Below are 56,038 nucleotides of genomic sequence, written 5' to 3' on the forward strand. Positions count from 1 at the left end.
TTCGCCGTCCCGGTGGCCCGGCCGCTGTTCGCGGAGGACGGCTCGACCGCGCCGATCGCCGAACTGGCGCCCGGCACCTGGTACTTGGCCGTCGAGCAGCGCGGCGGCGCGCTGGTGGCGCAGACCCAGGACGGCCGCCGTGGCGTGCTGCAGGACACCTCCGGGATCCAGCGCGGCTGATCCGCACAGGACCGCGTACGGCCCCTCTCCCTTCCGGGTGAGGGGCCGTTGTCGTACAGTCCGGAACTCGGTCTGACATACCGTCAGGAGGCTGGCATGCGGCTCGGGTTGGCACTCGGATACTGGGGGCGGGGGCCCTCCCCGGACCATGTGCCGCTGGCGCGGGAGGCGGAGCGGCTCGGGTACCACTCGGTGTGGACGGCGGAGTCCTGGGGCTCGGACGCGTTCACGCCGCTCACCTGGATCGCCGCGCAGACGTCGACGATCATGCTGGGTACGGCCGTTGCCCAGATGGCGGCCCGCTCGCCGACCACCACCGCGATGCACGCGCTGACCCTGGACCACCTGTCGGGGGGCCGGGTGATGCTGGGGCTCGGCCTGTCCGGGCCGCAGGTCGTGGAGGGGTGGTACGGCCGCCCGTTCCCGAAGTCGCCGCTGACCGCGACCAGGGAGTACGTGGACGTCGTACGGCAGGTGCTGCGGCGGGAGGGGCCGGTGGAGTCGGCGGGGCGCTTCCACTCCCATCCGTACCGGGGGCCGGACGCCACCGGTCTCGGCAAGCCGCTGAAGCCGATCACCCACCCTCTCCGGGCCGACCTGCCGGTCCTGCTCGGCGCCGAGGGGCCGAAGAACGTCGCCCAGACGGTCCGGATCGCCGACGGCTGGCTGCCGCTGTACTGGGCGCCGAGCCGACCCGAGGTGTACGGGCCCGCGGTGGCCGAGCTGCCGGAGCGCTTCCTGGTCGCCCCGATGGCGCAGGTGAAGGTCTGTGACGACGTGGCCACCGGGCTGCTGCCCGTGAAAGCCATGCTCGGCTTCTACATCGGCGGGATGGGCCACGCGGCCCGCAACTTCCACGCCGACCTCATGGCGCGCATGGGGTACGAGGAGGAGGCGCGGCGGATCCAGGAACTGTTCCTGTCCGGGCGGCGCGAGGAGGCCGTGCTGGCCGTGCCGGACGCGTTCGCCGACGAGATCTCGCTGGTCGGCCCGCGCGAACGCATCGCCGAGCGGCTGGAGTCGTGGCGCAAGAGCCCGGTGACCGACCTGCTGGCGCTGGCCCCAGACCCGCACACTCTGCGGGTGCTCGCGGAACTCAACTCCTAGCCCGCCGGGGCGGTTCACAGCAAGGGTGAGCAGGACGCGGCCGGGGGAAACGGCGCCGGGGTCACCGCCGGAGGCGTCAACTCCGCGCGAACGAGCCGAACACCCGGCGAACGGCACTCGCAGACTCCGGCGCCGAACCCGAACCACGTTGCTCAGTGGGTGAGTTGCGATGCCGAAGGCACGTTGTTGGTGACCGGGGCACCGGCGCTCTTTCCGGCATCCTTCACGTTGTTGATGACGTCGTTGAACGAACTGGCCGCGTTCCCGTCGCCCTTGCGGAGCTTGGACGGCAGGTCCTTCAGCGCGTCGATGCCGGACGAGAGCGGCGCGACGGCCTTGGACAGCAGCGGGTCGCCCTGGGCGTTCCGCTTGGCGGCCTGGAGCCGGTTGTACGCGAAGGTGCCGGCGAGACCGGCCTTGATAAGGGCGAAGGTGCGGCCGTGAGCGCCCTTCTTGAACTTGCCGGCCTTCCAGGGCTTGACGATCCACTGGTAGGTGGCACCGGCCGCGAGTGACGCGTTGGCGACGAACCGCGTCTTGGCGAACTTCTGTTTCTCGGCGGACGTACTCGGACTGGGGGTGTCGGCCACGGGCACCGCGGCCATGCCGGTGTCGGTGGACTTGCTCTGCGTGCTGCTGCACGCGGTCACGCCGGCGACGAGTGCGCAGCAGAGGGTCAGCGCGACGACCAGGCGCCGTATCGGTACGGGCACGGGGTCCTCCCGTGTGTCTCGATGTCCTCCCCGAGCGGTTGCTTCCTCCGGCAGCCTCACCCAGATGGCGGCGCCGCGCCACTCGGGGGAACCCGGTTCAGGTTTCAAGGACCGATCGACGGCAACCCGGAGGGCATGTCCCCTCGATATCGTCACAATCAGGCCGGCACGGTCGTCGCGGTCGTCGCCGACATCATGGCCCTCATACTGGGCCTCTGGATAATGATGTACCTGCTGGACGCGAACCGGGCGAACAGCCTGGTCCAGTTCATCCACGACGCGGCCGCCTGGCTGGCCGGCTGGTCACGCGACCTGTTCACCTTCGACGAGGCGTGGGCGAGGGTGGTGGCAGGATACGGCCTCGCAGCGGTCGTCTACCTGTTCATCGGCCACGCGATCGCCAACCGGATGCAGCGGCACTGAGAGACCCCGGCCAGAACAGAGCCGTAAGGTGCGCGGGGCTGTGTCGACGTGCGGCTCCGCCGCGATGGGGGTCCCCCCGCTCGAGCGGAGCCGAGAGTGGGGGAGCGACCAGCCCCCCACGGCGCCGCACCCGCCGTACGCCACACCCCCCGGCTCCCTCAGGCGCAGCAATCCACCTCAAGCCCGGAAGGCAGCTGCCCTCCCCCGAACACCGCACACGTGGCGTCATGCCCCCCGAGCGCAGCGACGGCCAGCAACAGCGACCCCGCCGTCCACGTGGTGAGCTCCCGCGGCCAGATCGCGTCGTCCTCGAAGACGTAGCCGGTCCAGTACAGCCCCGACTCCGCGTCCCGCAGATGCTGGATCGACTGCAGGATCTCCAGCGCCCGGTCGGACTCCCCGACCGCCCACAGCGCGAGGGCGAGTTCGGCCGACTCCCCGCCCGTCACCCACGGATTCGGGACGACACACCGCACCCCGAACCCGGGTACGACGAACCGCTCCCAGTCCTTCTCGATCCGCGCGGCCGCCTCCGCACCCGTCAACGCCCCGCCCAGCACCGGGTAGTACCAGTCCATCGAGTACCGGTCCTTGTCCAGGAACCGCTCGGGGTGGCGCCGTATCGCGTGCCGCAGCGCGCCCACGGCCAACTCCCAGTCCGGCTGCGCCTCTTCCCGCTGCTCGGCGATGGCGAGCGCACAGCGCAGCGCGTGGTGGACCGACGAACTCCCGGTCAGCAGCGCGTCGTCGGTGGGCGTCCCCGCGTCCTCACGCCGCCAGCCGATCTCACCGCCGGGCTGCTGCAGCCGCAGCACCCACTCGACGGCCGCGTACACGGCGGGCCACATCCGGTCGAGGAAGGTGTCGTCGCCGGTGGAGAGGTAGTGGTGCCAGACGCCCACCGCGATGTAGGCGACGAAGTTGGACTCGCGGGCGCGGTCGGTGACGTCGTCGTGCGCGCCGTCGGCGTAGGCGGCGTACCAGGAGCCGTCCTCGTTCTGGTGCTCGGCGAGCCAGGTGTAGGCCCGCTCGGCGGCGGTGTGCTCACCGGCCGCGTCCAGCGCCATCGCGGCCTCGGTGTGGTCCCAGGGGTCGAGGTGGTGCCCCCGGAACCACGGGATCGCCCCGTCCTCCCGCTGTACGGCGAGGATCCCGCGGACGGTCGCGGCAGCCTGCTCGGCGGTGAGGACCCCGGGCAGGACGAGGTGTTCTGTCCGGGGGGTGGTCACTTGGCGGCCACCTCGGCGTCCGACGCGGTCCCGGTCCCCGTCTCGGTCCCCGTCTCCGTCCCGGTCCCCGTCTCGGTCCGGGGCAGGTGCGGCTTGGTGGCGTAGACGACGAAGCTCTTGCCCATCACCGGGTTCAGCGCCTGCTCGGCGAGGCGCGTGGCCAGCGGCTTCTTCATGATGTCCCAGACGAGCAGCTTGTGGTACGCCCGTACCGGCAGCGCCTTGTCGTTGTCGACGCCGAACGCGCACTTCAGCCACCAGTAGGGCGAGTGCAGCGCGTGCGCGTGGTGGCTGCCGTACGGCCGCAGGCCGGCTTCCTTGATCTTCCCGATCAGCTCGTCGGCCTTGTAGATGCGGATGTGCCCGCCCTCGACCTCGTGATAGGCGTCGGAGAGCGTCCAGCAGACCTTCTCGGGGCCGTAGCGCGGCACGGTGACGGCTATCCGCCCGCCGGGCCTGAGCACGCGCACCATCTCGGCGAGCACGCCCTTGTCGTCGGGGATGTGCTCCATGACCTCGGAGATGATGACGACGTCGAAGGACTCGTCGGGGAAGGGGAGCGCCAGCGCGTCGCCCTCCATGGCGGTGGCCGTCGCGCCGGCCGGGGCCTCGCCGGCCTCCGCCATCGCCGCGAACCACTTGGCGACCTCGCGGATCTCCTCTCCGTTCTGGTCGAGCGCCACGACCTGGGCGCCGCGCCGGTAGCACTCGAAGGCGTGGCGTCCTGCCCCGCAGCCGAGGTCCAGGACGCGGTCGCCCGGGGCGAGCGGGAACCGGGAGAAGTCGACGGTCAGCACGTGGCCCTGCTTTCACTCTCGTGACGAACACCAGCTGAGGCCGCGGAGCGGCCGGGATTGCGGGGCGCGGAGCGGGTTACGGCCTCGGCCGCGGAGCGGCCGGAAGCGGCGTCCGTGCCGCCCGCGGAGCGGGCGATCGCCTCGCGGTACCGGGCCACCGTGCCCTCCGCGGCGCGCGCCCAGGTGAAGTGCCGTAGCACCCGCTCACGGCCGGCCCGGCCGAGGCGCGCGCGGAGCTCGGGGTCGCCCAGGAGCCGGCTCAGCCCGGCGGCCAGCGCGCCGGCGTCGCCCGGCGGCACGGCCAGGCAGGTCTCCCCGTCGCGTCCGGCGACCTCGGGGATCGCGCCGCCCGTCGTCGCGAGCAGCGGGGTGCCGGTCGCCATCGCCTCGGCGGCGGGCAGCGAGAAGCCCTCGTAGAGCGACGGCACGCACGCGACCTCGGCCGAACGGACCAGGTCGACGAGTTCGGCGTCGGAGATGCCCTTCACGAACTCGACGGCGCCGTCGAGGCCGTACCGCTCCACGGCCTGCGCGACGGGCCCCTCGGTGGGCTGTTTGCCGACGACGACGAGATGGGCGGCGGGGTGCTCGGTCCGTACCTTGGCGAGGGCCTCGACGAGGAAGACCAGCCCCTTCAGGGGCACGTCCGCGCTGGAGGTGGTGACGATCCGGCCGGGCACCTGGGGTACGGCGGGATTCGGCGCGAAGAGGTCGGTGTCGGCGCCGATGTGGACGACGTGGACGCGGTCCTCCCGTACGCCGAGATGGTCGACGATCTCCTGGCGGGAGGTGCCGGAGACGGTGAGCACGGAGGGCAGCCGGCGGGCGACCCGCTTCTGCATCCGGGTGAAGGCGTACCAGCGCCGTACGGAGTACCGCCGCTTCCATCCCTCGGCCGCGTCCAGCTCCAACTGCCGGTCGACGGTGATGGGGTGGTGGATGGTGGTGACGAGGGGCGCGCCGACGTCCCCCAAGAGGCCGTATCCCAGCGTCTGGTTGTCGTGGACGACGTCGAACTCCCCGGCGCGGGCGCGCAGATGGCGGCGGGCGCGGAGGGAGAAGGTCAGCGGTTCGGGGAAGCCGCCGGTCCACATGGTGGCCACTTCGAGCGCGTCGACCCAGTCCCGGTACTCGTCCCGCCCGGGCGTCCGGAAGGGGTCCGGGGAGCGGTACAGATCGAGGCTGGGCAGCTCGGTGAGGGTGAGCGCGGGGTAGCCCTCGTCCAGGACGGGGTACGGCTGTGAGCCGATCACCTCGACGCGGTGCCCGAGGCGGGCCAGCTCGCGGGAGAGGTGCCGTACGTAGACGCCCTGGCCGCCGCAGAACGGGTTCCCTTTATAGGTGAGGAGCGCGATGTCGAGCGGTCGCTCGCCGTCGGCGGCGGGTTCCTCGTCGGCACCCGTCCGCCTGGCCTCAGCGGTCACTCTGGGCCCCCTTCTCCCTGCACTTTCCCGCGAGATTACGCCGGGACGCTAATCTAGAACAAGTTTCAGACTTGATCGTTCAAGAGGCTCTGAATCTACCGGCAGGTAGGGGCGGAGTGAGCAGTGGATCAGGTGATTCGCGCCACGACGCGACCCCTGCCATGCTGTCTGATCACTCGCCCTGAGCACTGCCCTCACCGACTGTCACGGACGGGACCCATGCCTGCGGAAGCCAAGGTGGACATCGGCGCCAGATCGGCCACCCCGCCGCTCACCGAGCGGCAGGAAGCCCGGCGCCGCCGCATCCTGCACGCGAGCGCCCAGCTGGCCAGCCGGGGCGGTTTCGACGCGGTGCAGATGCGCGAGGTGGCCGAGTCCTCCCAGGTGGCGCTGGGCACGCTCTACCGCTACTTCCCCTCCAAGGTCCACCTGCTGGTCGCGACCATGCAGGACCAGCTGGAACACATGCACGGCACGCTGCGCAAGAAGCCGCCGGCGGGCGAGACGGCGTCGGAGCGGGTCGCCGAGACCCTGATGCGGGCCTTCCGCGCCCTCCAGCGGGAGCCGCACCTGGCCGACGCGATGGTCCGGGCCCTCACCTTCGCCGACCGCAGCGTCTCCCCCGAGGTGGACCAGGTGTCCCGGCAGACGACGGCGATCATCCTGGACGCGATGGGCCTGACCGACCCCACGCCCGCCCAGCTGTCCGCCGTCCGGGTGATCGAGCACACCTGGCACTCGGCCCTGATCACCTGGCTCTCGGGCCGCGCCTCCATCGCCCAGGTCAAAATCGACATCGAGACGGTCTGCCGGCTGATCGACCTGACGGAGCCGGGCGGGAAGCCGTAGCCCGGGCGGGCTCGGGGCACGGCTCGGGGCACGGCTCGGGGCATGCGAAGACCTACGAGACGGGTTCCCTTCGCCGGCATTGTCCGGATCAGGTGATGGGGGTCGCCGTCCGGCAAAACCGCTGCCTTCCGACCTCTCAGCCCGACCGTCGACGTCGGCACTGGCGGATGCGTATGCATCTGCGTCACGCCTGAGTCGGCTACGCCGCTCGGACTCCCTCACTCGCCTCGTAGGCTGATTCCAGGATAGAACGCCTGGAGGGGAATAGAACACCCCAATGGTGGATTTTTTCTACTTTTCCTGATACGGGTCACACGCGAGCGCCTGCGGCGCGCAACCCCACCGCCTCGGGCCCGCTACCCCACCGCCTCGGGCCCGCTACCCCACCGTCTCCAGCCCGCTATCCCACCGTCTCCAGCCCGCTCCAGCTCCGCCCGAGCGCGGTCTCCCCCGCCCAGCGCTCCAGCAGCAGCCGGGCCTCCGCCTCCGGGGCCGCCAGGGACACCCGCTGGGCCCCCGCGTGGACCTTGCGCGACTGTTCGTGGGTGCCCTCGCTGCAGCAGGAGCAGAGCATCTCCAGGCTGCTCGCGGGTTCCGCGCCGAAGTCGTGCTCGACGAAGAGGGCGACCAGCGCGTCGAGGTCGGCGGCCTCGCCGGCGTTCACCGTCACCTCCAGGGTCGGCAGCCCGGACGCCCGGAGGAGGAGCAGTTCGTCGAAGACGGGGAACTCGCGGCCTTCGACCACCCGGCGCCCCGTGGGCTCGCCGTCGTGCACGACGATCTCCCCGAACCGCCGCCCCGCCGTCACCGGCACGTTCATCACCCTCCCCCGCGTCGGGCACAGCCGGTCGATCCACACGACCTCCCGCTCGCCACCGGTGTCCAGCCGCACACAGGCCGCTCCGAACCGCCCGTCGATCTCCCCCTCCCCCGCCGGGAGTTCGATGCCGAAGCCGGCCCAGGCGTCCCGGGCGGTGGCCCAGTCGCCCTGGATGGTGGCCGCGATACCGAGGTTCCAGAAGGCCGGGTCGCCCTCGCCGCGCGGAGCACGGGCGGCGGCCTCGCGGCCCAGTGCGTAGGCCTTGGCCCAGTTGCGCAGGAACTTGTGGGCGAGTGCGGCGTCGTACCACCACACCGCGCTCCGCTCCTCGTCCGGGAACCGCGCGAGAACCTGCTCGAAGAGCCCGGCCGCGGACAGCCACTCCTCGGCCTCCCACGCCTCGTAGGCCGCTTTGATCAGGCCCTCGGCCTCGGTCTTGCGCACGTTCCCCACCCTGGTCGGCCCGTCGGACCGCAGGAGCGTATCCCAGGCCACCGACAGGCCGGGCCGGGCCACCGACGGGCCACTTACGGGCCACGCCGGGCCGTTGGCAGGCCGGCGCCAAGCCACCCCGTCTGCTGCCGGATCAGCCGCCGAGTCAGCCCCCGGATCACCCCCCGGGGGGAAAAGCCTCTGGCGGGACCCCTGCCCCTGATCGGAGAATCTCCCCATGGCACTCATCCACCGCACCACCCTCAAGCCCACCAAGGTCGAACTCCTCGCCGGCTGGCTCCCCACCCGCCCCTGGTACCGCGGCCCCGCCGCACCGGAGTTGGTGAAGGCCGGCGGGTTCCGGCTGGACGACCCGGAGGGTGAGGTGGGGATCGAGTTCATGATCGTCACGGAGGGCTCGGACGCGTATCTCGTACCGCTCACCTACCGCGGCGCCCCGCTCGACGGCGCCGAGCACGCGCTCCTCGGCACCATGGAGCACGGGGTGCTCGGCACGCGCTGGGCCTACGACGGCTGCCACGACCCCGTGCTGACGGCCGGGTTGGCGGCCCTGATCGAGGGACGTGCCGCGGCGCAGGCCCAGAGCATCACCGACACGCCCGACCGGGAGGTCGCCCGTGGGTACGCCGCGGCCGGTCCGCTCCCCGGCCTCGGCGCCCCCGTCGACACCGACGAGAGCACCGAGTTCGCCGTGGCCGACGAGGGCCTGGTCCTGCGGCTGCGGCGCGTACTGACCTCCGGCGCACTGCCGCCCGCCGACGCGGCCGGGTATGTCACCGGAGCCTGGCAGCAGCCGGACGGCAGCCGGGCCAGGGCACTGTTCGCCGCTCTTGAGCCTCGCTAGGCCGCGGGCGGGAGCCGGACCTCGGACGGAAGCCGGACCTCGGACGGAAGCCGGACCTCGAGCGGAAGCCGGACCTCGAGCGGAAGCTACTCCTCGGGTGGGAAGACGGGTTCCCCGCTGTCCAGCAGGGTGATGGTGATCGCCTCCACCGGGCAGTTCTCCGCCGCGTCGAGGATCCTGCCGTTGGCGTCCGTCTCCGGGTCCACGGGGTGGGACTGCATGGCGGAGTCGAGGCGGAAGGCTCCGGTGGCGCGGTTGACGCACTGGGCCGAGCCGATACAGATCGAACGGTCGACCTCGACGTGCCAGCGGTCACCCATGGCGGCCTCTCACCCCTCCCAGCCGGCCGGGAGATGGATCATCTTGTGTTCGAGGAACTCGCTGTAGCCCTCGGGCCCGAACTCCCGCCCCAGACCGGAGTTCTTGTAGCCGCCGAACGGACCGAGCATGTCCAGGCTGAAGGTGTTGACGGAGTAGGTGCCCGTACGGACCTGCCGCGCGACCTCGATGCCGTGCTCCACGTCCGCCGTCCACACGCTGCCGCTCAGCCCGTAGTCCGAGTCGTTCGCGATCTTCAGGGCCTCGGACTCGTCGCCGTAGGGGAGGAGGCAGATCACCGGACCGAAGATCTCCTCCCTGGCTATCCGCATGGAGTTGTCGACGTCGCCGAAGAGGGTCGGCTCGACGTACCAGCCCTTCTCCAGACCCGCCGGACGGCCGCCGCCCGTGAGGATCTTCGCGCCTTCCTCCTGACCGATCCGGATGTAGTCCAGATTCCGCTGCTGCTGGCGGCGGGCGACGAGGGGGCCCACCTGGGTGGCCGGGTCGAGGGGGTCGCCGACCTTCAGGGCGCTCGCCGCTGCCGCGAGGGCGTCGGCGAACTCGTCGTAGCGGGAGCGCGGGACGAGGATGCGGGTCTGGGCGACGCACGCCTGGCCGTTGTTCATCCAGGCGGCGGGGACGATCCCGGCGACGGAGGCGGCCACATCGGCGTCCGGCAGTACGACCGCGGCCGACTTGCCGCCCAGCTCCAGGGTCACCCGGGTGAGGTTCCGTGCGGCCACCTCCATCACCCGCTTGCCGGCCGCGACCGAGCCGGTGAAGGAGACCTTGTCGACGCCCGGATGCGAGACGAGATACTCACTCACCTCGCGGTCCGCCGGAAGGATGGACAGCACCCCGTCCGGCAGGCCGGCCTCCTTGGTGATCTCACCGAGTATGTAGGCGTCCAGCGGCGACTCCGGGGACGGCTTGAGCACCACCGTGCAGCCGGTGAGCAGCGCGGGGGCGAGCTTGGCGGCGGCCACGAACTGCGGCACGTTCCAGGGCACGACGGCCGCCACGACCCCGACCGGCTCCCGCCGCACCAGGATCTTCCCCAGCACCCCGTCGCGCGTCTCCTCGTACGTGAAGTCGCGTGCCACCCTGATCGCCGCGTCCCACACCATCATCGCGCCGAGCGCCTGCGCGAGCACGCTCCACGAGTACGGCGAACCGTTCTCGGAGGAGATCACCCGCGCGATCTCCTCGTGCCGTACGGCGATCGCGTCCTTGATCCGAGTGACGACCTCGACCCGCTCCTCAAGGCTCATCCGCGGCCAGGGCCCCTCGTCGAAGGCCCGCCGCGCGACCCCGACGGCCCGGTCGGCGTCGTCCCGCGAGGCATGCGGCACCCGCCCGAAGACCTCCTCGGTGTGCGGCGACACCACCTCGATGACGTCCTTGCCCAGGGGGTCGGTCAACTCCCCGCCGATGAACAGCTGCCCATGTTCCAGGAACTCGGTCATGGCGCCCCGCCACCCTTCCTGACGATGTTTCAGAACTGATACCAGTTCTAGTTAAAGTAGTCCACGGAGAAGACGAGAATGCCCCTGACCAGCGGTTTCCCAATGATCAGGGGCGAGGCCCGAAACCGTGGGCCGTCAAGGGGCCGTCGGGGCCTCGTGGGCCGCGCGGTACATACCGTCGATGGCCTTCCGCGTACGCGTCTCGCTGCTCGGCATGAGATGGGTGTATGTGCGGAGCGTGAACCCGGCGTCGGCATGGCCGAGGTAGGAGCTCAGGGCCTTGATGCTCTCCCCTGCGTCGAGGAGCACCGAAGCGTAGAAGTGCCGTAGCGCGTGCATGCCGTCTTCCCGGGCTTCCTTGTACCTCTCCCCCGGCCCGGGCTTGGGGATCACTCCCGCCGTGGCGAGCGCGGGCTTCCAGGCGTGCGCGTTGAAGGCGTTGCGCCAGACTGCCCCGCCCTCAGCGCCTGTGAAGTACAGGAGCCTGGTCACCGGCTCTCCGTCGGGGTGCATCCAGGGCAGCGTGACTTCGGCCGGCAGGAAGGCCGTCATGTGCTCGGCGAGCGCGAAGGCAACCGAGTCCGGCAGCGGCACGTCACGGAGCTTGCCGTTCTTCGGCGGAGCGAAGACCAACTTCCGTTCCACGACCTTGACCTGTTGGGTGACGTGCAGGACCCCGGACAGCGGATCCACTTCGTCGACGGCCAACCCGAAAATCTCCCCGTGCCGAAGTCCGCATCCGGCCCCGACGTCGACCATGGCCCGGAACCGGTCAGGCAGCCCCCGCCGCACGGAGAACACACGCTCTGCGGACCACGGAGCAACACGACCGGCGGCGGGCTTCGGACGCCGTACCGAGCACACCCCGCAGGGATTCCGCGCGAGGCGGCCGTCATCAACTGCCGCAGCGAGCACCAGACCCCTCACCCTCAGCCAACCGCGGGACCGTACGCACCTCCGGGTCAGGGTGAGAACAATGCCTCCGGCGGGGGCGCTCAGGCTCCGGGATGACGGAGGGGGGCCGGCACTGCGAGTGCGGGCCGGTTTGTGCTGGAGGTGGGGGCTGTCATCCCGTCTGCCGTCGACCCAGGCAAGCCATAGCAGACCAGGCTTCTGGGGCCCAGGTCGTTCGTCCAGCAGGGCGCTCCACCTGGGCCCCAGAACCCTGCCCCGCTATCACTCCGTGTGGGTCGACGGCAGACGGGATGACAGCGGGGCAGAGTGTGGCTGACGCCAATGAAAGCCGCTCACACCCGCCTCCCCTGGCTATCCCTCTGCCTGCGCGGCACATCACTGGCAAGTCCGACCAACCCGAAGACGAGGAAGAAGGCGCCCGCCAGAGCAAGCCACCACCCACTGTGCTCGATGAAGTAGTACGCAAAGCCTGCGCTGACTATCAGGAAGACGGACGCAAGGGTGATCCCAAAACCATCACGTCTCTCCGAATCTTCGACACTAATGATATGGCGGATGGTCTCGTCAATGTGATTGCGCAGCTCTTCACGCACCGAGCTGTCTTCTGGCAATAGCGCCAACCGGTCCAGATCGGCCTTCGCTCGGTCCCGCCCCTGTGCCCTGTTGTAGCGGCGCTGCGCCATGACGCCCATCAGCCCGATCACTCCGACAGCAACGGTTGCGATCGCCTTCCAGTCCACGCTGTGACTCCCTCATGCCTTACCTACGTTCCTCAAGCCCGAACAGTCCGCGTAGTCCGATCAGGCAGGTTTGTCGGACTATTCGAGGGACAAGCCGATCGCCCCCGACGCTGCGCTGTCCGACCGGGGCACCACATGTTCGATCACGGGGTGCTCGCGCCGCGCTGAGAGAACGACGTTAGGGCGTACCTCTTTCCCGCATATGCGTACTGAAAGGCCAGGAGAAGCCAGATGCTCATCGAAGTAAGCAGGTTCCTACGGCGCCGCTGGCTGCCACAGGCGACAGTTGCGGTAGCGGCAGGGGCAGCCGGCCTGGCCGGAGTGGTACCGGCCGCGGCTGCCCAGGTGACCACGGTGAGCTGCAGCGCCAACCCCAACGCCCTGCAGCCCGCCATTACCGCCGCTTCGCCCGGCGACACCCTGCTGGTGAGAGGGACCTGTACCGGCCCCTTCACCATCGACAAGGACCTGACCCTGAGGGGCGTCGGTGGGGCGGTGCTCGACGGTAACCACGCAGGCTCCACCGTCACGGTCGGCAGCGGAGCCCGGGTTCTCCTGGACCACGTGATCCTCACCCATGGCAGCGCTGCGTCCTCCGGCGGCGGCGTCGACAACGAGGGCACGTTGACGGTGAGCCACTCCACGGTGAGAGACAACACGGCGCCCTCAGGCGCGGGTGGAGGCATCCACAACCTGGGCACGCTGACGGTGGTCAGCTCCACGGTGAGGGACAACTACTCAATCGGCGCCGGCGGCGGAATCAACAACAACGGGTCCCTCACGGTGCGTGACTCCAGTGTGTTCGGCAATTCCGGAGACAATGGCGGAGGCATCTTCAATTACCTCGCCGGCCAAACGGTCACGCTGATCCGCTCATCGGTGCACCACAACACCGCGAGAGTGAGTGACGGCGGCGGCATCCTCAACTACCTGGGCGAGATGACGGTCTCCGGCTCCACGGTGTACAGCAACACTGCCCCCTTCGGCGGCGGCATCTGGAACCAAGGAACGCTGACGGTGACCCGCTCCACGGTGCAACGCAATACCGCGACGGGCGGCCCCGGCAGTGGCGGCGGCATCTACAAAGCCGGCGGCTCCTTGAGCCTCGACCGGTCCGTGGTTCGTAACAACACCCCGGACAACTGCGCTCCGCCCGGAAGTGTCCTGGGCTGCACAGGCTGAACACCGCCGTGCAGCCCTGGAGGCACCGCCACCCACCCGCTCCGCCGACCGTCGGACACTGTCCACGGGGCACGCATCCGGGGTGAACCCGCCTACGGATCAGATGCTGCCCGTGCCCTAGCCGACGTGCCCCCCCGCGTGCCTGATGGGATGGCTCCGCATGGGGAGGCTCGGGGAACTGCGGGGAGGCTGGCGGGAACGTGCAGTTCAGTGGGGTGGCTGCTCGGGCAGGAGGTGCGTACGCGATCTTCCGAACTAGTGCTCCAGGCTGGAGAGAAGGCCGCGCTTGTCAAGACTGCGTGCGGCGGATGACACCTGCGGCTGACACCAACAAGCACGAACAGCAGCGATCGGCGCCGAACCTCCAGCGGACGATCGGCCGAGGCTCGGGCCCGGTTCGCCGACGTCGACGGTCCCGGTGATCGACCTGATAAGGATGAGCACAGACCTCAAAGCGTTGACCTTGTACGGGCGCCGCCCTCACGCGGGCCGGCGCCAGTCGCCTTAACTCGACCATTGAGACTCCGCCGATCACGTGGGACAGCTCGGGCCGTCTCATGGCCGCTCATTGCTGACGGGCACTCCGCCGTACAAGCTCCTGGGCCACCAAGCCCAAGAAAATCAGGGCGAAGCCCCATCCCTTACTCATGACCATGACCATGCCGCCCACACCCACCACGGCTGTCGCAGCGGACTCCCAGCGCACCGCGCCGCCTACGCGTCGACTCCGGGACCGCCCGACCAGTTGACGTCCTACAACCACCTGTATCAAGTTGACCAGGGCGATCACACCAAAGAGCGCGCTGACGAATATCTGCACGCACGGACAATAGCGGTCCTGCGTGATCCGAGCCCGTCATGCGACTCCGCCGATCATGCGGGTAGGCCCACGGCCCCACAAAGCACGCCATCTGTCAGCCGTTCGAGGGCGATCAGCGACCACGATGGATCAGGCCGGGCTCAGGCTCGTCCGTGCCACTCTCGTGCCAGAACAGGCGGGGACTCGCGGGGAACCGGAGGGCCGAAGGGAACAATGGCAGGCGGTCAACTCACGGCAGGGAACGCCAGGTCACACGTGTGGTCACCCAACCTCGCTCCTAAAGCGGGCGTCGGTCGCCTCGTTGTCCTGGTCTTGTCCAGTGCGCCCACGGCCATCACCGTTCGCCGCCGTACGCGCACTCCCTCTGACCTGCGCTACGAACCCCTGCGAACGCCCCCGGACAGCCGCGCGGACAGTTGGAAAGCGTGCACATGCGGTCGACGTGCAGCGCTGATTGGTGCGCGGCCGGCGCTGGCAGGTCTCACTCTTGGCCATCGACGAAGCCCGACCGTCGGTTAGGTCCCGGGTTGCCCCCCGGGCCGCCCCCAGACAGGACCGGGGATGCAGCTGCTCTACAGAGCTGGACACCTCGGAAGCCGACCGCGCGTCCAAGACCCTAGTCGTGGCCACTGACAACCCACCCTGCGAGCCTGGCACCCCTCGACCGTGTCCGTTCATCCCCGCACCACAAGCGCACCAGGTCGAGCGGGGAACAGCGGTGAATCACGGTGAAAGCCACCTCCTCCGACGAGGCAGCACTTAACTCGTGCGCCCAGGTCAGCACCCAGACCGCCCCCGAATGCCCGCAGCTTCCCAAGCTGAGGCCCCGGGCGACCCGGTGGTGGGAAAGATTCAGACGGAGGAGGGCTCATCACGTGTCGCCTTTGTCCACTCGATCAACTGCTTCACGAGGTCGATGACGCGCTTTTGTCGTCCCTCGGGCAGGAAGATCCAGCAGATCCAGGCCGGCGCAAGGAGTACGACAGCAATGATCAGAGGGAGGATGCGCAGAGCCGCGAGGAGATGCTTCGGGCTGACCAGTTCCAAGAACTGTTGCATGTTCGGGGCCTCTCAGGGCTTTGCTGTGTTCAGCCTCTTGGAAGCCGGATGAGGGTCGTTCACAGCAAAAAATCTTGGTCACAGCGTGCCGCTTACGGCAGCAACGTGCTCCCAAGTCCCTGGTGGAGATCCACTCGGCGTGCCAACGTGCTTCCGCGTCGACGTGCATCTCGGGAGCCGCAGATGATCAGCAGTCAGATCCGCGGCGTACGTATTTCGAGGATGCGAGACATGGTTGAGCCCCCGTCATGCCGACTGTCTGTCAGTCGGGTTGGTGGAGGCAGTATGACTTGAGGATCAAGCGGATCGCAATAGTCGACGATCCGTAATCACGCAAGTACGTTTTGGCTGTTTTCACTCGCAAGGGTGTAGTGGCCTGGAGTGCAGGGGGCGCCGCGTAGGCAGCAGTTGGCGGGGCGTACCACCCCGTGCGCCGCTGGCTGTGGTGCAGCAGCAAATGCCCGGCCGAGGCCTTCGCGGATGCCCACCCCCGCGCCCAGGAGCACCGCTCCGACGGCTGGGCCGTCTCTGGGCCGTCCGACGGTGACCAACGCCGACAAGCGATGACAGGTAGCGGACACATCAGCGCAGGTCAACCCAACGCCCTTCAGCATCAGTCGACTTGGGCGACCGTTGAAACCAGTTCTAGTTATAGTGAGCAATGGCCGTGAGGCGGTGCGGGGGCGGAGGGCGACGAATGGCGAACAGTCAGGGCGAGCAGGACGAGTCCACGGCGGTGCGGCCGGAGGTGACCGTTCACGATCATGGCGGGGGCGTACGGTCCGTCGAGGTTCCCATTCCGGACAATCCCCTTGGGTGCACGCTGGTGTACGTCGTCGACACCGATCGTGGGCCGGTCCTTGTCGACACCGGGTGGGACGATCCCGGGTCGTGGGACGTGCTGGTGGCGGGGCTGGCGGCGTGCGGTACGGGGGTCGGTGAGGTGCACGGGGTCGTCATCACCCACCACCATCCCGACCATCACGGGCTGTCGGGGCGGGTGCGGGAGGCGTCCGGAGCCTGGCTCGCCATGCACGCGGCCGACGCGGCGATCGTGCGGCGGGCCCGGGAGACCCGCCCCGAGCGCTGGTTCACGTACATGGCGGCGAAGCTGACGGCCGCGGGAGCGCCCGAGGAACACGTGGCGCCCCTGCGCGGCGGGCCCCGCCGCCGCAGTTCGCCGCCGGGACTGTCCCCGGCCCTCCCCGACCGCGAGATCCTCCCCGGCGAACTCCTCGACCTGCCCGGCCGCCGGCTGCGCGCCATCTGGACGCCGGGGCACACGCCCGGCCATGTCTGCCTGCACCTGGAGGAAGAGCATCCGGCGCAACTCCCGGGCCTGGGACGCCTGTTCTCCGGCGACCATCTGCTCCCCGAGATCACCCCGCACATCGGCCTCTACGAGGATCCCGACGACGCGACCGTCACCGACCCCCTCGGCGACTACCTCGACTCCCTGGAACGCATCGGCCGCCTCGCCCCCGCCGAGGTCCTCCCGGCCCATCAGTACACCTTCACCGACGCGCCGGCACGGGTACGGGAGCTCCTGGCCCACCACGAGGAACGCCTCACCGCCCTCCAGGCCCTCCTCCAACAGCCGCTGACCTTGTGGCAGTTGGCCGTACGCATGGAGTGGAACCGGCCCTGGGAGCAGATCCCCTACGGATCACGGAACATCGCCGTCTCGGAGGCGGAGGCCCATCTGCGGCGCCTGGTGAAACTGGGTCTTGTGGAGCCGGTGACGGGGAGCGAGCCGGTCACGTACGTGGCGGTGTAGCAGAGTCCCTCGCAACGTCGCTCGCGAACTACCCCTCCAGGCCCGCCGCCTCCCGCTCCACAACCGACAGCGGCACCTCGCCCAGCGGCCCCTTCCGTCCCCCGAAGAAGATGTTCCTGAGCATGTCGGGGGCGAACAGCCGTGCCGGTGGGGTCTTCAGGCTCATCACGTCCAGCAGGCCGTGCAGGGCGCGCGGGTTCTCCGAGGCCGCCGCCACCGCCTTGTCGACGTAGGCGGTGAGGAGGCGTTCCGCCGGCGTCGGGGGTTCCGGGGCCGCTCCGGGGTAGTGCACGTCCTGGCCCACCGCCAGGTTCCACGCGTTGCCGACCGGGCGCGCCACCGCCCGCTGGATGCGGCGGGCGGTGCCCGGAGCGCCCGCCCCGTGCCTGTCCAGGACCTCGCGGACCGCGATCGCGCTCTGGGCCGCAACCGAGAGGCCGTGGCCGTAGACCGGGTTGTAGCCGGCGACGGCGTCGCCGATCACCGCGAAGCCCTCCGGCCAGGTGGGCGCGTTCTCGAAGTAGCGGCGGCGGTTGGCGGTGCTGCGGGTGGTCACCGGGGCGGTCAGCGGCCTGGCGTTCGCGATCAGGCGGCCGATGATCGGGTCCCGCAGGCCGGTGAGCGCGAACCGCTCGAACTCGGCCGGATCGGCGGTCGGCCGGCCGCCTCGTGTGCCGGAGACGGTGACCAGCCAGCGTCCGCCCTCGATGGGGATGAGGACCCCGCCGCGGCCCGGCGAGTTGCGTGGGTCGGCCTGGACGTTCACGACCGGGTAGCGGGGCAGGGCGGTGGTGGCGGCCGGAGCCGCGTAGACGCGGCTGGCGTAGGCCACCCCGGCGTCCACGACGCGCTCCGCGACCGGCGGCAGGCCCAGTTCCGTCAGCCACCCGGGGGCCCGGGAGGCGCGGCCGCTCGCGTCGATCACCAAGTCGGCGTGCAGGAAGCCGGGTTCGCCCCCGCCGGAGAGACGGATCCCCGTCACCCGGCTCCGGTCGCCCACCAGGCCCACCGCCCGGGTGCCGTCCCGCAGTGTCACCCGCCGCCTGCCCAGCACGTCGGCGCGGACCACCGCGTCCAGCAGATCCCGGCTGCACACGACCATGCCGTGCCGTGAATCGGTGAACCTCCTGAACCACTGTCCCGACGGCGCCTTGCTGACCAGGTCCTTCATCACGTCGATGAGCCCCGCACCCCTGCCGACCAGCTCGCCGGTGACGCCCGGGAGCAGGTCCTCGAGGGCGGCCACGCCCCCGGACCACAGGAGATGGGCGTGCCGGGCCTGCGGGAGGCCCCTGCGGTGCGCGGGGCTCTCGGGGAGCCGGTCGGCCTCGATGACGGTGACCTCGTGGAAGCGGGTGGCGAGGACCGAGGCGGTCAGCAGTCCGGCGGTGCTGCCACCGACGACGATCGCGGTACGCCGGCCCGTCGCGATCCCTCGGCCGAGCGTGTCAGACATGTCGGGCATGAGGACGGAGACCTCCTGTCGCAGCCGCCTGCCGGCGGTCCTCGGAGTCCTGGGACAGCCCCGTTCAGGCCTGGTTGGCGACCTGGTTGGCGCCCGTCTCGGACGTGATGAGCATCTCCGCCAGGTCGGCGAGGGTGGTGAGCTGACGTGCGTTCATCTGCGGGGCGCGGGCGGCCAGCCGGACCAGGCCGCTCTCGCGCAGCCGGGACAGCGGGTCGGCCTGTGCCTCCAGCCCCTGCAACACCGGCTGGAGCGCCTCGTACAGCGCCTCGGGCTCGTCGGCGGTGAAGAAGCCGGGCGGCAGCCCGAAGAACCGCCGTAGCCGGTCGGTGTGTTCGAGGCCCGGCATGCCGCTCTTGCGCCACTCGCTCAGCCACTGCCTGCTGGTGCCGGCGATCGCCGCGAGCTCGCCCAGCGAGTACCGCTTGCCGTCGGGCCTGCGCCGGTTCTCGCGGATGAAGTCCAGCCGCTGGCGCACCCGTTCGGCGAGCCCCGCCTCGGGCGCGGTTCCGCCGGCGAGCAGTTCGGCGACGGTCCCGACGGGAATCCCGGTGCGGTGGGACAGGTCGGCCACGTCCAGCACCTCGCACAGCCGCCCGGGCCGTCCGGTCAGCTCCCCGAGCCGTGCCAGTACGCCGGTCAGCGGGGCATGGGCGTCACTCACCAAGGTCCCCCAGGAGACACGTCGTTGAACGGTCGGTCAGCCGAGCAGGCGGTCGGCCGAGCAGACGCGAGGCTATCGAATTCCCGTGCCCGGCCACCAGACATGACAAGGGTCACTGCGGAACGGGGCAGCAATCGTTGACATATGACGGTTCGCCAGAAAGGATCGGGAACGATCACGTCACCAGGCCATGGTCGAACCGACCCGCCCCGGGTGCCGCCTATGGGGGAGCGGCATCCGGGGCGACCAGCCGCCCCGCCTCCTCCCGGAAGGTGAGGCGAACGGATGTCGCAGCCCGTCCTGCTCCTCGGTGCCGGCCGCCGGTGCGCGTACGACGAGTTCGTGCTGACGCGCATCGCCGCGGCCCGCCCCGTGGTGCTGGTGGACGTCGCGCCGCCCGACTGGGCACGTCCGTGCCTGGCCGGTCATCTGGCGGCGGACCCCGGCAAGGACGGGGCGACCGCGTCGGCGGTGGTGCGGTTCGCGGCCCGGCACCGGGTCCGCGGGGTGCTGGCCCAGTCGGCCGGATACACGGTCGCCGCGGCCAGGATCGCCGGGCAGTTGGGGCTGCCCGGCCCCTCCCCCGCCACGGCCGCCACCTGCGCCGACCCGGCCGTACTGGGTGCCTCGCTCGCCGCCGGCGCGGTCCCCGTCGACGACCCGGGTACGCCCAGGGTCTGCGCCGAGACCGTCGTCCTGGACGGCGAGATCCGTATCGTCGCCATCACCCGTACGACCCTGGGCCCGGCGCCCGCCCGGCAGCCGCTGCGGCACACCGTGCACGCCCACGACGGCCTGCTGCACAACCGTTTCCTGCGTCTCGCCGTCGACCGCACCGTGCACGCCCTCGGCCTCACCCGGGGTGTGCTGCACATCGGGTTGCGGCTCACCGACCGCGGCCCCCGGGTCACCGACGTCACCCCGTGCCTCCCGGGCGACCTGATCCCGCTCCTCGTCAAACGTGCCACCGGCGTCGATCTCGCGCAGGCCGCCGCCGCCCTGGCCACCGGCGAGGTGCCGGACACCACGCCCACCCGGCAGCGGGCGGCCGCGATCCGGTTCGCCTATCCCGCCGCCACCGGCCGCCTCGACCACCTGACCCTCTCCCCCGACGCGGCCGGGGAACCCGGCGCCGACCGCATGATCCTCACCCGGGACGCCGGCCACCACGTCACCGCCGGGCCGCACGCGACCGTCGACGACCGGCTGGCGCTCTGGGTGGCCGTCGGCGAGGACCCCGCCGGCTGCGACGACGCCCTGCGCCGGATGGGCCGCCACCTGTCCGCGGGCATCGCCCCGGTCGTGACAGCGGCCTAGGACACCGAGGCCGGCCTGCGGTTATATCAAGGTTCGTATCAACTTCTCCGCCGTGCCGAGCAGTTCGACCTCCCGGCGGCTCATCGTCGGATTGGCCGCCCGTCGCCGCAGGGCCTCCGCCAGCCCCTCCTCGGTCAGTTCGCCCGGATCGGCGAGCAGGGCCGCGAGCAGTTCGCGGGCCACCGGCAGCTCGCCCACCGCGACCTGGGCGAGGATCACCGCGGACATGGCCCAGTCGAGGCCGGGCGGCCCGTCCTCGGCATTGGTCCAGTCGATGACCCGAGGCCCGTCGGGGGTCATCATCACGTTGTCCGGATGCAGGTCGAGGTGGAGGACACGGGAGCCGGGATCGGCCGGGTCCCGCCCGGGCACGGCGTGCAGCCGCCGCAGCAGCGAGGCGAGCAGCGCACCGCCCGCCGCCGCGCCCATCTCCCCCGTGAGCAGCGCCGCCAGCATGGTCGGCCCGGACAGCCGTTCCATGACCAGGTCGGTACGGGACCCGGCGGGCCGCACCCGGGGCACCGGGTACCCGTGCTCCCGTACGTACGTCATCACCGCGCCCTCGGCGGCCGCGTCCCCCCAGCCGTCCCGGTCCCGGCGCAGCACCCACGCCTCGTCGATCTCGTACACGTCGGCCGAACGCCCCGAACCGAGCAGTCTCCCCGTCATGGCATGACCATAACCAGCGGCTACGACCCACAGCCGCCCCTCAGCTTCGATTCGGCGGCCGGTAAAGTAGCCGGGTCGTCATCACCCGTACGGGGGAAAGCCGGTGCAAACCCGGCGTGACCCCTTCCCCGGTTCTCGGCTTCGCCCGAACCGGGGACACCCCTGTCCGTGAACCGTCGCACCGACGGTGAGCCGGACCGCCCCGCGCGGGACGTTGATCGGCTCATGTGCGCCGGCACCCGTCGGCGCACGGCACCGTCGAGGTTCACGGAGCCGAGCCGCCGGGGTGTCCCGTGCCGCCCGGTTCCCCCGCAGGGAGAGGCACCCGCCGATCATGACCGTCCTCCGCCGCAGCGCCGCGGTGCTGGCCGCCACCGCCGTCATCGGCGTCGCCACGCCCGCCATGACCGCGACGGCCGCCGACGACCCGTCCCCGTCCGCTTCGACGGTGCTCCCGTCGGGGCTGTTCGGCAGTACGGACCCCAAGTACGACGGCGTCTGGCGCCAGTCGCTCGCCCTGCTCGCCCAGCACACGGTGGGCCTGACCCCGGCCGCGAAGGCGGTGGACTGGCTGGCCGGGCAGCAGTGTGCCGACGGCTCGTACGCGGCGTTCCGCGCCGAGCCGACCGCGGCCTGCGACGCCAAGGTGACGGTCGACACGAACAGCACGGCCGCCGCCGTACAGGCACTGGCGGCGGTCGGCGGGCACGACGACGCCGTCGGCAAGGCGGTGACCTGGCTGAAGTCGCAGCGGAACAAGGACGGCGGCTGGGGTTACACCCCCGGCTCGCCCAGCGACACCAACTCCACCGGCGTGGTGATCGGCGCGCTCGCGGCAGCCGGCGAGACCCCGGACAAGGCCGCGGACGACCTCCTCGCCAAGTGGTCCGTCCCCTGTGACGAGGACGGCGGCGGCCTCGCCTACCAGCCGGACAAGAAGGGGAAGCTGGCGGCCAACGCGGACGCGACCGCCGCCGGGGTGCTCGGTGTCCTCGGCAAGGGGTTCGCGGCGACGGCCGGGAAGGCCCCGGCGGAGGGCTATGTCTGCGCCAACTCCGACAAGGCGCTGACACCGGCGGAGGTGGCCCGCAACGGCGCCGCGTATCTGGCGGACGCCACGCACGACCAGGGGCACCTGGTCTCCACGCTCGCCGGCGCCAAGCCCCAGCCGGACTACGGCAACACCGCCGACGCGGTCGTGGCCATGGCAGCGCAGGGCTCGACCGAGCCGGCACGGAAGCCGTACGCCTGGCTGGAGGCCCACGCCGTGCCGTGGGCCAAGCAGAGCGGGCCCGCGGCCTACGCCGAGCTGATCTTCGCGGCGCACGCGATGGGCGCGGATCCGCGCGACTTCGGCGGCACGGACCTGGTGACGGCGCTCAACGCGACGGGGCCCGCCCCTGCGGCCGCGGCCGAGCACACCGAGGAGAAGAAGGAGTCGTCGGGCACCAGCGTCTGGTGGATCGTCGGTACCGGGCTCGTCGCCGGCATCGGCATCGGCTTCCTGTTCAGCGGGCGCCGGAAGCAGCGGCAGCCGTGACCGGCGTCCGCGTCCGCCGTGCGGCGCTGCTGGTGACGGCCGCGCTGACCCTGCTGGCGACCGCGGCGCCGGCGGAGGCCGCCGGTTACCGCTACTGGTCGTTCTGGGAGCGGGACGGTTCGCGGTGGACGTACGCCACGCAGGGACCCGCCACGGCGCGGCCGGACGACGGCGCGGTCGAGGGGTTCCGGTTCGCGGTGAGCGAGGACTCCGGGGACGCGTCGCAGCCGCGCGGGACGGCGGACTTCGGGACGATCTGTGCCGACACGGCCGCGGTCCGGGGGCAGAAGCGGGTGGGGCTGGTCATCGACTTCGGTACGACGGCGGACGCGCCGTCGGCGCAGCGGCCGCCGGTGCGGCGGACCGCGTGCGCGGTGGTGCCGGACGACGCGACGGCCGCGGACGCGCTGGCCGCGGTGGCCAAGCCGTTGCGGTACGACACGAACGCGTTGCTGTGTGCGATCGGGGGGTATCCGGAGAAGGGGTGCGGGGAGGAGATATCGGCGAAAGGTGCGTCGGACAGCGGGCCGTCGCTGGGGCTGCTGGCCGGGGTGGGGGTGGTCGTGGTGGTGGCTGCGGGCGCCTTCTGGCAGGCGCGGCGGCGGAAGAATGCGTGATCGTCACAGTGCGGGCCGGTGGGGGCCGGTCGCGCCCACGCGGCGGAGCCGCACATCGATACGACCCGCGCCCCTTTGGGGCGCTCCTCAGCCGTCGGCAGTCATGTCGGCTCACTCGGCTGCGGGCAGGCGTGCCTCCCGCGAGCGCGGGCGAGTGAAACCCCCCGTGCCCCGGTCCCGGCGTAGCCGCACTCTGCACCCCGGTGCCTGGTGGCTCTGGGCGCTCTCGCTCGGGGTCGCCGCCTCGCGGACCACCAACCCGCTCCTTCTCGCCCTTCTCGTCACGGTCACCGGCTATGTCGTGGCCGCCTGCCGGAGCCGGACGCAGGGGGCCCGTTCCTACTCCGCCTTCGCCAAGCTCGCCCTCGCCGTGCTGATCGTCCGGCTCGCCTTCACCGTCCTCCTCGGCTCTCCCGTCCCCGGCTCGCACACCCTCGTCACCCTCCCCGAGATCCCGCTCCCCCACTGGGCGCAGGGCATCCGGCTCGGTGGCCGGGTCAGCGCCGAGGCGCTGGTCTTCGCCCTCTACGACGGCCTCAAGATCGCCACCCTGCTGATCTGCGTCGGCGCCGCGAACGCGCTCGCCGATCCGGCCCGTCTCCTCAAGTCGCTGCCCGGCGCCCTGTACGAGCTGGGCGTGGCCGTGGTCGTCGCCCTGACCTTCGCGCCGAACCTGATCGCCGACGTCCAGCGGCTGCGCGCCGCCCGCCGGCTGCGCGGCCGCCCCGACTCCGGCATCCGGGGTCTGCTCCAGGTCGGACTGCCGGTCCTGGAGGGCGCGTTGGAGCGCTCGGTCGCCCTCGCCGCCGCGATGGACGCGCGCGGTTACGGCCGCAGCGCCGACGTACCGGACCGGGTCCGTCGTACGACGGCCGCGCTGACCCTCGGCGGCCTGCTCGGCGTGTGCGCGGGAACGTACGGGCTGCTCACCGCCGAGGGTGGCGGTTACGGGCTGCCCCTGCTGCTGGCCGGGGTGGTCGCCGCGCTGGCGGGGCTGCGGCTCGGCGGCCGTCGTTCGCTGCGCACCCGCTACCGGCCGGACGCGTGGGACGCGCGGGCCTGGCTGGTGTCCGGGTCGGGTGCGGCCGTCGCCGGGCTGCTCGCGCTGGCCGCGGTGCGGGATCCGGACGCCCTGCAGCCCGGGGTCGTACCGCTGGTCGCCCCCACGCTTCCGCTGTGGCCCGCGGCCGCCGTGCTGCTCGGGCTGCTGCCCGCCCTCGTCGCGCCGAAGGAGCCGTCGTGATCCGTTTCGAGGACGTCTCCGTGACGTACGAGGGCGCGGCCGGGCCGGCCGTCCGGGGCGTCGACTTCGAGGTGCCGGAAGGTGAACTCGTCCTCATGGTGGGCCCGTCCGGTACCGGCAAGTCGACGATCCTGAACTCCGTCAGCGGGCTGGTGCCGCACTTCACCGGCGGCACCCTGCGCGGCCGGGTCACCGTCGCGGGGCGGGACACCCGGACGCACAAGCCGCGTGAACTCGCCGATGTCGTCGGCACGGTGGGGCAGGATCCGCTCGCCCACTTCGTGACCGCCACGGTGGAGGACGAACTCGCCTACGGGATGGAGTCGTTGGGGATCGCTCCGGCCGTGATGCGGCGGCGGGTGGAGGAGACCCTCGATCTGCTGGGGCTCGACGGGCTGCGGGACCGGGCGATCGCCACGCTCTCGGGCGGGCAGCGGCAGCGGGTCGCGATCGGGTCGGTGCTCACCCCGCATCCCTCGGTCCTGGTGCTCGACGAACCGACCTCCGCACTCGACCCGGCCGCCGCCGAGGAGGTGCTGGCCGTGCTCCAGCGGCTGGTGCACGACCTGGGGACCACGGTGTTCCTGGCCGAGCACCGGCTGGAGCGGGTGGTGCAGTACGCCGACCGGGTCGTGCTGCTCCCGGGGCCGGGGGCCGCGCCGGTGTGCGGCACTCCCGCCGAGGTGATGGCCGTGTCGCCGGTGTGCCCGCCGGTGGTGGAGCTGGGACGGCTGGCCGGGTGGTCGCCGCTGCCGATGACCGTGCGGGACGCCCGGCGCCGGGCGGGCGGGCTGCGGGAGCGCCTCGCCGGACGGGCCCCGGAGCAGCGGACCCCCGCCGACCCCGCGGCCCCCGTCACTCCGCTCGCCGAGGTCCGTGCCCTCACCGTCCGCCGGGACCGGGTGGACGCGCTGCGCGGTGTCGGTCTGACCGTCGCGCCCGGCGAGACCGTCGCTCTCATGGGCCGTAACGGCGCCGGGAAGTCCACGCTGCTGGGTGCCCTGGTCGGGCTGGTGGAGCCGGGCTCCGGGACGGTCCGGGTCGGCGGGGCGGTGCCGCATCGCACCCGCCCGCGTGACCTCGTACGCCTGGTCGGCCTGGTCCCGCAGGAACCCCGTGACCTGCTGTACGCCGACACGGTCGGCGCCGAGTGCGCGGCCGCCGACCGGGACGCGGGGGCGGCCCCGGGAACCTGCCGTGACCTGGTGTCCGGGCTGCTCCCCGGGGTCGCCGACGCCACCCATCCGCGCGATCTGTCCGAGGGTCAGCGGCTGGCGCTGGCACTGGCCGTCGTACTGACCGCCCGGCCGCCGCTGCTCCTGCTGGACGAACCGACCCGGGGCCTCGACTACGCGGCGAAGGGCCGGCTGGTCGGCGTGCTGCGCGGGCTCGCCGCCGACGGACACGCGATCGTGCTGGCCACGCACGACGTGGAGCTGGCCGCCGAGATCGCGCACCGGGTCGTGCTGCTCGCGGAGGGCGAGGTGATCGCGGACGGGCCGACGGACGACATCGTGGTCTCCTCGCCGTCCTTCGCGCCGCAGGTGACGAAGGTCCTCGCGCCGCAGCGGTGGCTGACCGTGGCCCAGGTGCGCAAGGCGCTCGCATGACCGGCCCGGTGCGGCTCGGCCCCCGCTCGCTGGCCGCCCTGCTCCTCGTCAGTGCCGTCGGCGTGGTCGCCGTCGGCTGGCCCTTTTTCGCCCCGCCCGGCTCCCGGATCACCTCGCACGCCCAGGACGCGCCCTGGCTCTTCGCGGGCCTGCTGCTCCTGCTGGTCGCCGTGCTCGGGGCGACGATCTCCGAGTCGGGGCTCGGTCCGAAGGCGGTCGCCATGCTCGGCGTGCTGGCCGCGACGGGGGCGGCGCTGCGGCCGATCGGCGCGGGCACCGCCGGGATCGAGCCGATGTTCTTCCTGATGGTGTTGAGCGGGCGGGTGCTGGGGCCGGGCTTCGGGTTCACCCTCGGCTCGCTCACCATGTTCGCGTCGGCGCTGCTCACCGGCGGGGTGGGGCCGTGGCTGCCGTTCCAGATGCTGGCGATGGGCTGGTTCACGATGGGCGCCGGGCTGCTGCCGGGGGCCGGGCGGCTGCGCGGGCGCGGTGAGCTGGCGCTGCTGGCGGGCTACGGCTTCCTGGCCGCGTTCGGCTACGGCATGGTCGTGGACCTGGCCGGCTGGCCGCTGCTGGCCGGCACCGCCTCGAACATCGCCTTCGACCCGCACGCGGGGCCCGCCGCCAATCTGGCCCGGTTCCTCGCCTACAGCCTGGCCACCGCCATGGGCTGGAACCTGGGCCGGGCCCTGTGCACGGTCGTCCTCACCCTCGTCCTCGGGCCGGCTCTGCTGCGGGCACTGCGCCGGGCCACCAGGAGGGCCGCTTTCGAGACCGCGGTCACATTCGACGGCCTCGGGGCGTGAGGCGTCGTACGCATCCGGTGACGCGACCGGTGAAGCACCCCACATGACCCACGTCACCTACGACCCCGGCTAGTAATCAGATTTTTCCTGAATGCCCGATTCGCCAGGGGCTCTGACCTGGGGATTGAGAGCCACGCCACACAACGGGCCATCACGGCCTATGCGACCACAACTAGTAAAAGGGGTGATTGCGGACGGGTTTCCGGCCTGCTTCTCTGGACGACGTCGCCAGGCACCACCGGCTCCCAGCGGGCCACGGAGCCGACGCACACGGCCACCGCCTACGGGTGGTGACGGAGCACGGCGACCCCCTGTCCCCGACGAACGAGGTTCTCCGTGTCCGTGTCCATCATCCGCCGCATCGCCTCCCCGAAGAAGGTCCTCACCGCCGCCGCCGTGGCCGCCGCCACCGCCGGTATGGCGCTGAGCGCGGCGCCCGCCCAGGCCGCCACCGGCTCGGCCTCCTCCGCTCAGGCGATCGCGCACAAGATGATCCCGGACGCCGCACAGTTCAACGCGTTCAGCAAGATCGTCTCGCATGAGAGCGGCTGGAACCCCAGCGCCACCAACAGCTCCTCCGGCGCCTACGGTCTGGTCCAGGCCCTGCCGGGCTCGAAGATGGCGTCCGCCGGGTCCGACTGGAAGTCCAACCCGGCCACCCAGATCAAGTGGGGTCTGGACTACATGAACTCCCGCTACGGCAGCCCGACGGCCGCCTGGAGCTTCTGGCAGGCCAACGGCTGGTACTGAGCCGGCCGGACCGCTCCCCCGCACCTCGGCACCCTCGCCCCCTCCTCCCGGGCGAGGGTGCCGACGCATGTCCGGACGTGGTGGACTGATGCCCCCAGAGCCGCCGGACCCCGGGGCCACCGAGCCGCCCGGTCCGGCGCGACCCACCGGAGGAGCGATGCCCACGGCGACACCGACCCGCGATCCCGAGACCCGCGGTGTGCGGCTGGTTTTCGTGCTGCTGGCCCTGACCGCGCTGAGCGGCCTGATCGACGCCGTCAGCTATCTGGGCCTCGGCCATGTCTTCACCGCGAACATGACCGGCAACGTGGTGGTCCTGGGCTTCGCGGCCGCCGGGGCGCCCGGTTTCTCGGTGCCCCACTCGGCGGCCTCCCTGGCCGCCTTCCTGGTGGGCGCGGCGGCGGGCGGCCGGGTCGCGGCCCGGTTCGGCGGCGGTTCCCGCCGACGGTGGATGCGGGTGATCCTGGCCGCGGAGGCGGTCGCGGTGGCCGGGGCGGCCGTGGTGGCCTTCGCCCGGCCCGGCGGGACGGCGACGACGTACACCCTGATCGCGCTGACCGCCTTCGCGATGGGGCTGCGCAACGCGAATGTCCGCAAGCTGGGGATCCCCGACCTGACGGCGACCACGGTCCTGACGACGACCCTCACCGGCCTGGTCTCCGAGTCCCACCTCGGCGATGCCACCAGGCCGCACTCCCCGCGCCGCGCGGCCGCGGTCCTCGCGCTGATCGCCGGCGCGGTCCTGGGCGCCTGGCTGGTCCTCCACGAGAACCTGGGGATCCCGCTGCTCGTCGCGGCGGTGGTCGCCGGGGTTCTGGCGGTGGTGGCGTCCGGGCGGGAGTGACGGGAGGGACAGGAGTGAGCGGCACCGGCGTCTCGGGGGAGGCAGGAACGGGGCGTAGGAAGGGGATGCTCCTGCCTCCCTCGGGGCGGGCCGGCGGCGCCGGGAGCCGTCGGCCCGGGTCGAGGGGTTACGCCGTGGTGACCTGGAGGTGCTTCACCCCGTTGATCCACGCCGAGCGCAGCCGGTCCGGGTCGCTGACCAGGCGCAGGGTCGGCATCGCGTCGGCTATCGCGTTGAAGATCAGGTCGATCTCCAGGACCGCGAGGGACTTGCCCAGGCAGTAGTGGGGGCCGCCGCCACCGAAGCCGAGGTGGGGGTTGGGGTCGCGGGTGATGTCGAAGGTGTCGGGGTCGGTGAAGACCTCCGGGTCGTGGTTGGCCGAGGCGTAGAAGACTCCGACCCGGTCGCCCTTGCGGATCAGCTTGCCGCCCAGCTCGGTGTCCTGGGTGGCGGTGCGCTGGAAGGAGTTGACCGGGGTGGCCCAGCGGACGATCTCCTCGGCGGCGGTCGAGGGGCGCTCCCGCTTGTAGAGGTCCCAGGCCTCGGGGTGGGTGAGGAAGGCGTGCATGCCGTGGGTGATGGCGTTGCGGGTGGTCTCGTTTCCGGCCACCGCGAGCATCAGCACGAAGAAGCCGAACTCGTCGGAGTTCAGGTTGCCCTCGTCCTCGGCCGCCACCAGCGTGGAGACGATGTCCTTGGCCGGGCACTGCTTGCGGTCGACGGCCATGTTCATCGCGTAGGCGATCAGCTCGGTGGCCGACTCGGCGCCCACCTCCTCGGTGATCGCGTACTCCGGGTCGTCGTACGAGATCATCTTGTTGGACCAGTCGAAGATCTTGGCCCGGTCGTCCTGCGGGATGCCGATCAGTTCGGCGATCGCCTGGAGGGGGAGCTCGCAGGCGACCTCGGTGACGAAGTCGAAGGGGCCGGAGTGGGCGCGGGCCGCGTCGGTGATCGCCCCGGCGCGGGCGCGCAGCCGGTCCTCCAGGGCGCGGATGGAGCGGGGCGTGAAGCCGCGCTGGATGATCTGGCGGACCCGGGTGTGCTCGGGCGGGTCCATGTTCAGCAGGATCAGCCGCTGGGCGTCGATCGCGTCCCGCGGTATGTGCTCGGTGAAGCGGATGATCGCGGTGTTGAGCCAGGACGAGAAGATCTCGGGGTGTGTGGAGACGTACTTGACGTCGGCGTGCCGGGTGACGGCCCAGTAGCCGTCGTCCGCGAAGCCTGCGATGCCGTGCGGCTGTTCGATCCAGCGGACCGGTTCCGCCCGGCGCAGCTCGGCGAACTCCGGGAGCGGCACCCGGTGATGGAGCAGATCGGGGTCGGTGAGGTCGAACCCGTCGGGCAGTGCGGGACAGGGCATGGCGACTCACTCCCACCGTGTACGAACCTGGATACGTAGGTCTGACGACGCCTACCTGACGGTCCATCAGAGAGGGTCGGTTGCCGTGAAGGTAGTAACGGGTTCTACAAGTCGCAAGGGGCACGGTCACCCCAATTGCGTGCACCCCCCTTGCGGTTGCGGACAGGCTGTCAGCAGACTGCACACAGAACTAGTACGCGTTCTAGTTCTGCGTGGCGGGCCGGGCCGGGACGCCCCTGCGCCGCGCGGGTGACCGAGGAGAGGACCGAGCCCCCATGGCCGCGGAACCCGTGATCGTCGAAGCCGTACGCACCCCCATCGGCAAGCGCGGTGGCGCGCTCGCCAATCTCCATCCCGCCTATCTCCTGGGGGAGACCTACCGTGAACTACTCGGCCGCACCGGCATCCCCGCCGACTGCGTCGAGCAGATCGTCGGCGGCACGGTGACCCACGCCGGCGAGCAGTCCATGAACCCCGCGCGTACGGCCTGGCTGACCGTCGGGCTGCCGTACGAGACCGCGGCCACGACCGTCGACTGCCAGTGCGGCTCCTCGCAGCAGGCCTCGCACATGACCGCGAACATGATCGCCGCCGGGGTCATCGACGTCGGGATCAGCTGCGGGATCGAGGCGATGTCGCGGGTGCCGCTCGGCTCCGGCTCCAAGCACGGGCCGGGCAAGCCCTTCCCCGACGAGTGGAACGTCGATCTGCCCAACCAGTTCGAGGCGGCCGAGCGCATCGCCCGCCACCGGGGCCTGACCAGGGAGAACGTCGACTCGCTCGGGCTGCTCTCACAGGAGCGGGCGGCGCACGCCTGGGCCGAGGAGCGCTTCAAGCGGGAGACCTTCGCCGTGCAGGTGCCGACGACGGAGGAGGAGCAGCACGCGGGCCAGGGCATGTGGCGCCTGGTCGACAAGGACGAGGGCCTGCGGGACACGTCCATGGAGGCGCTGTCCGGCCTGAAGCCGGTGATGCCGACGGCGGTCCACACCGCGGGCAACTCCTCCCAGATCTCGGACGGCGCGGCCGCCATCATGTGGGCCTCGAAGCGGATGGCCCGCGCCCTGAAGCTGCGCCCGCGGGCCCGGATCGTCGCCCAGGCCCTGGTCGGCGCCGACCCGCACTTCCACCTCGACGGCCCGATCGACGCGACCCGGGCCGTGCTCGGCAAGGCCGGCATGACCCTCAAGGACATCGACCTGGTCGAGATCAACGAGGCGTTCGCGTCGGTGGTGCTGAGCTGGGCCCAGGTCTTCGAGCAGAGCCTGGACAAGGTCAACGTCAACGGCGGCGCCATCGCCCTGGGGCACCCGGTGGGCGCCACCGGCGCCCGCCTCATCACCACCGCCCTGCACGAACTGGAGCGCACGGACAAGGAGTTCGCCCTGGTGACCATGTGCGCGGGCGGCGGCCTGGCGACCGGGACGATCATCCAGCGGCTGTAAGCGGGCCGGGGGAAGTCCGCTGCTGTTCGGCAGCGCCCCGAAGGTCAGCGCCCCGAAGGGGCGCGGGGCTGTATTGAATGTGCGGCTGCCGCCGCGTGGGCGCAACCAGCCACGACGGCGTCGCGGACGAACGACAACTCGGCGTTCAGCGCCCGCGCAAGGCCTCACCCGGGAGCCGGCACCGTCACCGGCTCCCGGTCTTCCCTGTCGGCCCCCGCCGCCCGCAGGGCCCGCGCCCGCGGCCCCTGGAGCAGGTAGCCGACGCCGAAGCCCGCGCCGACCACCGCCGCGCCGCCCACCGCGTCCAGGACCCAGTGGTTGCCGGTGGCGATGATCGCCGAGACCGTCAGGAGGGGGTGGAGCAGGCCGAAGGCCTTCAGCCACCACTTCGGGGCGACGACGGCGATCACGATCCCGCACCACAGCGACCAGCCGAAGTGCAGCGAGGGCATCGCCGCGTACTGGTTGGTCAGCTGGGTGAGGGTGCCGTAGTCCGGCCGCCCCGCTCGTTCGCTCTGAGAATCCTGAGAACCCTGAGAACCCCTACGAGGCTCCCATTCCTTTCTGTGAGAGACGCGGGCAACCCCCTCTTCACCTGACGCCCGTCCGTGTTTCGTCCGGATGGCGACAGCGCGGAGGGGGTGCGGTTGCCTGCGTGGAGCGCGACAAGGATCACAGTGCGTGGTCCGGATACCGGCGCAGGAGCGGGCATACGTCCCTGCGTACACCGCATTTAGCTGCACAGTGCACGGATGCGTGTACGCGACGTAACGGGCCCAAGTCCTCCTATCGTCGCTTTTCGACCCGTCCGGCGCCGTACGGGCCGCGCCCCCGTCCCCGTCGAAAGGTAGGCGAGCCCCGTTTTGGCGACCGCCACAGCCGTCACCCCGTCCGTCAAGATCCCCGGCCCCCGTACGGCCGCGCCCGCGCCGACCGTCACCGACCCCGCGATGGTGAAGCGCGCCGTGAAGGCGGCCGCGCTCGGCAACGCCATGGAGTGGTTCGACTTCGGCGTCTACAGCTACATCGCGGTGACCCTGGGCAAGGTCTTCTTCCCGTCCGGCAACCCGACCGCCCAGCTGCTGTCCACGTTCGGCGCCTTCGCCGCGGCCTTCCTGGTCCGCCCGCTCGGCGGCCTGGTCTTCGGCCCGCTCGGCGACCGCGTGGGCCGCCAGAAGGTCCTCGCCGTCACCATGATCATGATGGCGGCCGGCACCTTCGCGATCGGCCTGATCCCCTCGTACGCGACGATCGGCGTCGGCGCCCCGATCCTGCTCCTCGCCGCCCGCCTGGTGCAGGGCTTCTCGACCGGCGGCGAGTACGCGGGCGCGTCCACGTTCATCGCCGAGTACGCGCCGGACAAGAAGCGCGGCTTCTTCGGCAGCTGGCTGGAGTTCGGCACGCTGGCGGGCTACATCGGCGGCGCGGGCCTGGTCACCCTGATGACGGCCCTGCTCTCCGACGGCGACCTCACCTCCTGGGGCTGGCGTATCCCGTTCCTGATCGCGGGTCCGATGGGCATCATCGGCCTGTACCTGCGGATGCGCCTGGAGGAGACCCCCGCGTTCGCCGCGGAGGTCGAGAAGGCCGAGCAGTCCCGCCCGAAGGTCCCGCTGCGCGAGATGATCACCGGCCAGTGGAAGGCCCTGCTGCTGTGCATGGCCCTGGTCCTGGTCTTCAACGTCACGGACTACATGCTGCTGTCGTACATGCCGAGCTACCTGACCAGCGAGCTGAAGTACGACGAGACGCACGGCCTGCTGGTGGTGCTCGCCGTGATGGTCCTGATGATGATCGTCCAGCCGTTCGCCGGCGCCCTGACCGACCGCGTCGGCCGCCGCCCGGTGATCGCCGCGGGCTGTGCGGGCTTCCTCCTGCTCTCCGTCCCGGCCCTGCTCCTGATCCGCCAGGGCAGCCTGTTGGCGGTCGCCCTCGGCATGGGCGCCCTGGGCCTCCTCCTGGTCTGCTTCACGGCGGCGATGCCGGCGGCCCTCCCGGCCCTGTTCCCGACCCGGGTCCGCTACGGCTCCCTGTCGATCGGCTTCAACGTGTCGGTCTCCCTCTTCGGCGGCACGACCCCGCTGGTGGTGACGGCCCTGATCGGGGCGACGGGCAACATGATGATGCCCGCGTACTACATGATGGCGGCGGCGGTCATCGGCGGCTTCGCGGCCTGGCGCATGACAGAAACAGCAGGCAAGCCCCTGCCTGGTTCAGCGCCGTCGGTTGAAGCGCCCCTTTAGGGGCGCGGGGCTGTGTCGATGTGCGGCTCCGCCGCGTGGGCGCGCTCAGCCCCCCACCCGCCTGCACTGTTCGAACGATCCGCACCCCCTGTGCGTACCGTCGGTAGACAGACGGTGGCTGTCCGGAACAGGCGCACGAAGCATGCCCTCCGCTATACCGTCTGTAGTCGGTGATCCACAGACGGGCGGAGGGCATCGGTTCATGGTCGGGCGCGCACGTGTTCTCGCGGTCCTGCTCACACTCCTCGGCATCCAGCTGAGCTGGCTCGCCGCCCCCGCCTTCGCCTGCGGCTGCGGCGCCCTCGTCCCCGGCGACCGGCAGCAGGTCACCGTCGGCCGGGAGGAGTCGGTCCTGCGCTGGGACGGCACCCGCGAACAGATCGTGATGCGCCTGACGGTCGACGGCGACGCCGACCACGCCGCCTGGATCATGCCCGTCCCGCACCGCGCCACCGTCGCCCTCGGCGACCCGGCCCTCTTCGACGAGCTGCACACCCTCACGTCCCCGGTGCACCGCACCCGCTACCACCTCTGGCCCCAGAACGGCGACTGGCCCCTCACCACCGGCCGCACCACGGCCGCAGGCCCGCCCGACGGCGCCGCGCAGGCCCCCCGCGTCGGCGTGGTCGACCGCCGGCGGCTCGGCCCGTTCGACGTGGCCCAGCTGACCGCCACCGACCCCGGCGCCCTGGACGGCTGGCTGCGCGACAACGGCTTCCCGATCCCGCCCCGCCTTGACACCGCGCTACGGCCCTACGTCGACCAGCGCTGGGAGTACGTCGCGGTCAGGCTCGCCCCCGACACCGCGGGCTCCACGCTGACCGGCGCCCTCGACCCGCTGCACCTCGCCTTCGCCAGCGACCGGCCGGTCTACCCGATGCGGCTGTCCAGGCTCGCGGCCACCCCGCAGTCACTGGGCCTGTACGTGCTCGCCGCGCACCGCATGGAGCCGCGCGCGGCGATCGGCGGCGAACGCCCGAGGGTCGTCTACGCCGGCCGGCTCAGCCGTCCGGCCGGCGATCTCCGCGAACTCGCCGCCGGCACCCCGTATCTGACGGCCATCGGCCAGGAGTTCCCGTACCCGTCCCGGATCTCCGGCGACCACGTGCTGCGCCGGGCCTCCTCGGACACCCCCTTCCAGCAGGTCGTCTACGAGGACCGGCTGCGCGAGGCGGCCGGGATCCCGCTGTGGCTGCTGACGGTCGGCGGCGCGCTGCTGCTGGTCGTCACGGTCACCTCCGTGGCGGCCGTACGACGCTCCCGCCGTCCGGTCCTGCCGCCGCCACCGCCGGTGCAGCCGCCACCGCCCCCGGCCCGTCCCCCTGCGCCGATCGGCTGAGTTCCGTCCGGTACCGGGGCGGTGGATCACCGAGGCACCCGCCGCCTAAGTAGTGCTAAGCAGATAGCTGTCAGAGGGCAGTTACCGGATATCCGAAAGGCAGCGGACGCATGAGCGGCTCTCAGCTCTGGGACGACGTCGACTTCTACTTCACCAGCCACCTCTCGCCGGACGACGAGGCGCTCCAGGCGGCCCTGCGCGAGAGCGAGGCCAACGACCTCCCGCACGTCAGCGTGACCGCCAACCAGGGCAAGCTGCTCCAGCTCCTCGCACAGATCCAGGACGCCCGGAGCATCCTGGAGATCGGCACCCTCGGCGGCTACAGCACCATCTGGCTGGCCCGCGCCCTGCCCGAGGACGGCAGGCTGATCTCGCTGGAGTACAACGCCCGGCACGCCGAGGTCGCGGTCCGCAACATCGCCCGCGCCGGCCTGGAGCGGCTCGTCGAGGTGCGGGTCGGCCCCGCCCTGGAGTCGCTGCCCAAGCTGGCCGACGAGAACCCGGCCCCCTTCGACCTGGTCTTCATCGACGCCGACAAGGCCAACAACCCGCACTACGTGGAGTGGGCGCTGCGGCTCACCCGCACCGGCAGCCTGATCGTCGTCGACAACGTGGTGCGCGGCGGCCGGGTCGTCGACGCCGACAGCAGCGAACCGGACGTGGTCGGCACCCGCGCCGCGATCGAGCTGATCGCCGCCCACCCGAGGCTGACCGGCACGGCTATCCAGACGGTCGGCAGCAAGGGCTACGACGGCTTCGCCCTGGCCCGGGTGCTCGACTGAGGGGTGCCGCTCAACCCTCGTGGTAGAAGCCCACGTTGACGCTGCGCGGGGCGGTGCGGTCCCGGACGACGATCTCGCCGGAGCCGCCCCGGGGCAGCGCGACCGTGCCTCCGTACCCGATGGCCTGGGCGTACTCGCCGACGGTCAGCAGCACCTCGGAGGACGGTTCGGCCTGGGAGCCGCGCAGCCAGGTGACCTGCCAGCCGCCCTCGGGCCCGCACAGGAACTCCAGGTGCACCCGGGAGACGAACAGCCAGTCGTCGGGCGTGGTGAGCCGGCAGGCGGCGGCATCGCGGCCCACTCGCAGCACGGCGCCCGGTTCGCTGGGCGCGTCGGCCATGAGCATGCCGGCCGTCTCGCCCGCGTCCCCGGACACGGAGGCCATGGTGAGTTCGAGCACGTGCGTTCCCCCTGCGCGGTTCCTGAATCGTTCCTGGATCTCCGGCGCATGATAAAACGCCCGGCGGGGTGGCGTCCGGCACAATGAAGTCATGACCGAGCGAAAGCCACCCGGGGTACCGTTCGAGTCCTGGGTCGACAAGCAGATCCGTGATGCGCAGCAGCGCGGTGACTTCGATCAACTCACGGGCGTGGGCGAGCCGTTGCCGGCCGACCTGGACACGCCGTACGACGAACTGTGGTGGATCAAGCGGAAGATGGCCCGGGAGGGCCTGGCGATGCTGCCTCCGGCCCTCGCGTTGCGCAAGGAGGCCGAGGACGCTCTGGCGGCCGCCTACGCGGCCCCCTCGGAGCGGATCGTCCGCGGGATCATCACGGAGGTCAACGTGAAGATCCGGGAGATGATGTTCAAGCCGCCGCCCGGGCCCCCGCTGGGCAAGAAGCCGTACGACGTCGACGAGGTCGTACGCGAGTGGCGGGAGCGCCGGGCGGCGGCCGGGTCGGAACCGGGCTGAGGTGACTCGGGTGAGTCAGATGTGCAGTAGTCGGTCCGCCAGTTCGCGGTAGTCGCGCAGGGCCAGCCGAAGCTGTTCGGTGTCGGCCGTGCCGGGGTGGTCCCGGTCGGTCTCCTGCCAGCTGCCGCGCAGGGTACGGCGGCGCCGGTCGACGGCGTCGGTGAAGCGCGCGCTGAGTTCCTCGAGGGCCCGGTCGGCCTCCTCCACGGCCGCGCGCGGCTCGTCGACGAAACCGGTGACCGCGTGCTGCAGGCGCCGCTCCAGCTGCCCGCACTCCTCGTTCGGCATCAGCCGGTCGTCGTGCGCCACCGGCCGGTCATCGTTCGGGATCCGCCGGTCGTCGGTCGACATCCGCCGGTCGTTCTTGCGCGCCGGCCGGTCGTCGCGGGCCGCGTCCGGCGCATGGCCCGGACCCTCGCCGGCCACCAGCACCGCCTGCCCGGGCGCCTCGTCCCGGTCGGTCCTGCGCTCCGCCGCGATGTCCTCGCGCCCGGGGGTGACCCCCCTGACGGAGGCGTCGCCGCGGTCGGTCGTGGCCTCGGTCGTGCGCTCCTCACGTCCCGGCATCGCCTCGTCGCCGGGATATATGTCGCCGCTCCCCTGCAGGCGGCCCTTCTCTGTCCTCGCGTCGGTCATGTCGGTCAGCTCTCCTTCGGACGGCTCCGGTCGGCGGACCAGGGCAGATGCGGATGACCGCCGGTGTCGGCACCGACACCGGCGCGGTGCCGGCCGGTCTCGCCGGTCGACGGGGTGACCAGGTCGTCGAAGAGGGAGCGGGCCTCGATCATGGCCGTACGCATCTCCTCGGTGCCCGACTGGTTCTGCTGGGCCCCGTCCACGGGCGCCTGGGCGGCGCGGTGGACGCGTCGGTAGCCGTCGACGTGGTCGGCGTGGTGCACGGACAGCGCGGCGACCTGGTCGTCGTACTCGGCACCGGCCGGGAAGCCACGGGCGGCCGCCACTTCGGCCAGCAGCCGGTCGATCTCGGTCACGGACTCCCGCGGCGAGTCGACGAAGTGTTCCTGTGCGGTCGTCCAGCGGGCCGCGTAGCGTTCGCGCTCCGCCGGTTCCAGCGGCCGCTCGTGGAGGTCGCCGTGGCGCTGCACCCGTTCGGCGAGCTCCTGCTCGGCCGCCTTGGTGTCGCCGCTGTGCTGGGCCACGGCCCGCTCGTACTCGGGCCCGAAGCGCTGCTTCAGGCCGTGCGGCCCGTGGCTCCTGGAGCGCGCGGCCAGCACGGCCGCGACGACGACCACGGCGGCCACGATCACAATCGCGATGATCAAGCCTGTGGACATGGTTGCCTTCCGGTGTCTCGGCCCGACGGGCCGGCTCGCCCTCCGGGTGACCCGCACAGCGCCCCGCAAACAGCCCCGGACCATGCGGCCGAACCGGGCCCGCACCAAATCCGGTTGCACGACCCACCCGGGCCCACCCGAGACTGCCCTCCATGACCACCTGGACGATCACCCCGGAACGCCCCGACTCACCCGTGGCCGCCGCCCTGTGGCGGGCGTACTACACCGAGGTCAGCGACCGCTGGTACCTGCGCCACGAGAGCCGGCGCACCGACCCGGCCGAGCTGGAACGCGAGATCGCCGCCCACCCGGGATCCGAACTCGCCCCGCCCACCGGGCGGTTGCTGATCGCACGGTACGACGGTGCGCCGGCCGGCAGCGCGGGCGTACGGCTCCTGGACCCGGCCACCGCCGAACTCACCCGGGTCTTCGTGCACGAGGGGATGCGCGGCAGGGGCGGCGCCGCGCTCCTCGTCGCGGCGGCCGAGGACGCGGCCCGCGCGCTCGGGGCCGGGCGGCTCGTGCTGGACACCCGCACCGACCTCGTCGAGGCCCGCGCCCTGTACGCACGGCTCGGCTACACCGAGACCGAACCGCACAACGACGACATCTACGCCGAGCACTGGTTCCGCAAGGAACTCGTCAACTGACGTGCCGGGAGGCCGGGTTCTGGGGCTGTTCGCGTTCGGTGCCACACAGTTCGTCGGTCAGGTCGCGCACCAGGCGGTCCAGGTCGGTGGGCCGGTCCGAGCTCCACCAGTCGCCGAGCAGGTCGGCCAGGGACTCCTCGCGGGCCTTGGCGAGCCGTTCGGCGATCGCGCGGCCCTGCTCGGTCAGGGTCAGGTCGAGGCCCAGGCGGTCGACGAGGTGCCGCTCCTCGAGCTGGCGGGCGCCCTCCAGGACGACGGTCATCGGGACGACCCCGCGCTCGGCGAGCCGGCCCGGCTCCACCGAGCCGTACCTGCGGATCCGCAGCAGCAGCCAGCCGGCGGCGGGCAGCAGGTCCACCCCGGCCCGCTCGTTGATCTTCCGGTAGATCTCCCGGCGGCCCTCGCGGGTGCCGAGCAGCGACAGGGCCCGGCAGCACTCGTCGTACGACGAGCGCTGCACCGGGTTGGGCGGGATGGTCTCCGACGCGTCCGGCGCGGTGACCGAGCCGCGCAGCCGGTCCTCCTTGAGGAACCAGGCCAGGACGAAGCCGAGGGCGGCCACCGGGGCGGCGTACAGGAAGACGTCGGTGATCGAGGACGCGTACGCGTGCAGGGCCGCCGGGCGCAGCGCGGGCGGCAGTTCGGTGATGCCGCGCGGGTCCGCCTTGAGCGTGCCCGGGGTGACACCGGCCGGGAGACGGACGCCCTGGAAGGCGTCGGCCAGCTTGTCGGCGAGGCGGCTCGCGAAGACCGAGCCGAAGATCGCCACGCCGAAGGAGGCGCCGATGGAGCGGAAGAAGGTCGCGCCGGAGGTGGCGACGCCGAGGTCCTCGTAGGAGACGGAGTTCTGCACGATCAGCACGAGCACCTGCATGACCAGTCCGAGGCCCAGGCCGAAGACGAAGAAGTAGCAGCTCATCTCGATCGTCGAGCTGTGTTCGTCGAGCCGGTGGAGCAGCAGCAGGCCGAAGGTGGTGACGGCGGTGCCGGCGATCGGGAACACCTTCCAGCGGCCCGAGTGGCTGACGATCTGGCCGGACAGGGTGGAGGACAGCAGCAGGCCGATCACCATCGGCAGCATGTGCACACCCGACAGGGTCGGCGAGATGCCCTGCACGACCTGGAGGAAGGTCGGCAGGTAGGTCATCGCACCGAACATCGCGAAGCCGACGATGAAGCTGATCACGGCGGCCAGCGTGAAGGTGCGGATGCCGAAGAGCTTCAGCGGGAGCACGGGTTCGGCGGCCCGCCGCTCGACGGCCACGAAGGCGACGGCGAGCAGCACCCCGAGCACCGCCAGCCCGATGATCTGCGGCGACCCCCAGCGCCAGGTCGTCCCGCCCAGCGAGGCCACCAGCACCAGGCAGGTGGCGACGGCGGCGATCAGCAGCGTGCCGAGATAGTCGATCCGGTGGCGGGAGGTCCTGCGCGGTATGTGCAGCGCGACCGCGATCACGGCGAGCGCGACCACGCCGACGGGCAGGTTGACGTAGAACACCCAGCGCCAGCTCAGATGCTCGGTGAGCACCCCGCCGAGCAGCGGCCCGAGCACGCTGGTCGCACCGAAGACAGCACCGAACAGGCCCTGGTAGCGCCCCCGTTCACGCGGCGGCACGAGGTCCCCCACGATCGCCATCGACAGCACCAGCAGCCCGCCGCCGCCCAGCCCCTGCAGGGCGCGGAAGCCGATCAGCTCGCCCATGTTCTGGGCCATCCCGCACAGGGCCGACCCGACGAGGAAGATCACGATCGCCGCCTGGAAGAGCCGCTTGCGCCCGTACTGGTCACCGAGCTTGCCCCACAGCGGGGTGGCGGCCGTGGAGGCCAGCAGGTAGGCGGTGACCACCCACGACAGGTGCTCGAGCCCGCCCAGGTCACTGACGATCGTCGGCAGCGCGGTCGACACGATGGTCTGGTCCAGTGCGGCCAGCAGCAGGCCGAGCAGCAGCGCACCGATCGGGACGAGCACATTGCCGGGTACGTGCTCCGCGTCCTTCGCCTGGGTGTGCGTCATGTCCAGGGCCATGGAGACCTCCCGGGGTGCTTTCAGCCATCTTCCATCGTGGACGGTGTCACCCGGTATGGCCCGTCGAGCCCTCTTCGCCCCGTCTGAAACAAGGGGATCCGGCGAACGTACGTGTAGGTACGCCGCATAACCTGTGGAGTTCGCGGGGGGACGCGAGGGGCCACGAGGGGACACGAGGGGAGGGGACGAGCACCGTGACGGACACGACCGGGGGTCACCGGTGCCCGGAGTGCGGGGCGCCGAGGGGGGCGGACAACACGCCCTCCTGCGACTGCACCCGACGGGCATCGGACGCACTGCGCGACGCCCGTACGGCGGAACAGGCGGCCGCGGAGGACTTCGACCCACTGCGGATACGGCCGTACGTCGATCTCTCCGGGGCCGGGACTGGGACTGGGGCCGACGGCGGGGCCGGGACCGAGGCCGGGGCCGACGGCGGGACCAGGACTAGGACGAAGGCAGACAGCGAGGCCGAGGCCAGGGCCGACGAGCGGGCCACGGCCGGGGCCGGTGGCCGGGCCGCAGCCGACGGCGGGAAGACCGAGCCGCTGCCGGTGGTCGAGGCGGCGACGATGCCACTGCGGGCGGTACCGGAGCCGGAACCGGCACTGCCCCCCTCCGACCTGACGCAACCCCGTCGGCGCCGGCCCCGGTGGGTGCTGGTCCTGTCGATCGCCGGGGCGGTGTTCGGGATCCTCGCGGTGGCCGGTTTCGCGAGCGGGCTGTTCTCCCATGTGACGCCCACACGGGACACGGCGGCGCCGAAGGACGTCCGGGCGAGCGTTCCCGACGTGACGCCGAGCACGGGGTCGCCTTCGGCGGCGGCGCCGGTGACGTCGGCGGGGGCGCCGGCGCCACCCGTGCCGTCCGCGTCCGCCGGCGTGAGCGCGTCGCCGACGGCCTCGCCCTCACGGACGGTGAGCGCGAGTCCGTCCGTGACCGCGTCCCGCTCCGCCACGCCGACCCAGTCGGCGTCGACGACCGGCACGGCGGCCTCCGCCCAGCCCACGTCGGCGCCGGCCCTGCGCCTCGGAGACAGCGGCGCCGAGGTGACGGAGCTCCAGCTGCGGCTGGCGCAGCTGAGGCTCTTCTCGGGGAAGGCCGACGGCCACTACGACAGCACGACGGAGAGCGCGGTGCGGACGTACCAGCTGGCGCGGGGGATCCTGACGGACGAGTCGGGGGTGTACGGGACGGCCACCCGAGCGGCCCTGGAGTCGGAGACGACCGAGCCGTAGGGAGGGGGCCGGAAGGGGATGGTTGCGGTTGTCGGTCAGGTGCGGGTGGGTGGGGGCAGAGCGCGCAGTTCCCCGCGCCCCGGCGCCCCCCCCCGCCACCCCCCCCCCCCCACCGCCGCCCCCCAGCGCCGTCCCCCGCCCGGTGCCGGGCCGCCCCGCCCCCCCCCCCCCCCCCCCCACAACACACCCCCCCCCCCCCTATCCATGTCCCGGCCCGGCTACTTGTCGGCGGTGAGCCTGCCCGCCGCGCCCCAGCTGTCCGCCGGGACCTCGTGGATCCACACCTGCACGGTCTCGGCGGGGATCTTGTAGGCGTCGACAAAGGCGTCCGTGACCCGCTTGACGAGGTCCCGCTTGAGTTCGGTGTCGCGGGGGCCCTGCTGGATGGTGACGATCGGCATCGTTGAACTCCTCCGAGTGCGCTTCCTGTTCGGTGGGTCCACTCCATCGCACGGTGCGTCCGTGACCAAGAAGCAGATCGCGACCACAGCGATCAGCGTTCGTGATCGTCGCAGGCCAGCAGCAGGGCGTCCAGGTGCGGGGGCGGGGCGACGGCGGACACGGCGAGACCGGTCGCCAGGGCCAGACCGGGCGCCCGGAACGGTACGAAGGCCACCCTCGGGGTGTGCAGCCCGCGCGCGTGGGACGCGTACACGACCGTCCACAGCAGCCCGGTGCCGATGCTGGCGAGGGTGTCCTGGAGGGAGCCGGCCGACGGTCCGGGCAGCGGCTCGAAACCGGCGTCCCGGCAGGCACCGACGACCAGGTCGACCAGGGCGGGGTTGTTACGGCGCCCGGTGAGCGCGAGGGGCAGCCCGGCCAGGTCGCCGACACCGATCTCCGGGCGACCGGCGAGGGGGTGGGTGGCCGGGAGGGCGGCCACCAGGGGGTCGGGCCACAGCGGATGGACCCGTATGCCGGGCACCGGCTCCACGGCGCGGACGAACGCGGCGTCCAGCCGCCCGCCCGCGACCCGGGCGAGGCGCTCATCGACCGGCAGCGAGTACAGCTCGACGGGCACGTCCGGCGCGCGGCGTGCGAACGCGGCCAGCACCCGCTCCAGGTGCGCGCCGAGCCCCGTGCTGGTGCCGATCCTGAGCCCGGCCGGCGGGGCGACGGCGGCCCGGGCCTTCTCGGCCGCCGCCAGCACCGCCCGCGCCTCGGGCAGCAGCCGCTCCCCCGCGCCGGTGAGCCGGACCCGGCGCGGCGAACGGTCGAACAGCTCGGCGCCCAGCTCCCGCTCCAGCCGCTGTATCTGCATGCTCACCGCGGACTGCACGATGTGCAGCCGGTCGGCGGCCCTCCCGAAGTGCAACTCCTCGGCGACGGCGACGAAGTAGGTGAGCTGCCGCAGTTCCATGGCCCCGACTCTAGAGGCCCCGTTCGAAGGTGCTCCGAATGAGTGGCGCGGGAGGCGTCACGTGAATGTGCTCCGGGTGAGCGGCGCGGGACGCGTCACGACGATCGCGCCGCGCTGAGAGATCACCGGGCTACGACGGTTCCGAACCGGATGTCGTACGGCGTCCCGGGGTGCAGCACGGCCAGCATCCGCGCGCCTTCTTCCAGCACGGCGGCCCGCTGGGCCCGGCTCAACGGGCCGAAGACCTCGATGACCAGGGTGTTGTCCACCGGCTTCCACACGCCCGCCAGAAAGCCGTCGACGAGCAGGGTGCGATGGGGCTGGTTGCCCTGCCAGAGGCGGCCCCGGTGCTCGGGCGGGACGACCCGGGTCCGGTCGGCGTGCGAGAGGAGAAGGTTGTCGAACTCGGGAAGGAAGCGCGGCGGGGCGGGGGTCCCGGGGTCGGGGCGGGGTGCGTCGGGCAGGTCGAAGAGCTCGACGCCGTGCTCGTCCCGGAAGGTGAGGAGGCGGGGCCGGAGCCGTTCGAAGACCTCGCGCAGCCGGGTCAGTCCGGCCCAGGTCTGCATGTCCTTGACGGAGGCAGGCCCGAAGGCGGCGAGATAGCGCAGCACGGTGTCGTCCGGTGCCGGGGCCGGTACGGCGGGGCGGCCCAGCCAGTGCTCGGCGGTGGTGAGGGCGACCTGCCCGGACCGGCCCCACAGGCCGCGCGGGGGGACCTGGACGAGGGGCAGGGTGCAGCGGGCGGCGACGGCGAGGGACTGCGGGTCGGCGTCGGGCCACTCGGCGAGGAGGGCCTGGCGCAGCTCGGCCATGGTGCGCGGCTCGGCCTCGACCAGGTCACGGGCGAGGACGGCGAGCCGGTCCAGGTCGACGCCGGTGAGGCCCTTGCGGAAGGCGGTCAGCTCCCGGTTCCGGGCGGGCTGGACGAGCGGGCGCAGGGTGCGGGCGTCGTCGGCGGTGTGGGTGTGGATGGTCGACCGCAGGGTGACGATACGCACGACCTCCCGGTCCGCCATCAGCTGTGAGAGCTGCTCGGGGTCGAAGCCGTCGAGGCGGGCGGCGAGGGCGTGGTACGGCGGCTTCACGTTCTGCGCCTGGAGGCCGACGAGATGCTCCACGGCGTCCTTCACCGACCGGGGTGAGCGGCGCAGCAGAAGCTGACGGTCGAGGGTGGCGCGGTTGAGGGCGCGGGTGCCGAGGACCGGGCCGGGAGAGGTTTTCGCCATGGCGCGCACGCTAACGTCCGTAGCGGACAGATCCTGTCCGCTTCTCTCACCGAATCCCGTCCTTGATTCCCTCCGCCGGGCCTGTATGCCCCGTATATCCTGCCCCAAGACCCACTGATCACGCCCCATCACACCCGACCACTACGATCACACAGATCACGCCGATGCAGTCCCCATCGAGAGGCGGCCGCGATGTCCGAGCGACGCCCCAGTCCGGCCTCGAAGAACTCCGGGAACGGCAGGAGCGGCCGGAGCACCAGAAGGTCCGTCTGGCGCCGCGCCCTGCCACCGGACCAGGACACGGCCGAGCTGCCGGAGCCGGGCTCCGCGGCGGCGGCGACACCGGGCGAGCCGCTGAGCGTGGTGGAGGCGGCGCTGTACCGCGACGGGGTGCGGGTGTCGACGCCGGCGACCCTCGCGGAGACCTACCGCGAACTGCGCGACCAGCCCGCGGGCATGGCGTGGATCGGCCTGGCCCGCCCCACCGCGGACGAACTCCTCTCGCTGGCCTCCGAGTTCGACCTGCATCCGCTCGCGGTCGAGGACGCGATGGAGGCACACCAGCGGCCAAAACTGGAGCGGTACGGCGACACGCTCTTCGTCGTCCTGCGTGCCGCCCGCTATCTGGACGCGCCGGAGGAGGTTGACTTCGCGGAGCTGCACGTCTTCGTGGGCCCGGACTTCGTGATCACGGTCCGGCACGGCGCGGCACCGGACCTCTCGGCGGTCCGCCACCGTATGGAGGACAGCCCCGACCTGCTCAAACTCGGCCCGGAGGCGGTCCTCTACGCCATCCTCGACGCGGTGGTGGACGGCTATGCCCCGGTCGTCGAGGGCGTCCAGATCGACATCGACGAGATCGAGACGGAGGTCTTCCGCGGCGACCCGGAGGTCTCCCGCCGCATCTACGAACTCTCCCGCGAGATGGTCGAGTTCCAGCGCGCCACCCGCCCCCTGGTCGGCATGCTGCACAGCCTGATCGCCGGTTTCGCCAAGTACGACACGGACGAGGAACTCCAGCGCCACCTCCGCGACGTCGCCGACCACGTCACCCACATCAGCGAACGCGTGGACGGCCTCCGCCAGGCCCTCCCGGAGATCCTCACGGTCAACGCGACCCTGGTCACCCAGCAACAGAACGCGGAGATGCGGGCGTTGGCGGAAGCGGGCTTCGAACAGAACGAGGAGATCAAGAAGATCTCGTCGTGGGCGGCTATTTTGTTCGCTCCGACGCTGGTCGGCACGATCTACGGCATGAACTTCTCCCACATGCCCGAGCTGCACTGGGGGTTCGGATACCCCTTCGCCATCGGCTTGATGGGGATCGTGTGTGCCAGTCTGTACGTGATTTTCAAGCGGCGGGACTGGCTCTAGGGTCGAGCACCCACCCACGCGGCGCCGATGGAGCGTCTGATGGCGAACGTGTGCCGGAGCGCGTGGAAGCCGTCCTTGCGCGACGCCTTCCACCGCTCGTCCTTCTGCCGCACGGGGACGACGCCGCGGCGGCCAGGGCCGGCTTGCACATCTCGACGTTGAAGATGTTCGCGCGGTCGCCTCTGTGACCGGTTCTGAGGCTGCCTTCATCGCCGGATCCGGTCTCACCCTCGACGGAGCGTTCACCGCCGGTGGGAGATCAGCGCTCGAAAGGCAGGTGCCTACGGCGTGATCGTGACGGGGCCGTAGTCCGAGAGGTTGGTGAGGTTCATCTGGGCGAGCGTGGTCGCGGCAGTGGTGCTCGCCGGCATCACGATGTCGCTCAGGGTGACCCCGGTGATGGGGGCACCGGGCCGGCCGTTGATGCGCGCGGCCGTGGTGCCGGCGTTGCGGACCTTGACGTGGGAGATCGTGACGCCCGTGACCGGGCCGACGCCCTGGGTGTCGCCGGTCATCAGGGCCAGCCAGGTCCTGTTGTCGTCGTTGGTGAAGTCCAGCCGCTCGATGTCGATGTCGTCGAAGCGGATGTTCGTGGCACTCGACGCTCCGTACTTGTGATGGACGCCGATGCCCACAGCCGCGTCGTAGACGACGACGTGCCGGAACGTGACGCCGTCCTGCGGCTGGATGACGCCCTGGCCCACCTTGGCCCCGTAGCAGTAGGTCCAGGAGACCAGGTCGTCGAAGGTGACGTTCTTCAACGGGCGTGCGGTACCGGGGACGGACCTGTAGATGTCGGCGACATCGCCCCAGGTCTTCGTGGAGAACGGGTCGTCGAGCCCGATGCCGATCGCGTGGGTGACGGTGACGTTCGTGGACTCGGTGACGTCGATCCCGTCGTTCTCGCCCATGTCGAACCTGTTGAAGAGCTTGATGTCGCGGAACGTCATGTTCGAGGACCGCAACGGGATGACCGCCCAGCTGCTCGACTCCCGGAACGTGATGCCGTCGACCGTGAAACCGTCGGTGTAGACGGGCATGAGGAGGTTCACGCCCAGGTTGCCGGGCTTGAGCGAGGCCGCCCCGTTGCCGTCGATGATCCCCCGGCCGTAGATCTTGATGTTCGACGACGAGTAGCGGGTGGAGAGGAACCAGGTGAGGTCACGCCCCTGGGAGTCCTTGTGCCCGTAGACCACGTAGTGGTCGGCCTCCCCGGTGTAGCGGAGCACCGCACCGGGGGCGAGGTAGAGGGCGAGGTTGCTCCGCAGGTACAGGTTGCCCAGCGTGTAGACACCGGCGGGCACGTAGACGATGCCCTGCCGGCCGTTCGCGGAGCCCCACGCGGCGGCGTCGTTCAGCGCGGTCTGGAAGGCCGTCGTGGTGTAGGCGCCGGTATTCGGCTGCACGTTGTACGGGGCGCTGTGCACGTTGAAGATGCCGGTGCCGGTGGACGACGGTCGGTCGGACTCCTGCGGGTCGGCCGCGATCACCAGGTTGGGGCGGCCGTCCAGTTTCACGATCAGGTAGTCGTCGTGCTGAACGGTGAAGGTCAGGGTCGAACCGCTGACCGATCCACTGAGGTCCAGCTTCTGCGGGCTGATGCTGTACGAGCCGATGCCGGTGTTGTTGGTCTTGGTCACCGCCATGGTGGCGGTGCCGGTACCGAGGGCGAACTGGGCGATGTCGTACCCCGGGTACTTGGTGACGGGGACGGACGTTCCGTTGACGGTGAGCGTGTAGTCCGTCGACGCCTGGTAGATCGACGCGGGTACACCGCCACGCCCGCCGCCGCGGCCTGGGCGGGACGGGGAAGTCCCAGCAGGGCCGCGACGGCCAGCAGCAGAGCGGTCAGTCCGAGAGCCAGGCCGCGTGCGGTACGGCGCTCGGCCGCGCCGGTCGCCGTGAACGGTGATCTCATACGGATTCCTCCGGGCTGGTGGCGTACTGGAGGTGGTGCTGGAGACGGTGAAGATGCACGGGGCCGTCAGTTCCTGGTCCACACCTGGTTGGTACCGCCGTCGCAGGTCCACAGCTGCAGTTGGGTGCCGTTGGCCGTGCCGCCGTCGATCGCGTCCAGGCAGGTGCCGGAGGCGAGGTTGACGATCGTGCCGTCGGAACGGACCCGCCACTTCTGGCCATAGGTGCCGTCGCAGTCGTGGATCTGTACGGCGGTGCCGTTGGCGGTGGCTCCTCCGGCCGCCTCCAGGCAGCGGTTGGCGAAGACGGTCAGTTCACCGCTCACCGTGGAGAACCAGGTCTGGTTGGTGCCGCTGTTGCAGTCCCACAGCGCCGGACGGGTGCCGTTGGCCTGGTTGCCGCCGGGCAGGTCCAGGCATCGGCCGGACTGCTTCTCCTGGTAGGAGGCGGTGGTGTTGGCGCGGTACCAGGTCTGGTTGGTGCCGCCGTTGCAGGTCCAGATCTGCAGCAGGGTGCCGGTGGTGGTGCCGCCCCCGGTGGCGTCGAGGCACTTGCCGGAGTTGGGGTTGACCACCGTGCCGTCGCTGTTCACCGTCCACTGCTGGGCCATGGAGCCGTTGCAGTCGTAGATCTGCACTGCCGTACCGTCCGCCGTGGCCGCGCCCTTGACGTCCAGGCACTTCGCCCCGCCGTAGACCGTCAGCTGCCCGGTCGGGGAGGCGGCCCAGGTCTGGTTCGCGTCGCCGTGGCAGTCCCACAGCGCGACCTGCGTGCCGTTGGTCCGGCTCGCCCCCGGCACGTCCGCGCACAGGCCGGACTGGCTGCCCTTCAGCGCGCCGGCCTGGCCCCGGGTGGAGCAGGTCGACATGCCGGACGTGTAGGGGCACAGGGCCGTCACGAAGCCGCCGTTGGTGGCCTCCGGTACCGACAGGGTGTCGGCGCTGGTGACGACGCGGGTCTCGTGGGTCAGGCCGCCGGAGCCGTCACGGACCGTCTCGGCCAGCCACTGTCCGGCGCCGAGGAAGGACAGCGGGGTCTGGAAGGTCTGGGCGGGCAGGGCCGAGATGCCGCCGACGAACCAGCGCCCGCCGGCGCGGCGGGCCAGGTACGTCTCCTTTCCGGGGCTGCCGCCGAGCAACCGTGTCTCGTCCCAGGCGGTGGGGAGCTGGTCGAGGATGCGGAGCGCCTCGGGGTGTGCCTCGTAGCTCTCGGGGCTGTCGGCGAAGTGCTGCCAGCCGGACTCGAACACGACGGAGGTGGCCAGTTCGTGGGCGTCGGTGGTGTCACGGCCGGTCATGCTGAACACCACGGGAGTGAAGTCCATGCTGGAGATCACGTTCCTGGTGTAGGGCAGGATGGTGTCGAAGGCGGCGCGGTTGTGGAACTGTTCCGAGCCGTACACCGCCTCGGCGGCGACCACGTGGGGCCAGGTGCGCTGCATGCCGCGCGGCATGGCGGTGCCGTGGAAGTTGACCATCAGCTTCAGGTCCGCGGTCTGCGCGAGGACGGCGTCGTACCACTGCAGGGTCGCCTGGCTGTACTCGTCGATGAAGTCGATCTTCACCCCGGCCACGCCCCAGTTCTTGACCTGGGGCAGCCACTGGGCGCGCTGTGCCGCGGTGCGCAGATCGGAGGAGTTGAACCAGAGGATGACCTGGACGCCCCTGGCCTTGGCGTAGGACACGACGTCCGGTACCCAGGAGGACGACCAGCCCTCGTCGATGAGGACGTAGCCCCAGCCGTGGCGCTGGGCGAAGTCGATGTACTGCTTCTGCCGGGCCTCGCTGGAGGGGCTGCTGTGTTCGCTCAGCCAGGACCAGGCGACGGCGCCGGGCTTGATCCACGAGGTGTCGGTGACCTTGGAGGGCGCGGCAAGGTCGTCGACGATCGTGGACCGGGTGACGCTCGCCAGGTCGCCGACGGCCGCCGTGCGCCACGGCGTCGACAGCGGCAGCGTGCTGGTGATCCCGCCCTCGAGCTGGGCGGTGTAGGTGGCGGAGCCGGACGTGTGGGACAGGTAGGAGGCGGCGTACCGGCCGTCGAGGTCCGTCTCGGCCACCAGCGCGTAGGCGTCGCCGACCTGGAACAGCGCAGGCAGGTGGTAGGTGTTGGTCGGAGCTGCGGCCGCGGTGGTGGCGAACCACTGGCCCTGGTCCTCGCGGTCGGGCGGCACGAGCCACGCGTTCGAGGCGGCCGGGACCGTCCACGACGACGCCTCACCGGTCACGGTCACCGATCCGCTGCCCGGCAGCACGTAACGGTAGGCCACACCGGTGTCCGAGGCACGGACCACGACGTCGAGCCGGGCCCCGCCGGTGCCTGAGAAGGACAGGGTCGTCTCGGTGTAGGCGGTCTGCCGGTTGCGCTGCTTGCCCGTGGTCGCCGTGTACGACTCGGTGACCGTCCGGTCGCTGCGCTGCCGGAACGTCAGGTCTTTCGTCAGGTCGGCGGCGCTGGTGCGGATGCCTATCGGGGACGGGGACAGCACGGTCCGGCCGTGGCTGGAGGCGGCGAAGGTGAGGGTGCCGTTGTCCAGCGTCACCTGCGCGGCGGTCGGGGAGCCCGCGGACGGGCCGGTGACGGTCCAGCCGGTGGCCGCGGCCGCGGCGTGCGCCGGCACGACCAGGAGGGCCACGGGCAACAGCAGTGCCGTCAGGCAGCGTTGCAGCAGGCGTCTGACCGGGGTGATGGGCATGGGTCTCCCTCATCGAGGTGAGTGGTGGTGACGACCGGGGGCGACGACGGGTGGTGGCGCGATCGTCGGACGACGGGGATCCGGGTTACGCGCGGACCGCGATGTGTCGGGCGGCCGGGCAGCGTGCACCGCGCATCGCCGGCGCCGGGCCGTGAGCACGAGTGGGGCGGCTTGAGGCCCGGCGGGAACAGGGGTGGCTAGGACAGCCGCCAGATCTGGTTGGCGCCGCCGTTGCAGGTCCAGATCTCCAGCGCCGTGCTGTTGGCCGTGCCGTGCCCGGCCGCGTCCAGGCACTTGCCGGATCCGACGTTGACCACGCTGCCGTCGGAACGCACCCGCCACTGCTGGCCGGTGCCCCCGTTGCAGTCCCAGATCTCCACCGGGCTGCCGTCGGCCGTGGCGCCGCCCGTGACCTCCAGGCACTTGGAGTCGTAGACGGTCAGCTGGTTGGTGGTGGAGGAGGTCCAGGTCTGGTTGGTGCCGCCGTTGCAGTCCCACAGGGCCGGCTTGGTGCCGTTGGTCTGACTGAAGCCCGGGACGTCGACGCAGCGGCCGGACTCCTGCCCCTTGACCGCCCCCGAGACCGCGCCGCGCTGCCAGCTCTGGTTCGAGCCGCCGGTGCAGGTCCAGAGCTCCAGCAGGGTGCCGGGGGCGGTGCCGCCTCCGGTGGCGTCCAGGCACTTGCCGGAGCCGGCGTCGACCACCGTGCCGTCGCTGTTCACGGTCCAGCGCCGGCCGGGGGTGCCATTGCAGTCGTCGATCTGCACCGGGGTGCCGTCGGCCGTGGCGCCGCCCTTGGCGCCCAAGCACTTCGCGCCGCCGTAGACCGTGAGTTGGCCGGACGGCGTCAGGGTCCAGGACTGGTTGGCGCCGCCGTGGCAGTCCCAGAGCGCGACCTGTGTGCCGTTGGTCCGGCTCGCGCCGGGCAAATCCGCGCACAGACCGGACTGGCGGTCCTTGAGGATGCCGCTGTGGTTGCCCGGCGGGTCGGCGGTGATGGACAGGTTGTCGAACTGGTCGGTCTGGTAGCCGACCACGCCGATGCCGATCTGGCCCGCCGCGAAGGAACTGTCGTCGGTGGTGCCGAGGGCGGCGCCGTCCGCGGTGGCGGTGATCTGGTCGCCGGAGAAGCCGAGGGCGAGCGTGTGCCACGCGTGTGTGCCCAGCGCCGTACGGCTTCCGGAGAGCAGCGTGGTCAGGCTGCCGGCCGCCGTGCTCTTGACGATGGACCAGGCGCCGGTGTCGCTCACCCGGAGTTCGTAGGCGGCCTGGTGGCTCTGCGGACGGTTCTGGGTGCCCGCCCGGCCGAGGAGTTCGACGGTACCGGCCTGTTGCAGGTTGACGTCGGCCTTGACGGTGTAGTCGGTCCACGTCGGGTCGCCGAGCAGCGAGAAGGCGTCGGAGTCGTCCTGCCATTCGAGCGGTTTGACCGGGGTCACCTGCTGCACGCACTGACCGGTCCGTCCGTCGGCGCAGGGGCGCGCCTCGAACGAGCCCTGCATGTCGGACAGGTACGTGGCTTCGGTACCGGTGACATCGTTATCGAACGTGTCGGCGTAGGGCAGCGCGAGGGCGTGGGCGGCAGGCGCGGTGGCGGTGCCCTTGCCCTGGCCGGTGGTCGTGGTGACCGTGTAGATCCAGCCGGGCTGAAGCGTCAGCGCGTACGAGCTGTCGGCCGGGGTGATGTCCTGCGTGTGCACGAAGTCGGTGGACGGGCTCGGGCTGTTCACCCGGGTCGCCCACACGTGCACCGCGCCGGTGGAAAGGCCGCCCTTCACCTGGACGTCGACCGTCTGCGGGGCGGTGGCGGTGGTGGTCTCCAGGACCGTGGAGTAGTCGGACCCGTTCGGCGACTTCAGCGTCGCGTAGGTGCCGTTGGACTCGCTGCCGCCGAGATAGCCGGAGGCGGAGTCGATGAACTTCCAGCCCGGTTGGGCGAACTGGGTGATCTGGGCGGTGGCCCAGGTGTTCTCGCCGATCGAATAGTTCCCGGACCATGGCGAGTTCGCGGTGGCCAGGCCGACTGTGCTGTACGGCAGGTTGGAGTAGATCGCCGCGACCAGTGGCCAGTTGAGGTAGGCGGTCATCCGCGCGTCCACGTATCCGCGCACGATGGAACGGCTCAGCGCCGGGGCTCCGGCGTCCATGTCCAGTGAGCCGTTCTCGGACGCCCACAGCGGTTTGCCGTTGTTCTTCGCCGTGGTGGTGCTGGAACAGGTGTCGGCATTGCCGCCGTCACCGCCCTGGCAGGGATAGTGCGCTCCGATGACCGACACGGCATTGTCGAACGAGGCGTTGCTCGCCATGTCGTCCGCGACGCTCCAGCCCGAGTCGTCGGCGACGATCTGCAGGCTGCCGTATCCGGCGTTGTCCAGCGCGGACCGCAACTGGACGTACCAGTCGGCGTCGTGGCCCCGCTCGTTCCAGCCGCCGAGGTAACCGATGGTCAGGCCGTGCTGCTTTGCACAACCAAGCCAGGAGATCAGGTAGTTGATGGTGTCGGTGGACCAGAACCCGCCGTTGATCCAGCCGGGAGCGGCCCAGGCCAGACCGTAGAACTTGATGTCCGGGTTTCGGGCCTTGGCCTGCTCGGCGAGCCAGAACTCGTAGCCGGCATCGCAGTTGATCTGTCCCTTGCTGTGCTCGATGGACGGTTCCGAGCCGTCGGTGGAGTTGGCGTCCCCGCCGATCTCCAGCTTCAGCAACTGCAGGGTCGCGCCGTATCCCGGCTTGAACAGGTAGTCGAGGATCTGCGACTGCTGGGCGGCCGGATAGTCCCGCAGCAGCCGGGAGTTGCCCCCGCCACCGCTGATCGCGCCGATCCCGTCGAACGTCCGGCCGCCTTGACCGCCGTCCACCGTGATCGTCGTGGCCGTCGCCGCGTGGGCCGGTGGCACACCGGCCACAAGAAGGGCTGCCACAAGAGCCGTGAGCCACAGGGGCAGGAGGTGTTTCAGGGTTCGCTGCACAGCGTCGTCCTTCTCCAGTGGGGGGTGAGGACTTGCTTTTGAGAGCGCTCTCAAAGTGGGCGCATTACCGAACCGTGCGTGGAGGTTTGGGCGTCAGTGTGGAGTCCTGTTGATTTACAGTCAAGGCCTGCGCCAGAGAACCTGCGCCCAACCCCGCCTACGGCATCGCCGGTCCAGCCAGGGGTGACGGCGCCGCCCGATCCTCACAAACAGCCACACGGCCCTACATCTTGACAAGTGCATGATCAATATCCAACACTGCCAAACAGGTCTACACCAATCGAGTACTCGTGTGCCGGGGACACGGGTTCGGTCCTGCCCAGGAGTGCCTCTTGCTCTCACGACGCGCCCTGCTCCCCGCCGCTGCGACCGCACCCGTTGCCGCGCCGGCCGCCCCCGTCCTGGCGACCTGGCTCGCCTCGACCGCCTCGGCCGTGGGGTCCTTGCCGATCACCCTCAGAACAGCTCCGGCTCGAGCACCGTCCACGCCTGCATATCCGGTGCGGACAGCAGCGGTTGGCCCGGTTCCGTCACCGCGGACCGGGTCTTCCACAGACTGTCCACCCCCTCCACGCCGCTGACGCCCGTCCCGTCCCGGACCACGCCATCACCCTGGGCGGGTCAGCGCCGGGCGTGCCGTAGGCCGACAGCCGTGAGTGCCAGTGCCAGCGGGCCCGGGGCCAGGAAGGCCAGGGGCACCAGCATCCAGGCGCACAGGGCCGCGGTCGCCACCGCGAGGAGCACCAGGGCGCTGCCGCCCGGGTCTCGTACGGTGTCCAGGGCGGCCTCGCGCACGGCGGCCGGCCAGTCGGTGAGCGACTCCGGGCGGGCACAGGCCCTGAGGCCCACGGCCAGCGCGCCCGCTCCGATCGCCCCGGCCACCACCGCGAACGGTGCCGCTCCCGGCAGCCCCACCCGGGCCAGCCCCAGATCCGCGGCGCACAGCAGGGCGCCGGTCAGGCCGACGAGGCCCGCCAGCAGGTCGGCGGGGCGCAGCCGCCGTCGCAGGACCGTGAAGTACCGTCCGGCGGTGGCGGGTCGACCGTGCACCGCGCCGCGCAGCACCTCGCACGCGCTCGACAGGGCGGCCGGGGCCGTCACCACGGGCAGGCAGACCGCGGCGGTGGCGAGGCCGACGCTCAGCATGTCGGCGAACAGGGTCATGCGCGGCCCGAAGACCTCGCCGGGTTCGCGCGTCTGCAGCCCGCTCATCCCTTCACCCCCGAGCTGGCCATGCCCTCCACCAGGAACCGCTGGAAGGCGAGGAAGAACAGCACGATCGGCAACAGGGCGATGACCGACATCGCGAACATCGGGCCGAACGCCGACTGGCTGGAGGAGTCCACGAAGGAGCTCAGCGCGAGGGTGAGCGTGAACTTGTCCGGGTCGAAGAGGTAGATGAGCTGGGTGAAGAAGTCGTTCCAGGTCCAGATGAAGGTGAAGATCGCCGTGGTGATCAGCGCGGGGCGGGTGAGCGGCAGGATCACGCTGAAGAAACTGCGGAAGGGACCGCAGCCGTCGATGCGGGCGGCCTCCTCCAGCTCACGGGGCAGGCCGCGCATGAACTGCACGATGAGGAAGACGAAGAACGCCTCGGTGGCGAGGAACTTCGGCAGGATCAGCGGCCAGTAGGTGTTCACCAGGCCGAGCCGGTTGAAGAGGATGTACTGCGGGATCAGCACCACGTGGTGCGGCAGCATGATCGTCGCGATCATGAAGGCGAACAGCGGGCCGCGGAAGCGGAAGCGCAGCCGGGCGAAGGCGTAGGCGGTGAGCGAGCAGCTGATGACGTTGCCGACGACCGCGCCGCCCGCGATCAGCAGCGAGTTGCCCAGCAGCCGCCAGATGGAGACGTCGTTGACGCCGTCGAAGGCGGTCTTGTAGTTGGACCATTCCAGGTGGCTGGGCAGCAGGTTGAGGCTGGCGATCACCTCGTCGGCGGGCTTGAGGGAGGTGGCGAGCAGCCAGGCCAGCGGGTAGAGCATCACCAGCAGGGCGGCGACGCAGCCGACGTGCAGGGCGATACGGCCCCAGGGAACCGGCTTGCGGGGTGCGGCAGTTGGTGCGGTGGTCGATACGGCGGTCATCGGTCCCCCTCGGAGGCGTAGAAGACCCAGGAGCGTGAGGTTCGGAACAGCACCGCCGTGACGGCGGCGATGACCAGCAGCAGTACCCAGGCCATGGCGGAGGCGTAGCCCATGTGGGAGGCGACGAAGCCCCGGTCGTAGAGGTAGAGGGTGTAGACGAGGGTCGAGTCGGCGGGGCCGCCCTTGCCGGCGCTGACCGCGAAGGCGGGTGTGAACACCTGGAAGGCCTGGATCATCTGGAGCACCAGGTTGAAGAACAGCACCGGGGACAGCATCGGCACCGTGACGGACGCGAACTGCCGCCATTTCCCGGCCCCGTCGCAGGCCGCTGCCTCGTACAGTTCGGCGGGGATCTGCTGGAGGCCCGCGAGGAAGATGACCATCGGGGCGCCGAACTGCCACACCGTCAGCAGGGCCACGGCCGGCAGCGCCCAGCCCGGTCGGTTCACCCAGCCGCCGGTGCCGAGCAGG

Annotated in this window: 50 protein-coding genes and 2 pseudogenes (2 of these 52 only partly in view); 23 read left to right on the top strand and 29 right to left on the bottom strand. The window is 71.3% G+C overall.

Going from position 1 to position 56,038, the window contains the following annotated elements; genetic code table 11:
* Both ACWGJB_RS18215 and ACWGJB_RS18220 read left to right on the top strand, forming a co-directional pair.
* On the top strand, positions 1 to 180 hold the 3' end of the coding sequence (locus tag ACWGJB_RS18215; protein WP_453381357.1) for a hypothetical protein. It extends 654 nt beyond the left edge of the window; the window shows 180 of its 834 coding nt (coding positions 655–834); the start codon falls outside the window, past its left edge; its stop codon occupies positions 178 to 180.
* Between the two features lie 96 nt (positions 181 to 276).
* Complete coding sequence (locus tag ACWGJB_RS18220; protein ID WP_453381152.1) at positions 277 to 1,287, top strand: LLM class F420-dependent oxidoreductase; 1,011 nt, start codon at positions 277 to 279, stop codon at positions 1,285 to 1,287.
* 152 nt (positions 1,288 to 1,439) lie between these two features.
* Here ACWGJB_RS18220 and ACWGJB_RS18225 read toward each other — a convergent pair whose 3' ends face one another.
* A complete protein-coding gene (locus ACWGJB_RS18225) occupies positions 1,440 to 2,000 on the bottom strand; it encodes a hypothetical protein (RefSeq protein ID WP_453381153.1) in 561 nt (186 codons plus the stop codon).
* Between the two features lie 135 nt (positions 2,001 to 2,135).
* Between ACWGJB_RS18225 and ACWGJB_RS18230 the strand changes: the two genes are divergently transcribed.
* Positions 2,136 to 2,423 carry a hypothetical protein gene (locus tag ACWGJB_RS18230; protein ID WP_450759567.1) on the top strand — a complete coding sequence of 96 codons (288 nt, stop codon included), beginning with the start codon at positions 2,136 to 2,138 and terminating at the stop codon, positions 2,421 to 2,423.
* Between the two features lie 158 nt (positions 2,424 to 2,581).
* Here ACWGJB_RS18230 and ACWGJB_RS18235 read toward each other — a convergent pair whose 3' ends face one another.
* The 3 genes from ACWGJB_RS18235 to ACWGJB_RS18245 are packed head-to-tail and all read right to left on the bottom strand — an operon-like array spanning position 2,582 to position 5,873.
* Complete coding sequence (locus ACWGJB_RS18235) at positions 2,582 to 3,652, bottom strand: prenyltransferase (RefSeq protein ID WP_453381154.1); 1,071 nt, start codon at positions 3,650 to 3,652, stop codon at positions 2,582 to 2,584.
* Positions 3,649 to 4,449, bottom strand: a complete 801-nt coding sequence (locus tag ACWGJB_RS18240) for a class I SAM-dependent methyltransferase (protein ID WP_453381155.1) — start codon at positions 4,447 to 4,449, stop codon at positions 3,649 to 3,651. The genes ACWGJB_RS18235 and ACWGJB_RS18240 overlap by 4 nt, the downstream gene beginning before the upstream one ends.
* Complete coding sequence (locus tag ACWGJB_RS18245; protein WP_453381156.1) at positions 4,443 to 5,873, bottom strand: glycosyltransferase family 4 protein; 1,431 nt, start codon at positions 5,871 to 5,873, stop codon at positions 4,443 to 4,445. The genes ACWGJB_RS18240 and ACWGJB_RS18245 overlap by 7 nt, the downstream gene beginning before the upstream one ends.
* 219 nt (positions 5,874 to 6,092) lie before the next feature.
* Between ACWGJB_RS18245 and ACWGJB_RS18250 the strand changes: the two genes are divergently transcribed.
* Positions 6,093 to 6,722: a TetR family transcriptional regulator gene (locus tag ACWGJB_RS18250; RefSeq protein WP_362574440.1), complete on the top strand. Its 630-nt coding sequence runs from the start codon at positions 6,093 to 6,095 to the stop codon at positions 6,720 to 6,722.
* Between the two features lie 400 nt (positions 6,723 to 7,122).
* Here the strand turns inward: ACWGJB_RS18250 and ACWGJB_RS18255 are convergent, their stop codons facing one another.
* Positions 7,123 to 7,986: a tetratricopeptide repeat protein gene (locus ACWGJB_RS18255; RefSeq protein WP_453381157.1), complete on the bottom strand. Its 864-nt coding sequence runs from the start codon at positions 7,984 to 7,986 to the stop codon at positions 7,123 to 7,125.
* 226 nt (positions 7,987 to 8,212) lie between these two features.
* Between ACWGJB_RS18255 and ACWGJB_RS18260 the strand changes: the two genes are divergently transcribed.
* Positions 8,213 to 8,839 carry a maltokinase N-terminal cap-like domain-containing protein gene (locus tag ACWGJB_RS18260; RefSeq protein WP_453381158.1) on the top strand — a complete coding sequence of 209 codons (627 nt, stop codon included), beginning with the start codon at positions 8,213 to 8,215 and terminating at the stop codon, positions 8,837 to 8,839.
* Positions 8,840 to 8,925: 86 nt separating this feature from the next.
* On the opposite strand, the gene ACWGJB_RS18265 is transcribed toward ACWGJB_RS18260, so the two are convergent.
* The 4 genes and pseudogenes from ACWGJB_RS18265 to ACWGJB_RS18280 form a co-directional block, all read right to left on the bottom strand.
* Positions 8,926 to 9,159 (bottom strand): ferredoxin, encoded by a 234-nt coding sequence (locus ACWGJB_RS18265; RefSeq protein ID WP_360486839.1) that lies wholly within the window; start codon positions 9,157 to 9,159, stop codon positions 8,926 to 8,928.
* Positions 9,160 to 9,168: 9 nt separating this feature from the next.
* Positions 9,169 to 10,626: an aldehyde dehydrogenase gene (locus ACWGJB_RS18270; RefSeq protein WP_453381159.1), complete on the bottom strand. Its 1,458-nt coding sequence runs from the start codon at positions 10,624 to 10,626 to the stop codon at positions 9,169 to 9,171.
* Between the two features lie 135 nt (positions 10,627 to 10,761).
* A pseudogene (locus ACWGJB_RS18275) lies at positions 10,762 to 11,538 on the bottom strand (tyrosine-type recombinase/integrase); the annotation flags it as partial.
* A 335-nt stretch (positions 11,539 to 11,873) separates the two neighbouring features.
* A complete protein-coding gene (locus tag ACWGJB_RS18280) occupies positions 11,874 to 12,281 on the bottom strand; it encodes a hypothetical protein (RefSeq protein ID WP_453381160.1) in 408 nt (135 codons plus the stop codon).
* Positions 12,282 to 12,512: 231 nt separating this feature from the next.
* Between ACWGJB_RS18280 and ACWGJB_RS18285 the strand changes: the two genes are divergently transcribed.
* On the top strand, positions 12,513 to 13,463 hold the full coding sequence (locus ACWGJB_RS18285) for a hypothetical protein (protein WP_453381161.1): 951 nt from the start codon (positions 12,513 to 12,515) through the stop codon (positions 13,461 to 13,463).
* 565 nt (positions 13,464 to 14,028) lie between these two features.
* On the opposite strand, the gene ACWGJB_RS18290 is transcribed toward ACWGJB_RS18285, so the two are convergent.
* A complete protein-coding gene (locus ACWGJB_RS18290) occupies positions 14,029 to 14,283 on the bottom strand; it encodes a hypothetical protein (protein ID WP_453381162.1) in 255 nt (84 codons plus the stop codon).
* Between the two features lie 852 nt (positions 14,284 to 15,135).
* Complete coding sequence (locus ACWGJB_RS18295) at positions 15,136 to 15,342, bottom strand: hypothetical protein (protein WP_453381163.1); 207 nt, start codon at positions 15,340 to 15,342, stop codon at positions 15,136 to 15,138.
* Positions 15,343 to 16,039: 697 nt separating this feature from the next.
* On the opposite strand from ACWGJB_RS18295, the gene ACWGJB_RS18300 reads away from it, so the two are divergent.
* Complete coding sequence (locus ACWGJB_RS18300; RefSeq protein WP_453381164.1) at positions 16,040 to 17,119, top strand: MBL fold metallo-hydrolase; 1,080 nt, start codon at positions 16,040 to 16,042, stop codon at positions 17,117 to 17,119.
* A gap of 28 nt (positions 17,120 to 17,147) precedes the next feature.
* Here the strand turns inward: ACWGJB_RS18300 and ACWGJB_RS18305 are convergent, their stop codons facing one another.
* Together ACWGJB_RS18305 and ACWGJB_RS18310 are read right to left on the bottom strand one after the other, a co-directional pair.
* On the bottom strand, positions 17,148 to 18,584 hold the full coding sequence (locus ACWGJB_RS18305) for an FAD-dependent oxidoreductase (protein WP_453381165.1): 1,437 nt from the start codon (positions 18,582 to 18,584) through the stop codon (positions 17,148 to 17,150).
* 64 nt (positions 18,585 to 18,648) lie between these two features.
* Positions 18,649 to 19,248, bottom strand: coding sequence for a helix-turn-helix domain-containing protein (locus ACWGJB_RS18310; RefSeq protein WP_453381166.1), 600 nt, complete (start codon positions 19,246 to 19,248; stop codon positions 18,649 to 18,651).
* A gap of 285 nt (positions 19,249 to 19,533) precedes the next feature.
* Here ACWGJB_RS18310 and ACWGJB_RS18315 point away from each other — a divergent pair, with 285 nt between their 5' ends.
* Positions 19,534 to 20,565, top strand: coding sequence for a hypothetical protein (locus tag ACWGJB_RS18315; RefSeq protein ID WP_453381167.1), 1,032 nt, complete (start codon positions 19,534 to 19,536; stop codon positions 20,563 to 20,565).
* Between the two features lie 21 nt (positions 20,566 to 20,586).
* On the opposite strand, the gene ACWGJB_RS18320 is transcribed toward ACWGJB_RS18315, so the two are convergent.
* Positions 20,587 to 21,234, bottom strand: coding sequence for a phosphotransferase family protein (locus tag ACWGJB_RS18320; protein WP_453381168.1), 648 nt, complete (start codon positions 21,232 to 21,234; stop codon positions 20,587 to 20,589).
* A 334-nt stretch (positions 21,235 to 21,568) separates the two neighbouring features.
* Here ACWGJB_RS18320 and ACWGJB_RS18325 point away from each other — a divergent pair, with 334 nt between their 5' ends.
* From ACWGJB_RS18325 to ACWGJB_RS18355, 7 genes are all read left to right on the top strand, one after another.
* Positions 21,569 to 22,774: a prenyltransferase/squalene oxidase repeat-containing protein gene (locus ACWGJB_RS18325; protein ID WP_453381169.1), complete on the top strand. Its 1,206-nt coding sequence runs from the start codon at positions 21,569 to 21,571 to the stop codon at positions 22,772 to 22,774.
* Positions 22,771 to 23,391, top strand: coding sequence for an SCO2322 family protein (locus ACWGJB_RS18330; protein WP_453381170.1), 621 nt, complete (start codon positions 22,771 to 22,773; stop codon positions 23,389 to 23,391). Before ACWGJB_RS18325 ends, ACWGJB_RS18330 begins: the two co-directional genes overlap by 4 nt.
* 103 nt (positions 23,392 to 23,494) lie before the next feature.
* Positions 23,495 to 24,634 (top strand): energy-coupling factor transporter transmembrane component T, encoded by a 1,140-nt coding sequence (locus tag ACWGJB_RS18335; protein WP_453381171.1) that lies wholly within the window; start codon positions 23,495 to 23,497, stop codon positions 24,632 to 24,634.
* Entirely contained in the window at positions 24,631 to 26,244 is a 1,614-nt protein-coding gene (locus ACWGJB_RS18340; RefSeq protein WP_453381172.1) for an ABC transporter ATP-binding protein, read from the top strand. The genes ACWGJB_RS18335 and ACWGJB_RS18340 overlap by 4 nt, the downstream gene beginning before the upstream one ends.
* Positions 26,241 to 27,050, top strand: a complete 810-nt coding sequence (locus ACWGJB_RS18345) for an ECF transporter S component (RefSeq protein ID WP_453381173.1) — start codon at positions 26,241 to 26,243, stop codon at positions 27,048 to 27,050. Before ACWGJB_RS18340 ends, ACWGJB_RS18345 begins: the two co-directional genes overlap by 4 nt.
* 336 nt (positions 27,051 to 27,386) lie before the next feature.
* The gene (locus tag ACWGJB_RS18350; protein ID WP_362574413.1) at positions 27,387 to 27,800 is read left to right on the top strand and encodes an aggregation-promoting factor C-terminal-like domain-containing protein; all 414 of its coding nucleotides are present in this window, start codon (positions 27,387 to 27,389) and stop codon (positions 27,798 to 27,800) included.
* Between the two features lie 157 nt (positions 27,801 to 27,957).
* Entirely contained in the window at positions 27,958 to 28,644 is a 687-nt protein-coding gene (locus ACWGJB_RS18355; protein WP_453381174.1) for a YoaK family protein, read from the top strand.
* A gap of 127 nt (positions 28,645 to 28,771) precedes the next feature.
* Here the strand turns inward: ACWGJB_RS18355 and ACWGJB_RS18360 are convergent, their stop codons facing one another.
* On the bottom strand, positions 28,772 to 30,007 hold the full coding sequence (locus tag ACWGJB_RS18360) for a cytochrome P450 (RefSeq protein WP_453381175.1): 1,236 nt from the start codon (positions 30,005 to 30,007) through the stop codon (positions 28,772 to 28,774).
* A gap of 275 nt (positions 30,008 to 30,282) precedes the next feature.
* Here ACWGJB_RS18360 and ACWGJB_RS18365 point away from each other — a divergent pair, with 275 nt between their 5' ends.
* Complete coding sequence (locus tag ACWGJB_RS18365) at positions 30,283 to 31,452, top strand: steroid 3-ketoacyl-CoA thiolase (protein ID WP_453381176.1); 1,170 nt, start codon at positions 30,283 to 30,285, stop codon at positions 31,450 to 31,452.
* Positions 31,453 to 31,616: 164 nt separating this feature from the next.
* On the opposite strand, the pseudogene ACWGJB_RS18370 reads toward ACWGJB_RS18365, so the two are convergent.
* Positions 31,617 to 31,952, bottom strand: a pseudogene (locus ACWGJB_RS18370) (phosphatase PAP2 family protein); the annotation flags it as partial.
* A gap of 363 nt (positions 31,953 to 32,315) precedes the next feature.
* On the opposite strand from ACWGJB_RS18370, the gene proP reads away from it, so the two are divergent.
* The 3 genes from proP to ACWGJB_RS18385 all read left to right on the top strand — a co-directional run bounded on the left by proP (position 32,316) and on the right by ACWGJB_RS18385 (position 35,816).
* Positions 32,316 to 33,695 (top strand): glycine betaine/L-proline transporter ProP, encoded by a 1,380-nt coding sequence (gene proP, locus ACWGJB_RS18375; RefSeq protein WP_453381177.1) that lies wholly within the window; start codon positions 32,316 to 32,318, stop codon positions 33,693 to 33,695.
* Positions 33,696 to 33,897: 202 nt separating this feature from the next.
* Positions 33,898 to 35,034 carry a DUF2330 domain-containing protein gene (locus ACWGJB_RS18380; protein WP_453381178.1) on the top strand — a complete coding sequence of 379 codons (1,137 nt, stop codon included), beginning with the start codon at positions 33,898 to 33,900 and terminating at the stop codon, positions 35,032 to 35,034.
* Positions 35,035 to 35,144: 110 nt separating this feature from the next.
* A complete protein-coding gene (locus ACWGJB_RS18385) occupies positions 35,145 to 35,816 on the top strand; it encodes an O-methyltransferase (RefSeq protein WP_453381179.1) in 672 nt (223 codons plus the stop codon).
* A gap of 10 nt (positions 35,817 to 35,826) precedes the next feature.
* On the opposite strand, the gene ACWGJB_RS18390 is transcribed toward ACWGJB_RS18385, so the two are convergent.
* Positions 35,827 to 36,216 (bottom strand): hypothetical protein, encoded by a 390-nt coding sequence (locus tag ACWGJB_RS18390; protein ID WP_453381180.1) that lies wholly within the window; start codon positions 36,214 to 36,216, stop codon positions 35,827 to 35,829.
* A gap of 91 nt (positions 36,217 to 36,307) precedes the next feature.
* Here ACWGJB_RS18390 and ACWGJB_RS18395 point away from each other — a divergent pair, with 91 nt between their 5' ends.
* The gene (locus tag ACWGJB_RS18395; protein ID WP_453381181.1) at positions 36,308 to 36,730 is read left to right on the top strand and encodes a DnaJ family domain-containing protein; all 423 of its coding nucleotides are present in this window, start codon (positions 36,308 to 36,310) and stop codon (positions 36,728 to 36,730) included.
* Positions 36,731 to 36,745: 15 nt separating this feature from the next.
* Here the strand turns inward: ACWGJB_RS18395 and ACWGJB_RS18400 are convergent, their stop codons facing one another.
* Positions 36,746 to 37,366: a hypothetical protein gene (locus ACWGJB_RS18400; RefSeq protein WP_453381182.1), complete on the bottom strand. Its 621-nt coding sequence runs from the start codon at positions 37,364 to 37,366 to the stop codon at positions 36,746 to 36,748.
* A gap of 5 nt (positions 37,367 to 37,371) precedes the next feature.
* Complete coding sequence (locus ACWGJB_RS18405; RefSeq protein WP_453381183.1) at positions 37,372 to 38,025, bottom strand: hypothetical protein; 654 nt, start codon at positions 38,023 to 38,025, stop codon at positions 37,372 to 37,374.
* Positions 38,026 to 38,177: 152 nt separating this feature from the next.
* On the opposite strand from ACWGJB_RS18405, the gene ACWGJB_RS18410 reads away from it, so the two are divergent.
* The gene (locus tag ACWGJB_RS18410) at positions 38,178 to 38,675 is read left to right on the top strand and encodes a GNAT family N-acetyltransferase (protein ID WP_453381184.1); all 498 of its coding nucleotides are present in this window, start codon (positions 38,178 to 38,180) and stop codon (positions 38,673 to 38,675) included.
* Here the strand turns inward: ACWGJB_RS18410 and ACWGJB_RS18415 are convergent.
* Positions 38,668 to 40,701: a DHA2 family efflux MFS transporter permease subunit gene (locus ACWGJB_RS18415; RefSeq protein WP_453381185.1), complete on the bottom strand. Its 2,034-nt coding sequence runs from the start codon at positions 40,699 to 40,701 to the stop codon at positions 38,668 to 38,670. The two genes, ACWGJB_RS18410 and ACWGJB_RS18415, sit on opposite strands and share 8 nt — an antisense overlap.
* 194 nt (positions 40,702 to 40,895) lie before the next feature.
* Between ACWGJB_RS18415 and ACWGJB_RS18420 the strand changes: the two genes are divergently transcribed.
* A complete protein-coding gene (locus tag ACWGJB_RS18420) occupies positions 40,896 to 41,939 on the top strand; it encodes a peptidoglycan-binding protein (RefSeq protein ID WP_453381186.1) in 1,044 nt (347 codons plus the stop codon).
* A gap of 218 nt (positions 41,940 to 42,157) precedes the next feature.
* On the opposite strand, the gene dmpI is transcribed toward ACWGJB_RS18420, so the two are convergent.
* The 3 genes from dmpI to ACWGJB_RS18435 all read right to left on the bottom strand — a co-directional run bounded on the left by dmpI (position 42,158) and on the right by ACWGJB_RS18435 (position 44,525).
* Positions 42,158 to 42,382, bottom strand: coding sequence for a 4-oxalocrotonate tautomerase DmpI (gene dmpI / locus ACWGJB_RS18425; protein ID WP_453381187.1), 225 nt, complete (start codon positions 42,380 to 42,382; stop codon positions 42,158 to 42,160).
* Between the two features lie 50 nt (positions 42,383 to 42,432).
* Positions 42,433 to 43,299: a LysR substrate-binding domain-containing protein gene (locus ACWGJB_RS18430; protein WP_453381188.1), complete on the bottom strand. Its 867-nt coding sequence runs from the start codon at positions 43,297 to 43,299 to the stop codon at positions 42,433 to 42,435.
* A 122-nt stretch (positions 43,300 to 43,421) separates the two neighbouring features.
* Positions 43,422 to 44,525, bottom strand: a complete 1,104-nt coding sequence (locus tag ACWGJB_RS18435) for a winged helix DNA-binding domain-containing protein (RefSeq protein WP_453381189.1) — start codon at positions 44,523 to 44,525, stop codon at positions 43,422 to 43,424.
* Between the two features lie 192 nt (positions 44,526 to 44,717).
* On the opposite strand from ACWGJB_RS18435, the gene ACWGJB_RS18440 reads away from it, so the two are divergent.
* A complete protein-coding gene (locus ACWGJB_RS18440; protein WP_453381190.1) occupies positions 44,718 to 45,899 on the top strand; it encodes a magnesium and cobalt transport protein CorA in 1,182 nt (393 codons plus the stop codon).
* 281 nt (positions 45,900 to 46,180) lie between these two features.
* On the opposite strand, the gene ACWGJB_RS18445 is transcribed toward ACWGJB_RS18440, so the two are convergent.
* The 6 genes from ACWGJB_RS18445 to ACWGJB_RS18470 form a co-directional block, all read right to left on the bottom strand.
* Positions 46,181 to 47,539, bottom strand: a complete 1,359-nt coding sequence (locus tag ACWGJB_RS18445) for a glycosyl hydrolase family 28 protein (protein ID WP_453381191.1) — start codon at positions 47,537 to 47,539, stop codon at positions 46,181 to 46,183.
* A gap of 344 nt (positions 47,540 to 47,883) precedes the next feature.
* Positions 47,884 to 50,511 carry a glycoside hydrolase family 97 catalytic domain-containing protein gene (locus ACWGJB_RS18450; RefSeq protein WP_453381192.1) on the bottom strand — a complete coding sequence of 876 codons (2,628 nt, stop codon included), beginning with the start codon at positions 50,509 to 50,511 and terminating at the stop codon, positions 47,884 to 47,886.
* A gap of 197 nt (positions 50,512 to 50,708) precedes the next feature.
* Positions 50,709 to 53,480 (bottom strand): ricin-type beta-trefoil lectin domain protein, encoded by a 2,772-nt coding sequence (locus ACWGJB_RS18455; protein ID WP_453381193.1) that lies wholly within the window; start codon positions 53,478 to 53,480, stop codon positions 50,709 to 50,711.
* Between the two features lie 621 nt (positions 53,481 to 54,101).
* The gene (locus ACWGJB_RS18460) at positions 54,102 to 54,692 is read right to left on the bottom strand and encodes a hypothetical protein (protein WP_453381194.1); all 591 of its coding nucleotides are present in this window, start codon (positions 54,690 to 54,692) and stop codon (positions 54,102 to 54,104) included.
* Positions 54,689 to 55,567 carry a carbohydrate ABC transporter permease gene (locus ACWGJB_RS18465; RefSeq protein WP_453381195.1) on the bottom strand — a complete coding sequence of 293 codons (879 nt, stop codon included), beginning with the start codon at positions 55,565 to 55,567 and terminating at the stop codon, positions 54,689 to 54,691. The genes ACWGJB_RS18460 and ACWGJB_RS18465 overlap by 4 nt, the downstream gene beginning before the upstream one ends.
* Positions 55,564 to 56,038, bottom strand: the 3' portion of a protein-coding gene (locus tag ACWGJB_RS18470; RefSeq protein WP_453381196.1) for a carbohydrate ABC transporter permease. It continues 464 nt past the right edge of the window; the window shows 475 of its 939 coding nt (coding positions 465–939); the start codon falls outside the window, past its right edge; the stop codon is at positions 55,564 to 55,566. The genes ACWGJB_RS18465 and ACWGJB_RS18470 overlap by 4 nt, the downstream gene beginning before the upstream one ends.

The sequence above is a fragment of the Streptomyces sp. NPDC054813 genome (assembly GCF_053611365.1).

Excerpts from the sequence above, each read along its gene's own strand:
- ACWGJB_RS18220 (WP_453381152.1), top strand. The coding sequence starts at position 277 with ATGCGGCTCGGGTTGGCACTCGGATACTGGGGGCGGGGGCCCTCCCCG.
- ACWGJB_RS18230 (WP_450759567.1), top strand. The coding sequence starts at position 2,136 with ATGTCCCCTCGATATCGTCACAATCAGGCCGGCACGGTCGTCGCGGTC.
- ACWGJB_RS18250 (WP_362574440.1), top strand. The coding sequence starts at position 6,093 with ATGCCTGCGGAAGCCAAGGTGGACATCGGCGCCAGATCGGCCACCCCG.
- ACWGJB_RS18260 (WP_453381158.1), top strand. The coding sequence starts at position 8,213 with ATGGCACTCATCCACCGCACCACCCTCAAGCCCACCAAGGTCGAACTC.
- ACWGJB_RS18265 (WP_360486839.1), bottom strand. The coding sequence starts at position 9,159 with ATGGGTGACCGCTGGCACGTCGAGGTCGACCGTTCGATCTGTATCGGC.
- ACWGJB_RS18270 (WP_453381159.1), bottom strand. The coding sequence starts at position 10,626 with ATGACCGAGTTCCTGGAACATGGGCAGCTGTTCATCGGCGGGGAGTTG.
- ACWGJB_RS18285 (WP_453381161.1), top strand. The coding sequence starts at position 12,513 with ATGCTCATCGAAGTAAGCAGGTTCCTACGGCGCCGCTGGCTGCCACAG.
- ACWGJB_RS18295 (WP_453381163.1), bottom strand. The coding sequence starts at position 15,342 with ATGCAACAGTTCTTGGAACTGGTCAGCCCGAAGCATCTCCTCGCGGCT.
- ACWGJB_RS18300 (WP_453381164.1), top strand. The coding sequence starts at position 16,040 with ATGGCGAACAGTCAGGGCGAGCAGGACGAGTCCACGGCGGTGCGGCCG.
- ACWGJB_RS18305 (WP_453381165.1), bottom strand. The coding sequence starts at position 18,584 with ATGCCCGACATGTCTGACACGCTCGGCCGAGGGATCGCGACGGGCCGG.
- ACWGJB_RS18315 (WP_453381167.1), top strand. The coding sequence starts at position 19,534 with ATGTCGCAGCCCGTCCTGCTCCTCGGTGCCGGCCGCCGGTGCGCGTAC.
- ACWGJB_RS18320 (WP_453381168.1), bottom strand. The coding sequence starts at position 21,234 with ATGACGGGGAGACTGCTCGGTTCGGGGCGTTCGGCCGACGTGTACGAG.
- ACWGJB_RS18325 (WP_453381169.1), top strand. The coding sequence starts at position 21,569 with ATGACCGTCCTCCGCCGCAGCGCCGCGGTGCTGGCCGCCACCGCCGTC.
- ACWGJB_RS18335 (WP_453381171.1), top strand. The coding sequence starts at position 23,495 with ATGTCGGCTCACTCGGCTGCGGGCAGGCGTGCCTCCCGCGAGCGCGGG.
- ACWGJB_RS18345 (WP_453381173.1), top strand. The coding sequence starts at position 26,241 with ATGACCGGCCCGGTGCGGCTCGGCCCCCGCTCGCTGGCCGCCCTGCTC.
- ACWGJB_RS18355 (WP_453381174.1), top strand. The coding sequence starts at position 27,958 with ATGCCCACGGCGACACCGACCCGCGATCCCGAGACCCGCGGTGTGCGG.
- ACWGJB_RS18360 (WP_453381175.1), bottom strand. The coding sequence starts at position 30,007 with ATGCCCTGTCCCGCACTGCCCGACGGGTTCGACCTCACCGACCCCGAT.
- ACWGJB_RS18365 (WP_453381176.1), top strand. The coding sequence starts at position 30,283 with ATGGCCGCGGAACCCGTGATCGTCGAAGCCGTACGCACCCCCATCGGC.
- ACWGJB_RS18380 (WP_453381178.1), top strand. The coding sequence starts at position 33,898 with ATGGTCGGGCGCGCACGTGTTCTCGCGGTCCTGCTCACACTCCTCGGC.
- ACWGJB_RS18385 (WP_453381179.1), top strand. The coding sequence starts at position 35,145 with ATGAGCGGCTCTCAGCTCTGGGACGACGTCGACTTCTACTTCACCAGC.
- ACWGJB_RS18395 (WP_453381181.1), top strand. The coding sequence starts at position 36,308 with ATGACCGAGCGAAAGCCACCCGGGGTACCGTTCGAGTCCTGGGTCGAC.
- ACWGJB_RS18400 (WP_453381182.1), bottom strand. The coding sequence starts at position 37,366 with ATGACCGACGCGAGGACAGAGAAGGGCCGCCTGCAGGGGAGCGGCGAC.
- ACWGJB_RS18405 (WP_453381183.1), bottom strand. The coding sequence starts at position 38,025 with ATGTCCACAGGCTTGATCATCGCGATTGTGATCGTGGCCGCCGTGGTC.
- ACWGJB_RS18410 (WP_453381184.1), top strand. The coding sequence starts at position 38,178 with ATGACCACCTGGACGATCACCCCGGAACGCCCCGACTCACCCGTGGCC.
- ACWGJB_RS18415 (WP_453381185.1), bottom strand. The coding sequence starts at position 40,701 with ATGGCCCTGGACATGACGCACACCCAGGCGAAGGACGCGGAGCACGTA.
- ACWGJB_RS18430 (WP_453381188.1), bottom strand. The coding sequence starts at position 43,299 with ATGGAACTGCGGCAGCTCACCTACTTCGTCGCCGTCGCCGAGGAGTTG.
- ACWGJB_RS18435 (WP_453381189.1), bottom strand. The coding sequence starts at position 44,525 with ATGGCGAAAACCTCTCCCGGCCCGGTCCTCGGCACCCGCGCCCTCAAC.
- ACWGJB_RS18440 (WP_453381190.1), top strand. The coding sequence starts at position 44,718 with ATGTCCGAGCGACGCCCCAGTCCGGCCTCGAAGAACTCCGGGAACGGC.
- ACWGJB_RS18450 (WP_453381192.1), bottom strand. The coding sequence starts at position 50,511 with ATGCCCATCACCCCGGTCAGACGCCTGCTGCAACGCTGCCTGACGGCA.
- ACWGJB_RS18460 (WP_453381194.1), bottom strand. The coding sequence starts at position 54,692 with ATGAGCGGGCTGCAGACGCGCGAACCCGGCGAGGTCTTCGGGCCGCGC.
- ACWGJB_RS18465 (WP_453381195.1), bottom strand. The coding sequence starts at position 55,567 with ATGACCGCCGTATCGACCACCGCACCAACTGCCGCACCCCGCAAGCCG.